Raw genomic sequence first — 57251 nt, 5'->3', positions numbered from 1 at the left:
TCGAAGACTTCGTAAAAGGCTGGAACGGCATCATCTTTGCCGTCATCGGCCAGGGCTACGACAAAGCCAATGCGTTGCTCGATCCACCCCTGCCACTGAGCGCCAAGAACCGCATCAACACCTTCAGCCCGGTGCAAGACGCAGAGTTGATGGATTTCGGATTCATCCAAAGCGACTTCTTCTAATAACAAGGGAGCACGACGCTCCGGGAGCATTCCAATGAAGACTCCAATCTGGCTGGCCGTGGTTTGCCTGGCCGCCAGCCTGCCGATCCAGGCACAGATGTTCAAACCCATTGAACTGAATGATCAGGAATTGGCAACCCTGCGAGGCCGCTATGTCATGCCGGGGCGGATCATCAGTTTTGGCCTTGTCATGACCAGCACTTGGCAAAATGCCAATGGTGAAGTGATCGGGGCAACTTCCTCGATGCAAATTCAACAATCGACCATCCAGCCACAGTTCTATGTGTCGATCATCAATGAAAAAGGTAACGGCTCAGCGAGTTCGCAAGGCACCGGCACCGTCACTGGCGGTAGCGGCCTCAACAGCACCGAAGGCGTCACCCAAGTCGTGCGTGCTGCCGGCGACCATAACACTGCCTACAACAACGTTGATATCAACGTCACAAAGGCTAACCAAGCGCCGAATACGCAACAGCAGGGCCAGGCATTGGCCGCAGGTTCGACATTGGCCGACGCCAATGGCGCGGGTTCGCTGAGCATTTCCTCGACCGGTACGGGTGTGCAACTCAACATCGTGGCCAGCAACAACCAGGGCAGTACCGTACAACGCCTGGCCCAGGGTGGGCTGATGCAGAACACGACTTTGCTCGGTGGTGGCAACCAGGTCCGCAATCTCACGTCCCTCAATATCGTGCTGCGTGACAACGTGGCGACAGGCGGGTCGCTAAACGGCAATCTCGACCAGCTCAAAGGTCTTCGCACTCAAGGATTCTGATCTACGCTCAGTCTCATCAGATGAAGTCAGAAGGGACGGCTAACCCATGCACCGATCGTTAACGTTCAGAGCTATCGTTTGTTTGAGTAGCCTGGCCCCGGCGACACTGCTATACGCAGCACCGGACCCCCAGGTCGAGATACTAAAACAAGAACTCATGGAGTTGAAACAGCGTTACGAAGCACAACAGAACGCGTTGATGGTACTCGAGCAACGCGTTCGCCAAGTCGAAGAAACACCTGCAACACCGGCTCCCAAACGCCTGACCAAATCCCCTGCCGAAACGCCCAAGGGTGGCCAGACGGTGGCCGCCGGTGCGCCGGGAACAACAGGCAGTTCATACGGCCAATCGCTCAAGGATGATTCGGAGCCTGCGCAAAGCGTTTCCAACTTGTATGACGAAGCCAGCGGCTTCTTCGGTGGCGGCAAATTCAGCTTCGAAACCGGCATGACCTACACGCACTACGATACCCGTGCGCTGACGCTCAATGGCTTTCTGGCACTGGACTCGATTTTTCTCGGCAACATCAACATCGACCGTATCAAGGCGGATAACTGGACCCTGGACCTGACCGCCCGCTACAACACGGGACAACGCTGGCAGTTCGACATTAACGTTCCTGTGGTTTATCGCGAATCAACGTATTCCTCCGGTGGCGCCGGTGGCGCAGGACCGGTGACGTCGGACGCCACCGTTACCCGCGACCCGACCATCGGCGATGTGAACTTTGGTGTTGCTTATAAGTTTCTGGATGAGTCGGCCAACCTGCCCGATGCAGTCGTTACATTGCGCGTCAAGGCGCCGACCGGTAAGGATCCATACGGCATCAAGCTGGTCCAGGAACCGAACAACGATAACCTTGCGATTCCCGAGGACTTGCCTACTGGCAACGGTGTCTGGTCGATCACCCCGGGTATATCGCTGGTCAAAACCTACGACCCGGCCGTGCTGTTCGGCAGTCTGGCCTACACCTACAACCTGGAAGACTCTTTCAGCGACATCAGCCCTCAGGTCAACTCCAAGGTGCCCGGGGACGTGAAACTGGGTAATTCCTGGCAGGTCGGCGCCGGTATTGCATTCGCCTTGAACGAGAAGATGAGTATGTCGTTCTCGTTCACCGACCAGTTCGCCCGCAAGAGCAAGATCAAGCCGGACGGTGGCGATTGGCAATCGATTACCAACAGCGATTACAACTCGGCCAACTTCAACATCGGCATGACCCTGGCAGCGACCAATAACCTGACAATCGTTCCCAACCTGGCCATCGGCCTGACCGACGACTCGCCAGATTTTTCCTTCAGCCTGAAATTCCCGTACTACTTCTAATCCGCCACCCACAAAAAACCCGCTTTTCAGGCGGGTTTTTTGTTGTTGATAGCTCCAGGTTTCCAGTGCTTTACCTTGCAGCTAAAAACATGCAGCTCAACGTATCTGATGCTTATGCAACAAACGGTAGAAGGTAGGCCTGGATATCCCCAGCACCTTGGCGGCGATGCTCAAATTATCGCTGTGGCGGTTAAGTACATCGTACAAGGCCTGGCGCTCTGCCCGGTGCTTGTAGTCTTCCAGTGTGCCTATCGGCGCGGCAATGGCCTGCGGTCTGATCAGCCCCAGGTCTCGCGCTTCGATCTGCCGGCCTTCGGCCAGTACCAACCCGCGACGTACCCGGTTGGCCAGCTCGCGAACATTGCCCGGCCAGTCATGCTTGCCCATGGCAATCAAGGCGTCTTCACTGAAGCTGCGCGGACGGCGACCGGTTTCTTGGCTATAGAAATGGGAAAAGTGGTTGGCCAGCATCGACAGATCGCCATTGCGCTCACGCAGCGGCGCGGTCGCGACCTGCAACACGTTCAAGCGGTAGTACAGATCTTCGCGAAAGCGTTTCTTCTCGATCGCCGCCTCAAGATCGACATGGGTCGCGGCCAACACCCGCACATCCACGGGAATCGGCTGACTGCCGCCCACCCGCTCGATGTGCTTTTCCTGGAGGAAACGCAACAGGTTAGCCTGCAGTTCCAGGGGCAGATCACCGATTTCGTCGAGAAACAGCGTGCCGCCATTGGCCGCTTCGATCCGCCCGACCTTGCGTTGATGGGCGCCAGTAAAAGCCCCCTTCTCGTGGCCAAACAGTTCGGACTGGATCAAGTGTTCGGGAATTGCGCCGCAATTGATCGCGACAAAGGGTTTGCTGTGACGTTGGGATTGTCGATGGAGCGTGCGGGCGACCAGTTCTTTACCAGTACCGCTTTCACCACGGATCAATACCGGAGACTCGGTGGGCGCCAGCTTGCTCAGCAACTTGCGCAGTTCGCGAATGGGTTTGCTGTCGCCAAGCAGCTCGTGCTCAGGCTGATCAATGTGAACCGTGCCCTGCCCACGCAGGCGTGCCATCCCGAATGCCCGCCCCAGTGTCACCTGAACCCGGGACACATCGAATGGCAAGGTATGGAAATCGAAAAACCATTCGCAGACAAAGTCCCCGACATTCTGCAATCGCAGGACTTCCTGGTTAAGTACGGCGATCCACTCGGTACCGCTACGGCTGATCAGCTCTTTGACGGCTTCCGGGCGTTCGAGGTGAAAAGGCTGCAAACGCAACAGGCCGACATCGCAGGTTTTGTCGGCAACGTTTTCCAGAGTGCAACTGTCAACGTCCCAACCCACAGAGCGCAAAACCGGCAGTAGACGATGACAGTCGTCGCAAGGGTCCACTACTAACAGGCGTCGTAAGGCAGGCGCTTCGATCATGGCTGTTCCTTGGCGCCAAATTTATGAAATATTATTAAAAACAGTCGTTTGGCGGGTCTGGCTGTAACGTTAGCAATAATTTGACGCGACCTTGTACCGTTTGACTATAGAGAGGTTGCGTTATTAGTTATAAGAAGCGTTTAGTCAGTTACCTAACGAGTCCTTCCTTTCATTCAGCTTTCAAATCCTGTCCGAACCTTGAGCCAATGAAAGAAAGTTGATATTTCTTTTAATTGTATGTGACCCGCCCCCCAGTTGCGGGCATCAGTACAAGTAACCAGCCGAACGGTAAGCCCAACCGACGGCACATCACTTGATTGGGCATACAGAGAGAAAACCCCATGAACGCCCCGCTCCGCATCAACGAAGCTCTTTTGATTGCCGACCGCGCATTCCAACCGTTCCAATGCGTGGCCTGGGCCCCACAAGACGGCAATGGCGAACTCAGCCTGACCGTTATCGATCGCACCAACACCCGCAGCATCGGCCGTAAGCAGATCCCAAGCAGTGCCTATACAGATCCTGCGCAACTTGAATGCCTGCTTGAAGCGGCACGTGCGGAATTGAGCGAGGAGGGTTACACACTCCAATCGTGGTCGATGCCACACTAAGCGTTTTGCGGGTTACCAAACGGTAACCCGCGCCCTCCCCCGATTATTATTTGAACTTGCACGCGCCTAACTACTTGCAGGCTTGTCAGTGGGTCGAAAAGACACTGTTCTGGCACACAGCGACCCTCCGCCTGTTAGTTATGACAGTTGTGCATCCAGGCGTTCAGGGATTGAATGTTTCCTTATACAGTCGCCACCCAAACTCCCGGTTCAGGACGACTCGCAAGGAGCTGCGTGCATGTCAATCCAGACCGCGTTTGCATTACCGGCAACCCTGAACAACGCCGGTAAACTTGATACAACCTTTGCCTCGTCTGGCAAAACCCAGGTGTATTTCGCTGGCAGCCTCTCAAGCATGGCCAACGGGGTCGCGATTGACTCACGTGGCCAGTTGTTGGTGGCGGCGAAGGTCGGGACACCAGGCGGCAGCCGCTTTGGCCTCGCTCGGTTGCTTGAGGACGGCTCGGCAGATTTGGCGTTCGGTAATCAAGGCAGCGTCATCGGGCAGTTTGAACACGGCTTCGAGGCCATGGCCCGTAAAGTCCACGTACTGCCCAATGAGCACATTCTGGTGGCTGGCCTGCACTACGAAAATGCTCACCGGACACTGCCCGCCCTGGCCCTGTTTGATCAGCATGGCCGACCGGTTCAATGTTTTGGCGACAATGGCCGCTGCGTCGTGCGTCTGCCGGGCGACCTTTCCCAAGGCGTGCGTGACACCTGGCTACCACCCGGCGTACCGGGCGCAGAAGCCTGTGATGTCTGCGTGCAGGAGGATGGCCGAATCCTGCTGCAGGCCAATCATCACTTCGAACTGGCCGATCATGTCGGCATGCTGATACGGCTTAACACCGACGGTTCGCTGGACGATTCCTTTAACGGCCGTGGCTTCGTGATTGTCAGGCACTTGCTGATGAACACCTGGCTCAGCAGCCTGATGGTGCAACGAGACGGTCGGATCCTGGTGGGCGGGTCGATCAACTTCCCCGAAGAAGGTTTGCTGGCCCGCTATCACAGCGACGGCAGGCTCGACGATTGTTTCGCCGTCGATGGTTTTATGACCTTCAAGGCACGGGGGTATAGCGCTCAGGTCGGCCAGATCGTCCAACGGGAAAATGGCGATGTGCAGTGCTTTGGCAGCAGCCGCGACCCGATGCATTGCCTGGCACTGAAAGTACACAGCAACGGCCGCCCGGACATTCATTGCAATGGAGGTCAGGCCCAATTGCTGGAAATCGGTCACAGTGGCTGCCAGTGGACCGACGCAAAGGCACTGCCGGACGGCGGCGTGGTGACGGTCGGAGCCACGATCGGCGGCGTCGAGGCGGATTTCATTCTGGCGCGGTATCTACCCGACGGGCAACTCGATCACAGCTTCGGCAATGGCGCCGGCTGGGTTCGCACCCGCCTTGGCCGCAGCCTGGATACCGCGACTTCAGTGGTCCTGCAGGCCGATGGAAACATTGTCGTCGGAGGCTATTCACTGGACGGCAACTATCGAGCGATCGTCGCACGCTATCTGGGGTAGGCCAGCACAGTTCTCCTACACTTGATCTTCCGTTCCGCTTACGGCAAGTTGCGCGCTTCTTAATACAAGGAGTAGCCGATGCCCGGTTCAATGGCTCAGGCGTTCGCGCACAATTTTCTCGGGCATTCACCCCGCTGGTACAAGGCAAGCATTGTCGGTTTCCTGATTCTCAACGCATTGGCGCTGTGGACCGTAGGCCCGGTCGTGGCCGGCTGGCTGCTGGTGCTGGAGTTCATCTTCACCCTGGCCATGGCGCTCAAATGTTATCCGTTAATGCCCGGCGGCCTGCTGTTGATCGAAGCACTGTTGCTGAAGATGACCACGCCCCAGGCACTCTACGACGAGCTGGTGCACAACTTCCCGGTGATCCTGCTGCTGATGTTCATGGTGGCCGGCATCTACTTCATGAAAGACCTGCTGCTGTTTCTGTTCTCACGGCTGCTGCTCGGGATTCGCTCCAAGGCGCTGCTGGCGTTGATGTTCTGCTTCCTGTCAGCGTTTCTGTCGGCGTTTCTTGATGCCTTGACCGTGACCGCCGTGATCATCAGTGCAGCCGTCGGGTTTTACTCGGTGTATCACCGCGTCGCCTCCGGCAACGATCCGCGTCAGGACAGCGAGTTTGGCGATGACCAGCACCTGCCCACACTCCATCACGCCGACCTCGAACAATTCCGCGCCTTTCTGCGCAGTCTGCTGATGCACGGTGCCGTGGGTACCGCACTGGGCGGTGTTTGCACATTGGTCGGTGAGCCGCAGAACCTGCTGATCGGCCACGAGATGGGCTGGCACTTCTCTGAGTTCTTTCTGAAAATCGCCCCGGTTTCATTGCCGGTCCTGGTGGCCGGCCTGGTGACCTGCGTCCTGCTGGAGAAACTTCGCTGGTTCGGTTACGGCACGCTGTTACCGGACAACGTGCGTGCGGTTCTGGCCAATTACGCTGCAGAAGACAATGCCGAACGCACCTCGCGCCAACGTGCAGCGCTCATCGTGCAGGGATTGGCAGCGCTGATTCTGATTGCGGGGTTGGCGTTCCATATTGCCGAGGTCGGCCTGATCGGCTTGATGGTGATCGTGCTGATCACCGCATTCACTGGCATCACCGACGAGCACCGTCTCGGCAACGCGTTCAAGGACGCCATGCCGTTCACAGCGCTGCTGGTGGTGTTTTTCGCGGTGGTGGCAGTGATTCACGATCAGCAACTGTTCACGCCATTGATCCAGTGGGTGTTGGCGCTGCCAGCGGATCAACAGCCGGGCATGCTGTTTATTGCCAACGGCTTGTTGTCGGCCATCAGCGATAACGTGTTCGTCGCGACCATTTACATCACCGAAGTCAAACAGGCCTTCATCTCCGGCCACATGAGCCGTGAGCATTTCGAGACGCTGGCGATTGCGATCAACACCGGCACCAACCTGCCGAGCGTGGCGACGCCCAATGGTCAGGCTGCGTTTCTGTTCCTGCTGACCTCGGCGATTGCACCGCTGATTCGACTGTCGTACGGACGGATGGTGTGGATGGCGTTGCCATACACCGTGGTGATGGGTGTACTGGGGTGGTATGCAGTGAGTTTCTGGCTGTAACACCAATCAACCTGTAGGAGCTGTCGAGTGCAACGAGGCTGCGATCTTTTGATCTTCGCTTGTAAAAGCAACATCAAAAGATCGCAGCCTCGTTGCACTCGACAGCTCCTACAGGGGGCTCAGGGTTTCAGGATATAGCGCTCGATTGCCTGGGCCGCACCGTCCTCGGTATTGGCGCCCGTCACCACGTCCGCCTGGCGCTTCACCGCCTCTTCCGACTGCCCCATGGCGATCGACAAGCCTGCGCGGTGAAACATCGCCGGGTCGTTGCCGCCATCGCCCAACGCCGCGGTCTGCTCCAGCGGCACACCGAGAAATTCAGCCAGTGTTGCCAGCGCTGCACCCTTGTTGGCTTGCATCGCGGTCACGTCGAGATAAATCGGCTGTGAACGGGAGACCTGTGCCTGGCCTTCCACTTTGGGCAGCAGGAGTGCTTCCAGCTCAATCAACAACTGCGTGTTGTTGCTGGTGGCGACGATCTTGTCGATGCGTTCCAGGTACGGCTCAAAACTCTCGACCACCACTGGCGGATAACCCAGGCCGTGCTGTTCACGAGGCACCATTGGGCCGTTCGGATCTTTGAGCAACCAGTCGCCACCACTGAACACCCAGATTTCGATGTCCGGACGGTCGGCAAACAGCGCCAATGCCGTCAGCGCAGCCGTCGCCGGCAAGTAATGCGCGACCAGCAAACTTCCGTCCGGATTGACGATGGTGCCGCCATTGAAGGCTGCCGTTGGCAGGTCGACGCCCAGGGCTTCAATCTGCTGCAACATGGCTTTGGGTGGGCGGCCGGTGGCCAGGCTGAACAGCACCCCCGCCTCGCGCAAGGAGCGGACCGCTGAGAGGGTGCGTTGGCTGAGGCTGTGATCGGGCAGCAACAAGGTGCCGTCCATGTCACTGAGCAGAAAACGGATGGGTTGCGACCTTGTATCACTCATCCGAGACCGTGCCAGACGCGACCATCGCGAGTCAGCAGATCTTCTGCAGCCTGAGGGCCGTCTTCGCCAGCGGCATAGCTCTGCACGCTCGTGTCCTGCTGCCAGGCGTCGAGGAATGGCTGCACGGCGCGCCAGCCATTCTCGATGTTGTCGGCGCGCTGGAACAGTGTCTGATCGCCGGTCAGGCAATCGTAGATCAGCGTTTCGTAGCCGGTGGACGGCTGCATTTCAAAGAAATCCTTGTAGGCAAAGCCCAGTTCGATATTGGCCATTTTCAAGGCCGGCCCGGGCCGTTTGGCCAGCAGGTCGAACCACATGCCTTCGTTGGGTTGAATCTGGATTCGCAGATAGGTCGGCTGCAACTCATCGACCTCGGTATCGCGGAACTGCGCATACGGCGCCGGTTTGAAGCAGATGACAATCTCGGTGTCGCGCACGCTCATGCGCTTGCCGGTGCGCAAGTAAAACGGCACGCCCACCCAGCGCCAGTTGTCGATCATGACCTTCAGCGCGACATAGGTTTCGGTATTGCTGTCGGGCGCCACGTTGTTTTCCTGGCGATAACCCGGCAATGGCTTGCCGTCGATTTCGCCGGGCGTGTATTGGCCGCGCACCGAATTGGCCAGCGCTTCCTCGACCGACCAGGGGCGAATCGCACCGACCACCTTGGCTTTCTCGCCGCGTACCGCATCGGCGCCAAAGGCGGCCGGCGGCTCCATCGCGACCATTGCCAGCAATTGGAACAGGTGATTGGGCACCATGTCCCGCAAGGCGCCAGTGTGTTCATAAAAACTGCCACGGGTTTCCACGCCGACGGTTTCGGCGGCGGTGATTTGTACGTGGTCGATGTAGTGGTTGTTCCAGAATGCTTCGAACAGGCTGTTGGAAAACCGGCTGATCAAAATGTTCTGCACGGTTTCCTTGCCCAAATAGTGGTCGATCCGGTAGATCTGGTTTTCCGTCATCACCTTGAGCAAACAAGCGTTCAAGGATTCGGCAGTTGGCAGATCGGAACCGAAGGGTTTTTCGATCACTACCCTTCTGAACGCTTCTGGCGACTCTTGCAGCAAGCCGGCGGCGCCGAGACGACGCACCACTTCGCTGAAGAAACGTGGCGCGGTGGCCAGGTAGAAGACGGCGTTGCCAGTACCGCTGGCGGCGATTTTCTCCGCCAGCGCTTGATAGGTGCTGTCGTCCAGGAAGTCGCCCTGGACGTAGCTGATGCCTTTGGCCAACTTGGCCCACAAGTCCGGGTCAAGGGCTTGATCGCCCTTGCCGACCTTGGCGGCCACTTCGGCCCGAATGAAGTCTTCGAGTTTTTTCGCAAAGGCTTCATCAGTGATGGCGTTGTGGTCAACGCCGATGATCCGCAGTCCATCCCCAAGCAGACCGTCACGACTCAGGTTGTACAGCGCCGGCATCAGCAGACGCTTGACCAGATCACCATGGGCACCGAATAGAAACAGCGTGGTCGGTGGTGCGGGTTCTGCCTTGGATTTATTGCGGATCAAGCGGGTCATTTTTTCGCAGTCTCCACATGGCCGCCGAAGCCGAAGCGCTGGGCCGAGAGAATCTTGTCGCCAAAGGTGCCTTGGCCGCGCGAACGGTAGCGGGAGAACAGCGAGTTCGACAGCACCGGTACAGGCACCGATTGCTCCATGGCAGCTTCGATGGTCCAGCGACCTTCACCGCTGTCAGCCACTTCACCTGTGTAACCGTCGAGTTTCGGATCGCTGGCCAGCGCGTCGGCGGTCAGGTCGAGCAACCAGGACGACACGACGCTGCCACGACGCCAGACTTCGGCGATGTCGCCTACGTTCAGGTCGAAACGCTGGTCTTCCGGCAGGTTGGTGCTGGCCTTGGTCTTGAGGATGTCGAAGCCTTCGGCGAAGGCCTGCATCATTCCGTATTCGATGCCGTTGTGGATCATTTTCACGAAATGGCCCGAACCGGCCGGGCCTGCGTGGATGTAACCGCGCTCGGCACGATCGTCTTCGGACTTGCGGTCCTTGGTGCGAGGGATGTCGCCCAGGCCCGGTGCAAGGCTCTCGAACAGCGGATCAAGGCGTTTAACCACTTCGGCTTCGCCACCGATCATCATGCAGTAGCCCCGCTCCAGGCCCCAGACGCCGCCGGAGGTGCCGACGTCGACGTAGTGCAAGCCTTTTTCCGAGAGGGTTTTAGCCCGGCGGATGTCGTCCTTATAGAAGGTGTTGCCGCCGTCGATGATGGTATCGCCAGCTTCGAGCAAGGTGCTCAGGGTGTCGATGGTGTCTTCGGTCGGTGCGCCAGCCGGCAGCATGACCCACACCGCACGTGGTTTGGCCAGGCCAGCGACCAGCGCCGGCAGGTCGATGACGCCAGAGGCGCCTTCTGCGGCCAGGGTGTCGACAAAGGCGGTATTGCGGTCGTAAACAACGGTGGTATGACCGTTAAGCATCAGGCGCCGCGCAATATTGCCGCCCATGCGGCCCAGTCCAATAATCCCGAGTTGCATGTGCTGATGCTCCCTACTACAAATAATGTGTGTCAAAGGTTATAGCCCAACGCGACTCATTCGACTTAGTCCAGCGTTGGGGCACATAGTTTCCGGGCATTGTGCCCGATCAAGATTGATAACGTCAGTAATCGCACCGAAGACACAACGACCATGAAAAATAAAAAAGTTCCCTTCCGGGGCAAAAGAAATCAAAATCAGTGCCGATAGTAAGTCAGCACCCGATTCCGGGGCAGGTTTACAGTTGAGGCAGCCATTTGCGAGGTGAGCAATGGGCACAGTACAAGCAGCACGGCCAGCACAAACCCTTTACGTCACGATCCGTCGTGATGAATTACGCCAGTTGAAAGACGAGCGCGACCAGTTGAAGCAGGAGCTCGCGCAATTGCGCTTGTTGACACAAAGCAATCAGGCCCAGCCTTTGCCCGTCACTCACCGTGTGCCTCACGCCTGATCCCCTCGCTTGATTCGGGAGCAGCCCGCTGCTGCTTCCGACCCGCTGCCCCCCTTTACAAACCCAACAACTCCCCCCTTGGCCGACGCGGCGCCGCGCGAGCTGATCGTCGTGCATTCTGGTAAGTGGCAGTTTCTAGTCACGGCCATTGATGATCGGCAACCCTTTTGAGCGCGAGCAAAAGGCATTGATCGACTTCAGCCTGATGAAACCCAAGGCGGTGCCAGGCGCCCCGACAGTCGTTCAGAAGTAATCCTTTCAGGGGCCTGCGGACAATGACCCTGAGCCTGGACTGGACTGGAAGCTCTAGGCGCAGGTAATTCCCATTTGACGGAATCGGCGGATAATGTCCCTTCGACATTGCTTCATGGACGAAAGGACCCGACAACTCGTAGTGGGGCACACCATGAAACGTACAACCATGATCCTCGCCGGCCTGATGATGTTCAGTTCAACCGCTGCATTTGCCGAAGGTGGCGCTGAACGCATGCGGTACTACTTTGAGAGCCTGCGGTTCAGTCAACAACAGGCCCTGGGCCAGGTTACCCAGAGCAATGAACTCAGGGTTCCGAATGATCAAACCGCGCAAGTGACAGAGCACTACAAACCGTAACGACAAAGGGCGTCCTGATGGACGCCCTTTTTCTTTGCTCGTAATACCTTAAAGCGCCTTGGTCCAGAACAACATTCGACCGTGCGCCGGGTCGAACATGCCTGCGGCAAAACCGAACTTGCCATAGGAAGCCTGGGCGACTGCATTACCTTCCAGCACCTCCAGCGTGATTTTGCAGCAGCCGCGCTGGCGGGCGATGTCCTCGACCTTTTGCAGCATTTTCTGGCTCAACCCCAAGCCGCGAAACTTCTTCACCACCGCCACATCGTGCACGTTGACCAGCGGTCGACAGGCGAAGGTCGAGAAACCTTCAAAGCAATTGACCAACCCGGCCGGCTCGCCACCGACAAACGCCAGAACGCTGAACGCGTGGGGACGTTTGGCCAGTTGCGCCGGCAGTTGCTTCAACAAGTCGGCGGACAACGAGTGGCCGCCACCCATCGGGTCTTCGGCGTAAGCATTCAGCACCAGCCCAATAGCCTCGGCATGCACCGGGTTGGTGTAGCTGGCCTGAAGTACAAGAATTTCTGCGGATTCCATTTCCACCCTCGTTCGCACATTAATTTACCCCAGCACGCATCTCGCACTGAAAAGCCGACCGACAATATCGCGGGCACAGCCGTGTCGACAACCCGATCCTGCTGTAATTTTTCGCTCAAGCGCCCCAGATCAACGCCTCGGTCCACCCCAGCTCGGCAAAATCCTCAGCCCTCAAGCCTGACTCACCGGCACAGAAAAACTCATCCAGTTGCGGTGGTTTGACCGAGGTGCCGCTGAGCATGGCGTGAACCTGCCCGCGATGATGAATCTGGTGCTCGAACAGATGGGACAGCAGGCGCAAGCGGCTGTCATGTTGCGGCGTGTCCCGGGCGATGGTCACTATCTTGCCGAGGTCGGCGTCGCGCATTTGCTCGCAGTAGGCAATCAGTCGAAGATCCACCAGGGCTTGTTCGCGCTTGAGGTCTACTGCGTGCGTAAACGGCTCGTCCTGGTTGAAAAACACATAGCATTCGGGATGCGGGTCATCGCCGCGCAACTCCCGCTCCAGCGCATCCAGGTAAAACCAGTCGCAGGTCAGGATGTGATTGAGGGTAGCGCGCAGACTGGGAAAGAAGCTGACCCGCGGTGCCGCCAGCTCGACCGGGCTCAACTGGCTCCAGGCCTTGGCGAGGCGATGATTGGCCCAGGCGTTCTGATAGGCCATGGTCAGCAAATGGTGCGACAGAGGCTGATTCATGTTCGCGGCTCCTTGTTCAAGCTTCGGCGAAACGTTGCAGCTGCATTTCCTGTAAACGGCTGAGGGTGCGGCGGAACGGAAACTCCAGATAACCCTCGGTGTACAACGATTCCATGGGCACCTGCGCTTCGAGGCACAGCGGCACCTTGCGGTCGTAGCACTCGTCCACCAGGGCGATGAAACGCCTTACACCGTCGTCATGCACCGACAATTGCGGCAGCTCACGATCGCCCGCCACCACCCGCTCGACGCCGTCTTCAGTGCCTCGGGCGATGCGCCCTTCGCGCTTTTGCGCGCTGAGGTTGGGCACGTCACTCAACAGAATAGCGCTGAAGGTGTCGCACAGGGCGATGAAATCCATGGCGGCAAACGGCTGTTCACAGAGGTCGGCGTAACGAGTCCAGAGTACGGTTGGACTGGCCTGCACGACATTGAGTGAGCGGTAGCCCACCTTGATCGGGTCACTGGACACCGATTGACCGACGGTCAGTGCCTTGAACACTTCACCCAGAGCGCTGGGTTGCCCCGGTGCCGACACCCAGTAACGTTGCAAACCTTTGCCGGGGTGCAGGCGATGATCTTCGCCGCCATCCACCGCAATCACCTGCATATGTTTCTTGATGGCTTCGATGGCCGGCACGAACCGGTCGCGGTTGAAGCCATCGGCGTACAGCTGGTCCGGTGGCTGATTGGAGGTGCAGACCACCACCACGCCCTGCTCGAACATCACCTGAAACAAACGCCCGAGAATGATCGCGTCGCCAATGTCGTTGACGAACAATTCGTCAAAGCACAGGACCCGCACTTCCTCGCTCAGTTCGCGAGCCAGCGCCTTCAACGGGTCGGCGGTGCCGGTCAGTTGAAACGAACGCTGATGCACCCAGCCCATAAAGTGGTGGAAATGTTGGCGGCGGGCCGGGACCTTCAGGCTTTGGTAAAACTGGTCCATCAACCAGGTCTTGCCGCGCCCGACCGGGCCCCAGAGGTACACGCCAGTGATCGGCGTGCGCCCTTCATGCAGCGCTTCATAGCATTTCTGCAGCGCCCACACGGCATGTTCCTGGGCTTCGTCCTGGACGAAGCCCTTCTGTTCGATGGCCTGTTGCCAGGCGCTTAAGGGGGAGTCGACATTCATGCGCGGCAGTATGCCACGCGGTCTGGTTAGAGAGAGATGTCTAGCCGGGCAATCTTGCCCTGTTCATTCAGGCGAAACATGTAACGCAATTCCAGCGGGCTGCCGGGAAACGTTCCGGAGATGAGGTTATGCACCAGCACTTTGCCGGTGCGTAGTTGGACGTCGAGTACTTCAACCCGTGGCTGGTAACGCTGGGCAGTGTCTTGCATCCATTGCGCGATGGCGTGAGTGCCGACCTGGTGCTGGCCTTCATCGAACACATTGGCATCCTCAGCGAAAAAACTGGCGACCCGCGAGGTGTCGCGGGCATTGGCGGCAGCAATGTAGGCGGCGATGGCGGGTGCCAGTGAAGAGGTGGGATTGGACATGGTTACGGCTCCTTGTTTGTTGATTCTGGAGCCATGCTAAAACAAGCCTGTGTCAGTTCTTGTCAGGAGTGAAGCGCCCTGCTTCGTCCAGTTGCATCTGCTTGCGCCAGGTGCGCAGCAGGTCGCTGCGCCGCCCCGGATAACGCTCGCCCTGCTCGTTCGCTGCCGAGATCCGGTCAGTGCGAAAGGTGCGATAGGCGCTGCGCAATTCACACCAGGCGACGATGATTCGCACCTCGTTCAGAAACCCCAGGGCCAGCGGCCAGATCAGCCGCTGACTCGGCACCTGATTGGCGTCCGCATAATCGATGTGCAGCCTGATCTGATCGCGGATGGCCTGGCGAAACACATTCAGTGGCACCGCATTGGGCGCAAAGCCATAGCCGGGCGGCCCCGGCAACACCGTCGGGTTGCGTAACGCGTCCAGCGCTTCAGGCGCCAATACCGCCGCAATCTTGGCCAGCGCATCCGCCGCAGCCTTGCTCAACACCTCATCCCCGCGCTGATCGACATAGCGCAACCCCAGCACGATGGCTTCGGTTTCATCGGCGTTGAGCATCAACGGCGGCAGAAACAAACCGCTGCGCAGCACGTAACCGATCCCTGCTTCGCCGTAGATTGGCGCGCCAAGGGCGGTGAGTTCGGCGATGTCGCGGTACAGCGTGCGCTCGGAAATCCCCAATTCGCCGGCAAGCGTCGCCGCGGTCACCGGACGACTTTTGCCGCGCAGCACTTGCAACAAGGTCAGTAAACGAATGGTACGCGACACGATCGGCAGGCTCTGTCCGTAAAAGTTGTCGGAGCTTAGCAGACGACCCTGTCAGAAAGTGGCAGTAGCGTTGTGGCCGGTGGTCGGCCCTTTTCTTGCGAATGGAGAAGTACCTTGACGCCAGATATTACCGGCATCATATTAAATACATGTCGATAGACATTTATATTCGATCCCAACGTCTTTCCCTTCAGGAGTCATCCCATGCATTACAAAGTCTTCGGTCGCAAAACCGGCTTGCGGGTCTCGGAACTGGCGCTGGGCGCCGGTAATTTCGGCACCGGTTGGGGCCATGGCGCCGAGCGCGACGAAGCCAAACGCATCTTTGATGGCTACCTGGAGGCCGGCGGCAATTTCATCGACACCGCCAACGGCTATCAGGCTGGCCAGTCGGAAGCCATGCTCGGCGAGTTCATCGCAGCGGAACGGGATCGCCTGGTTATCGCCACCAAATACACCCTGGGGACCACGCCGGCTGCGGGCATTTCCCACACCGGTAACAACCGCAAGAACATGGTTCGCGCCGTGGAAGAAAGCCTGAAACGACTCAACACCGACCACATCGAGCTGTTCTGGGCCCACATGAGCGATGGCGTGACGCCGATGGAAGAAATCCTGCGTGGTTTCGACGATCTGGTTCGCGCTGGCAAAATTCACTACGCCGGGCTGTCAAACTTCCCGGCGTGGCGCATCGCTCGGGCCGATTTGCTGGCCGAGATTCGCGGGTTCTCACCGATTGCGGCGATTCAGGTGGAATACAGCCTCGCCGAACGCACGGCCGAACGTGAACAGCTACCGATGGCCGAAGCCTTGGGCCTGGCCGCTACGTTATGGTCGCCGTTGGGTGGCGGGTTCCTCACCGGCAAGTACCGCACCAACGATGGCGACAACCGCGCCGCCAAACTCGGCATGCTGATCCACGCTGAGAAAAGTGCCCGTGAAACCGCCCTGCTCGACACCTTGCTGGCCGTCGCCGCAGAACTGGGCGCCAGCCCGACGCACGTGGCCATTGCCTGGCTGCGGGAAAAAGCCAAACGTTCGACCACGGCACTGATTCCGATTCTCGGCTCTCGGACCCGTGAGCAATTGGATGCGACCTTGGGTGCGTTGACTGTGCAATTGAGTGCTGAACAGGTGTCGCGGCTTGAGGGTGTCAGCGCTGTGGCGATGGGCGTGCCCCATGAATCCATTGCCGGGTCGATGGCGCGATTTACTGGGGCTGAAACTCTAGACCTGCCGATCATCCCAGTGGCCTGACACAGTTCAAATGTGGGAGCGAGCTTGCTCGCGATAGCGGCCTTTCATTCAACACATCTGTTGCATGTGCCGGCCCCATCGCGAGCAAGCTCGCTCCCACATTTTGTTTTGTGTATTACCGGTCGACCTTATGTTTAGCCGCATACAAACAAAGCATTTCCATCGCCAACGTCGCCGCCGCCAGTGAGGTAATGTCCGCACTGTCGTAGGCCGGCGCCACTTCCACAACGTCCATCCCCACCAGATTAATCCCGCGCAAGCCACCCAGGATTTCCAGCGCCTGCACCGTGCTCAAGCCGCCGCACACCGGCGTCCCGGTGCCTGGAGCGAAGGCCGGATCGAGGCAATCAATGTCAAACGTCAGGTACACCGGGTTATCACCGACCCGCGCGCGAATGGCCTCGACAATCGCATCAACACCACGTCGATGCACTTGCCGCGCATCCAGCACTTGAAAGCCCTGGTGATCGTCATTGGTCGTGCGCAAACCGATCTGCACCGAACGTGACGGATCCACCAACCCCTCCTTGGCCGCGTGCCAGAACATCGTGCCGTGGTCGACGCGCTTGCCGTCTTCGTCCGGCCAGGTGTCGCTGTGTGCGTCGAAGTGGATCAACGACAGCGGACCATGTTTACGCGCATGGGCTTTGAGCAGCGGATACGTGATGAAGTGATCCCCGCCGAACGTGAGCATCGCGCTACCGGCGTTGAGAATGTGTTCGGCATGGGCTTCGATGCTTTCCGGCACCGACTGCGGAGTGCCGTAATCGAAGTCGCAATCGCCGTAGTCGATGACCGCCAGATGGTCGAACGGGTCGAACGTCCACGGCCAGTGACGTTCCCAGGCAATTCCGGTGGACGCGGCACGAATGCCGCGCGGTCCGAAACGCGCACCGGGGCGGTTGCTGGTGGCGGTGTCGAACGGGACACCGCTGACCGCTACGTCGACGCCGCGCAAGTCGCGACTGTAGCGACGACGCATGAAACTGGTGATACCGGCGTAGGTACTTTCGGCGGCAGTGCCATAGAGGCTGTCGCGGGTCATGGCCTGATCGTTTTGCATCGGGACGTCCATCTCAGGTTCCTTATTATTGGCGGCTACGGAAAGTGGTCCACAAGCGAGTGCGTTGACGCAGGTCCTTGAGGCTCATGCTGCGGTCGGCGTACAGCAGACCGCGAACGTCGGCGGGTGGGTAAATGTCCGGGTCGGTGCGAACCGCCTCATCCACCAGCGGCGTTGCTGCCTGGTTGGCTGTGGCAAAGAACAGGGTGTTGGTCAGCGCCGCGACGGAGTCCGGGCGCAACATGAACTCGATAAAGGCGCGGGCCGCTTCGGGGTGTGGGGCGTCCCTGGGGATTGCCAGGTTGTCCTGCCAGACCAGCGTGCCCTCTTTCGGAATCCGGTACGCCACTTCGAACGGTTTATTGGCCTTGCGCGCCTGATCGGCCGCCATGCTGGCGTCGCCGTTGTAGGTCAACGCCAGGCATACGCTGCCGTTGGCCAGATCGCTGATCTGCCGACCGGTCGCGACGTACAGCACATTGGGTTGCAGCTGATGCAACAACGCCTCGGCAGCTGACAGATCAGCCTTGTCGGTGCTGTAGGGATTTTTACCCAGGTAATGCAGCGCCAGGCCGACTACTTCCTGGGGCGAATCGAGAATGGCGATGCCGCAATCTTTCAGTTTGCTGGCGTACTCAGGCTTGAACAGCAGGTCCAGGCTATTGAGCGGCACATTTGGCAAGCGCTGTTTCACCGCTTCGACATTCATCCCCAAGCCCAGGGTGCCCCAGGTGTAAGGCACGCCATAACGGTTGCCGGGGTCGACGGCGGCGAGTTTTTCCAGCAAATCCGGATCGAGGTTGGCGTAACCCTTGAGGCCTTCGTGGGGAATCTCTTTCAACGCACCGGCTGCCAGTCCGCGGGCCAGCACACTGGACGACGGCACGACCACGTCATAACCGCTGCCACCGGTGAGCAACTTGGTTTCGAGCACTTCCGAAGAATCGAAGGTGTCATAACGCACGTGGATGCCGGTTTCCTGCTCGAACCGCTGCAAGGTTTCAGGCGCTACGTAATCGGACCAACTGTAGAGATTCAGGACTTTTTCCTCGGCCAGGGCCGATACGGCCATGGCGAGGAACAGCGCGGGGAAACACAGCTTGAACATGGGAGCCATGACGGAACACCTGACCAGATGAAGTGGATGCAGAATGCGCCGTCGGATACATTGGAAAAATACCAAGTTAGTTATCCTGACTTTATCCAGGAGTAATGTTTGATGCTCAGCCAACTCCACGATCTCGATCTGCAACTGCTGCGCCTGTTCGTCAACGTGGTGGAGTGCGGCGGTTTCAGCGCGGCTCAGGGTGAGTTGGGCTTGAGCCAGTCGAGCATCAGTCAGCAAATGGCCAAACTGGAAACCCGGCTCGGTTATCGGCTGTGCAGTCGCGGTAAGGGTGGTTTCAAGATCACGCCCAAGGGTGAACAACTGCTGAGTGCGACTCGCAGCCTGTTCGAGTCCATCGAAGCGTTCCGTCATCAATCCAATGGTGTGGCCGGGCGCTTGATCGGCGAGGTTCGTCTGGGGCTGTCCGAAGCGCTCGATCAATCCGTGTTGCAACGGGTGGCCGATGCGATCCGGCGCTTTCGTGAACGGGACGAATCGGTACGTATCGAATTGATCAGCGCCATGCCCGGCGAAATGGAACGGTTGCTGCTGCAACAACGCCTGGACCTGGCGATCGGCTATTTCTCACAAGTGCAAAGCGCTTTTGACTACCGCGAACTGTTTACCGAAACCCAGCACCTGTATTGCGCCCCCGGACATCCGCTGTTCACCGACGATGCGCCTGATGATCTAGCGCTACAGGCTTGTGATCGGGTCGATCACCCTTACCGTTTCCTGCGCAGCGACGAGCCCTTCCAGGGGAAGATGTGTTCGGCGCGCTCGGAGCAAGTCGAAGGCACCCTCGCCTTCATTCTTTCCGGTAAGCATGTCGGTTATCTGCCCAGCCACTTTGCCCGCAGCTGGGTAGACAAAGGATTACTGCGGGCCGTGCGCCGTGGAGATATGAGTTTCGACGTGGCGTTTCATTTGGCCCGCCATCGCGCCCTGGTACCGGGGGATGCGCAAAAGGCCTTTGAAGAGGATTTGTTGGCGGCGTTCGCCTGAAGATCAAAAGATCGCAGCCTTCGGCAGCTCCTACATGAGATTGGCGTAGGAGCTGCCGAAGGCTGCGATCTTTTGATCTTGCTTCGATCGTTTTTTTGCCGTGGCCCGACCGTTCTGGCATCCTGCGCCTCCATTTTTGACCCGGCCCGCCTTCTGGCATGCACACCACCATGACCGCCTCTGAAAAAGCCCCTGCCCCGCGCAATAACGACCTGATTTACGGCCTCGACGATCGCCCGCATCTGACCGCCACCGTCTTCGCCGCCCTGCAACACGTGCTCGCCAGTTTCGTCGGCATCATCACCCCGACCTTGATCATGGGCGGCGCTCTCGGCCTGCAAAGCGAAGTGCCGTACCTGATCAGCATGGCGCTGTTCGTCTCGGGGCTGGGCACGTTCGTTCAGGCGCGACGTTTCGGCCCGATCGGCTCTGGCCTGCTGTGTCTGCAAGGCACCAGCTTCTCATTCATCAGCGTGATCCTCAGTGCCGGTTTCATGGTCAAGGCCCGGGGTGGCGGCACCGATGAGATCCTCTCGACGATCTTCGGTGTGTGCTTTTTCGCCGCCTTCATCGAAGTGGTGTTGAGCCAATTCATCGGCAAATTGCGCATGCTGATCACCCCGGTGGTGACCGGCACGATCATCACGCTGATGGGCCTGTCCCTGATCAAAGTCGCCATGACCGACATCGCCGGCGGCTTCGGTGCGGCGGACCTCGGCGCCAGCAGTCATCTGGCCCTGGCGGCCCTGGTGCTCGGAACGATTGTGGTGTTGAACCGGGTCGATGTGCCGTTCCTGCGCCTCGGTGCGATTGTCATCGGCCTGACCCTCGGTTATGTCGTGGCCTGGCTGATGGGTGACGTCAATTTCGCCAGCCTGCCCGACGTACCGCTGATGAGCGTGCCGGTGCCGTTCAAGTACGGCTTTAACTTCGACTGGGTGGCGTTTGTGCCGGTGGCGGTGATTTTCCTGGTGTCGCCGCTGGAGGCCGCCGGTGACTTGACCGCCAACTCGATGATTTCCCGGCAGCCGGTCAAAGGCCCGATTTACATCCGCCGGATCAAGTCCGGCCTGCTCGCCGATGGCCTTAACTCGGCCATGGCCGCCGTGTTCAACAGCATGCCGATGGTGACCTTCGCCCAGAACAACGGCGTGATTCAGCTCACTGGCGTGGCCAGCCGCTACGTGGCGTTCTTCATTGCCGGTTTGTTGGTGGTACTGGGGCTGTTCCCGATGATCGGCGCAGTGCTGCAACTGATGCCCAAACCGGTGCTCGGCGGGGCTGAACTGGTGATGTTCGGCACCGTCGCCGTCGCCGGGATCAAGATCCTCGCCGAAGCCGGCCTGCACCGGCGCAACATGCTGATCGTGTCGATTTCCCTCGGCATGGGCCTGGGTGTCGCGGCGGTTCCGGAAGTGTTGCGCGAGTTGCCGAAGGCGCTGCACAACATCTTCGAATCGCCGATCACCGTCGGCGCGTTGTGCGCAATCATGCTGAATATCTTCCTGCCCGAAGAGTTCATTGAGCTGGAAGAAGATGACTTCGATCCCGAAGCCTCGATCCTTCGGGTCATGGAAAATCCGCCGGCCACTGAAACAGCCGCCAACCTGAACCGCTGAAGGGACCGTGCTACATTCGTTGCGACTCCGCTTGGTAGAAGGTTGACCGCACGTTGAACAAGAAAACCGGCATCCGGGCCGCCCAGGCCCATCAAACCCGAACCCGGATTCTCGAAGCGGCCGTGAAGGTGTTCACCCGCGACGGCTACTCCGGGGGGCGGGTGGAGAGCATTTCCCGCGAGGCCGATTCCAACGACCGCATGCTCTATTACTACTTCGGCAGCAAAGAGCAGTTGTTCATCTGCGTGCTGGAACACACCTACGAGCAATTCAATAAAGCCGAAAGCCAGCTCAAACTGGACCTGAGCTCACCGCTGGTGGCGTTGCAGGAGCTGGTGGCGTTCGTGTGGAATTACTACGTTGAACACCCGGAATTCGTCGCCATCCTCAGCAACGAGAACCTGCACAACGGCAAGCACGCCCAACAGTCCAGCGAATTGCGCAGGTTGTCGGGAGAAGCGGTCGGTGTGTTGCGGCCGATCATTGAGGCGGGTCAGGTTCAGGGATTGTTTCGCCAGGACCTGGACATCAAGCATGTGTATTTGATGATCGCCTCGCTTTGCTACTTCTATAACTCCAATCGGCATACGCTCAGTTCCTTCCTTGGGGAGGATCTGGCGGACAAGGGTCAGCAGCAGGATTGGTTGGGGTTTATCAAGGATCTTGTGGTGCGGGGGGTTATGCGGTTGCCGGATCAGGATCAGCGGTGACCGCGCCGGCCTCTTCGCGAGCAAGCCCGCTCCCACAAGAGTTGCGCTGTACCTGTGGGAGCGAGCCGGCTCCGGGCGGCGATCCGACGAAGCTTTTAATGGCTACCCGGATTCGCCCGCAGATGTGCAACCTTCTGTTCCAACCCTTCCCAACCCGACGCATTTGAAGCAAACCGATGACGCAAGTACGCCGCCAGTTCCGCCACCTGCGTATTGGACAGGCTGTCCTTGAAACCGGGCATGTAGCCCAGGTCCTTGGTGGCCGGTGCATCGATGCCTTGCAGGATGACCTTGATCAGGTTGTCCGGTTGATCGCTGTGCACATTGGTATTGCTCGCCAGAGACGGACTCACGCCAAACAGTTTCGGCCCCAGGCCATCCGCGTGACAGGCCTTGCACGAACCTTCGAACACCCGCTGACCGTTGCTCAATGACAGGCTCGCGACCGGCGACGGCTGGGTGGCTTTCTCCACCACCTGCGCTTCAGCCTGCGCGCCGTTGAGTGACGCGAGGTACACCGCCATCGCCCGGATATCTGTCCTGGGCAATTTCGCCAGTTCACTGACCACCGGCCCCATGGGCCCGGTCGCCACGCCATGGGCGTCGGAATAGCCGGTGCTGAGATAGTCGAACAGCTGATTCTCCGTCCATGGCGTTGGCGCTTTCGACAAACCGTTCAGCGCTGGCGCTTCCCAGCCATCGACCGTGCCGCCAGCCAGGAACGATACACCGCCCTTCTCCGCGCCCATCAAATTGCGTGGCGAATGGCAGGCGGCGCAGTGCCCCAGACCGTTGACCAGGTAGGCGCCGCGATTCCATTGCTCGCTACGTTCTGGCTGCACGCTGATCTCGCCCCGGCGCAAAAACAGCGAATTCCACCCGGCCATCAACGGCCGCAGATTGAACGGAAAACGCATGTCGTTGGCTGTCGCCGGTTGGCTGACCGGCGCTTGCGACATCAGGTACGCATACAGCGCCTGCATGTCGGCATCATTGATATTGCGAAACGCGGTGTAAGGAAACGCCGGGTACAGATTGCGTCCGTCGCGGCCGATGCCGTCGCGCATCGCCCGTTCGAACGCCGGGTACGACCAGTTGCCGACGCCGGTCTTCACATCCGGCGTGATGTTACTGCTGTAGAGCGTGCCAAACGGCGTCTGCATCGCCAGGCCTCCAGCATTGGTTGCGCCGCCGGGCGCAGTGTGGCAAACCGCGCAATCGCCGACCGCCGCCAGCAACCGTCCGCGCTCCAGGGTTGCTGCCGACCAGGTGCCAGCACTAGGCGGGGCAATCGGCGCGATTTCACCGTGAAATGGCCACGCCGTCGCGGCCATACCCAGCACCGCGCCGAACGCGGCAAACAGTGAACCGAACAGCCACTTGGAGCGCTTGGCCTGGGACTGTGGGGGGTCATCGCAAGATCCGGCATTCAGCGCCGCCAGCACCCGCTCCGGGGTAATCGGCAGCTCGCGAAAACGAATCCCGGTGGCATCGTAAATGGCGTTGGCAATCGCCGCCGCACTCGGCACCGAGGCGGACTCACCGGCGCCCATGGGCGGCTGGTCCTGACGCGGCATCATCATGACGTCGATCTGCGGCACTTCAGGGAAGGTCAGGATCGGATAACCGCCCCACTCCTTGCTGGCGACGGTGGACTCCTCGAAAGTCACCCGTTCCTTGAGCACCCGACTGGTGGATTGAATGACATTGCCGTGGATCTGATGCTGTACGCCCGCCGGGTTGATCATCATCCCCGAGTCATGGCCGATCACCACCCGCGTGACCGACACATCACCGGTCTGGCGATCCACCGCCACGTCTGCCACCCACGCCGCCCACGCCGCACCGAAACCGGGAAACTTGCTGTGGATGTAGCGCGCGTAGGCAAAGCCGCGACCGCGCAGGAACTGATCGTCGTTCGGGGTTTGCATCGGCGCGGTACGCGGGGTCCAGGCGGCGCGCTCGGCGGTGGATTTCACCAGGTCAATGGCGCGCTCATCGCGCAGATAGCGCAGTCGGTATTCCACCGGATCCACGCCCGCCGCGAACGCCAGTTCATCGATGTACGACTCGTGGGCGAAGGTGTTGGGCAGCGCCGACACCCCGCGCATCCACGAAGCGCGGACAATCGGCGCCATGTCATTGATGGTGACGCGCATGTGCTCGAAGTCATAAGGCGGGATCGACGTGCGATCGCCCATCTCGAACATCGCGGCCACCGGTTCGACCCGACCGGTCAACAGCAAGGCCAGGGTCGGCGCGCCGTTCGATGGGTAGCTGGTCTGGAAATCATAAGCGGCGACGCTGCCGTCAGCGTTCAAGCCACCATCGACATCCATCAGTTGCGCGGTGCCCTTGGGTTCCCACAAGTGCTCCTGCTCCCGGGTCAATTGCACCCGCACCGGTTTGCCCACGGCGCGGGACAACAGCAAGGCATCGGCGCAGACATCGTCAGCACAGTTACGCCCATAACAGCCCGACGCTTCCATGCGAATAATCTCGATCGATTCTTCCGCGCACTCCAGCAACCAGGCGAGATCCGCTCGCAGCAAATGCGGATTCTGGCTACCGGACCACACGCGGGAGCCCGACGGCTGATAGTCCGCCAACCCGCAAGACGGGCCGATGGAGCCGTGCATCTGATACGGCCACAGATACGTGCGCGGCATGCGCTGACTGGCCCCGGCCAAGGCGTCGTCGACGTTGCCCTGATCGAGAACGACGCGCTGCACACGCGGGTTATCGCGGATGGCCTGTTCGACATTACTCATGTCCGGCAATTTTTGGTTCCAGGCTTTCCATGTGATTTTCAACGCCTGGGCGGCCTTGATCGCCTGCTCTTCGCGCAGCGCCACCACCCCGACGAAATCACGAATCACCACCACCGCGACGATCCCGGCGATATGTGCGATGGAGGATTCATCGACGTCCAGCAGGCTATTGCCGACGAAGTCGCCACAATCGAGCCCGGCATAGGGCGGGCGAATCACCCGGCCGTGGAGCATGTCCGGCACCCGCATGTCGTGGACGTAAGTCAGTTCACCAGTGGCCTTGGCCGGAATATCCACCCGCGCGGCGCCCTTGCCGACCAGCCGATAGTCTTCGGCAGGCTTGAGTGGCGCGGTGCCTGAGAGGCGCAGTTCAACGTGGTCACCGCGCACCAGATCGGCGTAGGCCGTGGTGCGTCCATCCGCCGCGACAATTATCCCGGCTTCGACCTTCAGGCTGCCCGCCTCCACCGACCAGCGCTCTGCCGCCCGCTCCAGCAGAAAACGCCGGGCTTCGGCAGCCGCGTTGCGCAGCGGGATTGCGGAAATCTGCAGGGTGGCGCTGGCGATGGTCGCGCCCTGATTGGGCACACGCTCGGTGTCGCCCAGCACCATGCGCACCTGCTCCAGGTGCAGGTCCAGTTCTTCGGCGACGATCTGCGCCAACGAGGTTCGGATGCCGGTGCCGAGGTCGACATGCCCGTTGAAGGCATACACGCGCCCGTCGTCGCTGATGGCGATGAACAACCCAAGCTCCCTGGGTTTGATCAGCGGCGTACCGCCCTTGGCCACAGGGCCTGATGGCGGCAGGATGTCGTCGACGATCAGCAGAACGCCGGTCTTGGCCAGCCATTGGTCGCGGGTGGGGATTGCGTCAGTCATGGTCATCGATCCACGTTCAAGGCGTTTGACGGGCGGCACGCAGCACCGCGCGGAGGATTTCGATATGGGTGCCGCAACGGCAGAGGTTGGCCGAGAGTTCGTTGCGGATCTGGGTTTCGCTGGGGTGCGGGATGCGGTCGAGCAGGGCCTTGGCGGTCATGATCATGCCGTTGAGGCAGTAGCCGCATTGCGCCGCCTGTTCGTCGATAAAGGCTTGCTGCACCGGGTGCGGATCGGCTCGGTTGCCGAGCCCTTCGAGGGTGACGATCTGGCGGTCGACCGCGCCAGCCAGCGGAAATACGCACGAGCGAGCCGCCACGCCATCGATGATCACCGTGCACGCGCCGCACTCGCCCAGGCCGCAACCGTACTTGGGGCCGTTGAGTTGCAGGTCATTGCGCAGGATCAGCAATAACGGCGTGTCCGCCATCGCGGTGACGGTGGTGGTGTGGCCGTTGACCTCAAGCGCAACCGTGATTTCCTGGCTTGTCATTCGCTTCGCCCGCTTCAGTTGATGAAGTATCCACTACACCAAAAGGTCGAAGAAAAGGTCGCGGGCCAATATCAGTTTGTGGCGTCGCGACACACTCGAGTGGTGAAGTGGTTACTACATGAAAAGAGAGCAAAAACGATGCCAGAGACTTGAACCAGTGATCAGTCCTGTGGGTCGTCGATCATTTTGCGCAGCAAAAACAGCACGGCAACCTGCTCTGCCGGGTTGAGGTTGCTCATGGTCAGCTCAGTGATTTTCCCGGCACAGGGCACGGTTTGCTGCACCAGTTGATCGCCGGCTTCGGACAGGCCGACAATGACTTTGCGCCGGTCTTGCGGGTCGGGTTCGAGGGTAATCAGTTCCCGCGCCTTGAGCCGCTCGACGATGCCGCGAATGGTTGCCTGGTCCACGGCGGTGGCTTTGACCAGTTCAGTCAACGAACTGGGGCCGTGATCACGCACGGCGCACAGGGTGACGAACTGCACCGCGGTGAGCTGGGAGTCGCCGACGTTCTGCTGAAAAATCGCCATGTGCCGTTGATAGGCCTTGCGCAGCAAATGCCCGACTTGCTCGGAGAAAACGTAGGAGGAATCAGGGGTTTCAGGCACGGCAGACTCGAAAGGCGATGTGTAGTGGGGAAGGCATGATGGACAGGTTGGGAGGCGGACTCAAGAGTTGCCGCCGCCCTGGATGCATCCAACCCCATGCAGGAGCTGCCGCAGGCTGCGATCTTTTGATCTTGATTTTAAGAAAGCAAAGTCAAAAGATCGCAGCCTTCGGCAGCTCCTACGGGGTATCTGGGGTTCAGCGAACTCGGGAAGCCTCCGGTGCGACTACATCCCCACCGATCACCACCGCCTGATCATCCAGGTACACATCGCAATGGCGCAGCGGAATATCCAGGTGGCACGGGGTTTTGCGGGTGCCACCGACTTCGGTATTCGGTCCGGTGGAGAACAGGAAGTTGCCGTAGAACGCCCGGGCGTCCATGCACATGCCATCGTTTTTGTCGTGCAGCCCCATGGCCGTCCACTGCGCCCGTGGCTGCAAGCCCCAGCCAATGTGGGAAATGCCGTAGACCTCTGGATCATTGAAGTACTTCATGTAGTCACGCAGGTAGTCGGCCTCGAAACCACCGTGGATTGAGGTGATGAAGCCCTTCTCGATTTCCAGGGTGATTTTCTCCCGGGTGTAGGTCTTGAACGGCAGCAGAATATCGCCGACATCCAGCACCAGCACGCCCTCGGCCGTTTCTTCGTTGGGCCAGGAGAACAGAAAACCGCTGGGCCAGTGGTCCCAGCGTCCCGGTTCATCGGCGAAACCGTACTCGGTGACTGAAGGATATTGCCCCAGCGCAGCACGGAAATCGCTGCCGGCCTTTGATTTGACGTGAATCGAGCGCGCCTGCCTGAGCAGCGTTTCCGCCGCCATCACTCGCACCTTATCGGCCTCGGTCGGCAGCATGCGCGCCAGGACTTCCGGGGGCTCCACGGCCAGCAGAATCCGCGTGCCGGTCTTGAGGATCTGTTCCTGTTCCGGCGAGTGCAGCAGCATCATCGTGTCGACGATCAGGTCCGCCGCTTCAAGCGCCCGCTGCGCCGCGATATTGCCGGTCAGCGCGGTGTCGCCGCAGTAGGCCGTCATGTCATTGCCCATGGCCGTCGGATGGTTGAACGAAGGCAACTCCACCGCGTAGACCTTGGCCCCCAGCCGCTGGGCCGCATCCATCGCGGCGCGCACGGTGCGCGGGTTCGAATAATGGCTCTTGAGCACGGCGACGCTCTGGGTCGGGTCGACTTTCGACAGCTTCAAAACGTGCTCGAACATCTGGGTCAATTCGCAATCGCTTACCGGCATTTTGATGTCTCCTCGATCGTCTGCTTCGCACCAAGTCGAGGCGCCTCGCCTCACTCTAGTGCATTTTTATAGCGTATACGCCATTTACATACGATAAGACCCTAAAAGAAGGCTGACTGCAAGCGTCGGACCATAACGTTACCAACCCACACAAAACCAATATTTACTGGTTACATTTGGTGGCTTTCGATAAATCAGCGTAAAAATTGTTTTTTCCAAGCGGCACTTTCTTTTTGAAAAATATAGCGTATACACTTTAATGCCTTGCGGCGACACAGCCAGCGACTATTCGAAGAAGAGGAACAAGTCCCATGGCAAGAACACAGAAAATCGCCATCGTCGGTGCAGGTCTGGGCGGTGCCGCCGCTGCGACGCTGCTGCAACAAGCCGGGTTTGAGGTGGACATCTACGAACAGGCCCCCGAGTTCTCCCGCCTCGGCGCCGGGATTCACATGGGGCCCAACATCATGAAAATCTTCCGGCGCATGGGCATCGAGCAACAGCTCGACCTGATGGGTTCACACCCGGATCACTGGTTCAGCCGTGACGGTTTGAGTGGCGATTACCTGTCACGCATCCCATTGGGCGATTTCGCTCACAAGGAATACGGCGCGTCCTACATCACCGTTCACCGCGGCGACCTGCACGCCCTGCAGATGTCGACGATCAAACCCGGCACCGTGCACTTCAACAAACGCCTGGAAACCCTCGAGGAAACCGACAGCCAGGTGCGCCTGACCTTCAGCGATGGCGAAGTGACCTACGCCGACATCGTCATCGGCGCCGACGGGATCAATTCGAAGATTCGTGAAGAGTTGCTCGGCGCGGAAAAACCGCTGTACAGCGGCTGGGTGGCGCACCGCGCGCTGATCCGTGGCGATCAACTAGCCAAATACGATTTGAAGTTCGAAGACTGCATCAAGTGGTGGACCGAGGATCGGCACATGATGGTCTACTACACCACCGGCAAGCGCGACGAGTACTACTACGTCACCGGCGTGCCACACCCGGAGTGGGATTTCCAGGGTGCGTTCGTCGACAGCAGCCGCGAAGAAATGTTTGAGGCGTTCCAGGGTTATCACCCCACCGTTCAGGCGCTGATCGAGTCGACCGAAAGCGTCACCAAATGGCCGTTGCGCAACCGCAACCCGTTGCCGCTGTGGAGCCGTGGGCGACTGGTGCTGCTGGGTGACGCTTGTCACCCGATGAAGCCGCACATGGCCCAGGGCGCCGGCATGGCCATCGAAGACGCCGCGATGCTCACCCGCTGCCTGCAGGAAACCGGGCTCGGCGATTACCGCACCGCGTTCGAACTCTATGAAGCCAACCGTAAGGAACGCGCCTCCCGCGTGCAGTCCGTGTCCAACGCCAACACCTGGCTGCGCACTCAGGAAGATCCGGCCTGGGTGTACGGTTATGACCTGTATGCCCAGTCGCTGAAATCGGGGGTGGCCGCGTGAGTACGTTCATCCATGGCGGCAACGTCCAGGCCAACGGCATTCGCCAACATTACCTGCGCTATGGCGGTAAAGGCCCGGCGCTGATTCTGATTCCCGGCATCACCAGCCCGGCGATCACCTGGGGGTTTGTCGCGGAACGACTGGGCGAGCATTTCGACACTTACGTGCTGGACGTTCGCGGTCGCGGCCTCTCTTCCACCGGCCCAGAGTTGGACTACAGCGCTGATGCCTGCGCCAACGACATCGGCGCTTTCGCCAAAGCCATGAAGCTGAACAGCTACAACCTGGTCGGCCACTCCATGGGGGCGCGGTTTGCGGTGCGCAGTGCTGTGCTGCATCCGGCCGGGGTGAACCGTCTGGTGCTGATCGATCCACCGGTGTCCGGCCCTGGCCGCCGCGAATACCCGAGCAAACTGCCGTGGTACGTCGACTCGATTCGCCAATCGTTGATCGGGATGGATGCCTCGACCATGCGCGCCTTCTGCGCCACCTGGACCGAGGAACAATTGCAACTGCGCGCCGAATGGCTGCACACCTGCTACGAACCGGCGATCGTGCGGGCTTTCAACGATTTCCACGACGTGGATTTCCATCAGGACCTGCCGAAACTCCAGGCCCCGGCGTTACTGATGATCGCCGGCCGTGGTGGTGTTATTCAGCCCGAGGACGAAGCGGAAATCCTCGACCTGCAACTGAACATTCGCAGTGTCCACGTCGAAAACGCCGGGCACATGATTCCCTGGGATGACCTCGACGGCTTCTTCAGCGCCTTCGGTGATTTCCTTGGCCCACGCCTGAACTAAACGAATCCGGAGACTTTTATGCTCACGCCTTACCGCATCGGCCAAATCGTGCCGAGCTCCAACACCACCATGGAAACCGAGATCCCGGCGATGCTCACCGCGCGTCAGTTGATCCGCCCGGAACGCTTCACCTTTCACTCCAGCCGCATGCGCATGAAGCAAGTGCGTAAGGAAGAGCTGGCGGCGATGGACGGCGAATCCGACCGCTGCGCCGTGGAATTGTCCGACGCCAAGGTCGACGTATTGGGTTACGCGTGCCTGGTGGCGATCATGGCCATGGGGCTGGGTTATCACCGTAAATCCGAGCAACGGCTGCGCAAGGCCACCGCCGATAACGACGGCAACGCGCCGGTCATTACCAGCGCCGGCGCCTTGATCGAAGGCCTGAAAGTGCTGGGCGCCAAACGCATCGCTATTGTCGCGCCGTACATGAAACCCCTCACCGAACTGGTGGTGGATTACATCCGCGCAGAAGGCTTCGAAGTCGTGGACTGGCGCGCGCTGGAAATTCCCGACAACCTCGCTGTGGCCCGTCACGATCCGGCGAATCTGCCGGGCATTGTGGCCGGCATGAACCTGGAAGGCGTCGACGTGATCGTGCTCTCGGCCTGCGTGCAAATGCAGTCACTGCCCGTGGTGGCGCAAGTCGAAGCGCAAACCGGTAAACCGGTGCTCACCGCCGCCATCGCCACCACCTACGCCATGCTCAAGGCCCTGGACCTGGAACCGATTGTTCCCGGTGCGGGCGCCCTGCTCTCCGGCGCCTATTGAGAGGTGAGCGACATGAGCGAACAAACGGCCAACGACAATTATCAGGGTGTGTGGGGTCAGCGCATCGGTTTCGGCCAGAAAGCCGCGTTGCTGATGATCGATTTTATGCGTGGCTACACCACCGAAGGGGCGCCGCTGTTCGCACCCGGCGTGGTCAGTGCCGTGGCCGAAAGTGTTGAACTGTTGGTCAGCGCCCGTCGTCAGGGCATCCCGGTGGTGCACACCAATATTCGCTACCATCCCGGCCATTTCGCCGACGGTGGCATCTGGGTTAAAAAAGCCCCGGTGATGAAAGACATGGTCGAGGGCAACCCCTTGGCGGCGTTTTGCGAAGAGGTCCTGCCCCAGGAAGATGAAGTGGTGATCAGCAAGCAATACGCCAGTGCCTTTTTCGGCAGCAGCCTGGCCTCGATGCTGCACGCGCAAGGCATCGACACCGTGGTGCTGGCCGGTTGCTCCACCAGCGGCTGCATTCGGGCGACGGCGGTGGACGCTGTGCAACACGGTTTTCGCACCATCGTTGTGCGCGAGTGCGTCGGCGACCGGCATCCGGCGCCCCATGAAGCCAACCTGTTCGACATCGACAGCAAGTACGGCGATGTCGTCAGCAAACAGGAGGCCATCGCACACTTTGAGCAGCAGTAATATCGAACAAAGAACCGCGCCATAGAGCGCAGGTCTTGGTAAAAAACTGAGGGTACGCCCTCAGTCTTCTGACACTGCCTTTGGACGTCGCTTGCTACAGCGCGCCAGAGCGCTGGAAAAAAGCGGCTGTATAAAAACCATAAGTCACCGCCAGGAGACACCCGATGCCCATTGCGAATGCAGCACCTGCGACCACGGTCGCCGACCCGATTCAAGCGCTTTACCACAAGATCACCTGGAAGCTGATCCCTTTCCTGTGCTTCTGCTACCTGGCCGCGTACCTCGACCGGATCAATATCGGCTTCGCCAAACTGCAGATGCTCGATCAACTGCACTTCAGCGAAACCGCCTTCGGCCTCGGAGCCGGCCTGTTTTTTGTCGGTTACATCCTGTTCGAGGTGCCAAGCAACCTGGTGCTGGAGAAAGTCGGCGCCAAGATCTGGATCGCCCGCATCATGATCACCTGGGGCCTGCTGTCGGCCTGCACCATGCTCGTGACGTCCACCACGCAGTTCTACATCCTGCGCTTCTTGCTCGGCGCCGCTGAAGCAGGCTTTCTGCCCGGCGTTCTGTATTACCTGACGACCTGGTTCCCGACCTATCGACGCGGCCGCATCATCGCCTTGTTCATGATCGGCCTGCCGCTGTCCAGCGTCATTGGCGGCCCGCTGTCCGGCTGGGTCATGGGTTATTTCGATAATTTTGGCGGCCTGCATGGCTGGCAATGGCTGTTCCTCATCGAAGCGGTACCGAGTGTCATGCTCGGCGTGCTGACCTTCTGGGCCCTGCCCAACAACTATCGCCAGGCCAAATGGCTCAACGACGATGAAAAAAACCTGCTGGAGCAAGAACTGCGCGCCGATGAGGCCGGTGGCGGGGACAGCAAGCACAGTTTTCGCGATGGCTTCTTCAACCTGAAAGTCTGGATGCTCGGCGGGATCGACTTCTCGATCCTGCTCAGTGCCTATGCCATGGGTTTCTGGATGCCGACCTTCATCCGCAATGCCGGCATCATCGACACGTTCCACATCGGCGTACTCACGGCGCTGCCGAGCATCGCCGCGTTGTTGGGCATGCTGTTGATCGGCGCCAGCTCCGACAAACACCGCGAACGTCGCTGGCACATCATCGTGCCGTTTCTGGTGGGCGCTGCCGCCATGGCCAGTGCGCCGTTCTTCGTCCACAACGTGGTAGCGACCGTGGCCCTGTTCGCCATCGCGTCGGCGGCGATCATCGGCGCGGTGCCGGTGTTCTTCAGTCTGCCGGCAACCTTCCTCAAAGGCACCGCGGCGGCTACCGGCTTCGCCCTCGCCTGCTCGTTGGCGAACATCGCCGGGCTGGTCAGCAACTCGTTGATGGGGGTCGCCATCGACGTCACCGGCAGCAGCGCCGGTGCGCTGTGGTTCTTTGCCGGCTGCCTGATTCTCAGCAGCTTTCTGGTGATCGCCTTGCCGGCCAAACTGGTCAACCGCTGACCCATCACACCGCCACTGTAGGAGCTGGCGAAGCCTGCGATCTTTTGACTTTGGTCCATAAAAAACAAGATCAAAAGATCGCAGGCTTCGCCAGCTCCTACAGGGATCGTGGTAGCCACCACATACAAATTATCAGGTGAGTCCCCATGCAAGGTTTCATCAAACGCTGTGCCCTGCTTGTCGCCGCCGGCCTCTGCGCCGGTGCTCTGCAAGCGGCGGAAAAAGTCATCTTCGACACCGACTTCAACGTGCTCAACGATGATGGCCAGGCCTTCATCATGCTCGCCCAACTCCACGCCCAGAAACGCATCGACCTGCTCGGCATGACCCTGGTCAGCGGCAACGCCTGGGTCGACCAGGAACAGGTGGATGCCCTCAAGGCGGTAGAGCGCATGGGCGTGGAAAAGGACGTCGGCGTGTATTCCGGCGCCGCCTACCCGTTGCTGCATGACTTCACCACCTACCCCCAGGAACAAGCCCTGTTCGGGGCCGGCTGGCCGGGTGCTTTCAAAGCGCCGCGTCCGACGTCCGCCGCGCAACTGATCGCCCCGCCGGATGGCCTGGCGACCCACACCGCATTGCGCAAGGAAACCGCCGCCCAGTTCATCGTCGACAGCGTGCGCGCCAATCCCCATGAAGTGACGTTGCTGGCGGTCGGCCCACTGACCAACATCGCCCTGGCCATCCGCTCCGCCCCCGACATCGTGCCGTTGATCAAACGCATCGTGTACATGGGCGGGGCCATCGAGATTCCGGGCAACACCACACCGGCCGCCGAGTTCAACTGGTGGTTCGACCCCGAAGCGGCGAAGATCGTCCTGCGCTCACCCATTGAACACGTTATTTTTCCCAACGATGTGTGCGAAAAGGTCACCTTCGATGCCTCGATCTACCAGCGCGTCATCGCCCGGCCGGGACCGATTGCCGATCTGTACACACACGAATTCGCGCCGTTGTTCAGCAAGGACCCCGGCTATCACAGTTTTACCTGGGACAGCCTGCCGGCCCTGTTTCTGGTCGAGCCAGGCATCGTCACCGAATCCCGCGAGCTGTGGGTCGATGTCAATGCTCAGTTCGGCGCCGACTACGGTCGTGCCCTGGGTTACAAGAAAAGTCCACCCGTGGGCACGCAAAAAGCCAAGGTGGTGTTTGCCATCGACCAGAAGCAGTTCTGGAATGATTATGTGAATCTTGTGAACTTGCCGACGCCGGTCAAAGGCAGCTGATGCCGCGCCGCTCATGAAGAAGTGACGGCGTGCAGCGAACCCCTCACAGTGAGCGTGGTCGCACAGGTGAACCGCTGAACGTTGCTCAAGGGTCGAGCTGTCAGCGGTTCGGTCCCTTTTCTGTCGAGAGCCCTTCATGCGCAGACTCCTCGCTTTATCCCTCTCATTGCTGTTGCTGTCCCTGAGCGCCTGCGCCCTGCTGCCCAATCGCGACCCGCTGAACATCAACGTGGTCGGCTTCGAACCGTTGCAAAGCCAGGACATGGAAGTACGCTTTGCCGTGAAAATACGCGTGCAAAATCCCAACGAGACCACCATCAATTACAACGGCGTCGCCCTGGACCTGGAAGTCAACGGCCAGCCACTTGCCTCCGGTGTCAGCGATCAATCGGGTTCGATTGCACGCTTTTCCGAAACCGTGCTGACCGTTCCGGTGAGTGTTTCGGCGTTCTCCGTGCTGCGCCAGACCCTGGGCCTGAGCAAAACCCAAACCCTCGACAACCTGCCCTACGTCCTGCACGGAAAACTTGCGGGCGGCTTGTTCGGCACGATGCGTTTCGTGGACAACGGCAAACTCAGCCTGCCAACGTCGACGACCGGCACTTGGTAAGTCACGACTGAAGGACCGAACTCTATTCATGAACACAACAGGTGTGAACGCCACAAATCAAATGTGGGAGCGGCGGTGCGGCGATCCGACATGGGTTATGCGTTGAAACGGACGCCCGGTTTGGCGCGCTCATCTACTGTCAGTTCGAAGACGTCCGGGCGCGCGTAGTGCCCGACCACGTCGTAGTCGTAACGGGCGCGGATCAGGTCATCGGTGTCGATTTCAGCGGTGAGCAAACCGGCGCTGTCACGCAGCGGCCCCGCCAGAATGTCGCCCATCGGCCCGACGATCACGCTGCCACCGGCAATCAATGGGCGGTCCGATGGCCAGTTGGCGATCTCCACGCCCAAGGCGTGCGGTGAATCCTGAACCTGACAGGCGCTGACCACAAAGCAGCGCCCTTCATGGGCGATATGGCGCATGCTGACCTGCCACATTTCCCGCTCGTCCACCGTTGGCGCGCACCAGACCTCCACGCCTTTGGCGTACATCGCGGTGCGCAGCAGCGGCATCATGTTCTCCCAGCAAATCACCGCACCGATCCGCCCGGCCCGACTGTCGATCACCGGCAACGTCGAGCCATCACCTTTACCCCAAATCAACCGCTCGGTGCCCGTAGGCATTAGTTTGCGGTGCTTGGCGACCAGCCCGGCCTGCGGATCGAAATACAACGCGGTGCAGTACAACGTGCTGCCGGCGCGTTCGATGACACCGATCATCAGGTTGGCGCCAGTGCGCGCTGAAAATCCGGCCAACGCTTCGGTTTCCACGCCTGGCACGTCGATCGCGTTGGCAAAGTACCGGGCAAAGGCTTCACGCCCTTCCGGCAGGCGATAACCCAGTTGAGTGCCAAAGCCCTCGCCTTTGGGGTAACCGCCGAGCAACGCTTCGGGCATGACCACCAGCGCCGCGCCGGATTCGATAATCGCGTTTTCCCAAGAAAGGATCTGTTCCAGGGTCTCTGCCTTGCCACCGGGCAAGGCGCCGATTTGCAGTGCAGCAACGATTGACTTGGGCATCGCAGTAACTCCGAAAGCAATGAGGTGTTGCTCATTCTCAGGCGCCACGGGATCATGAATAAAGCCCCGTTTGCTGCTAAATGATATGAGCCAAATGAATATCGCCACCGTCGATCTCAACCTGCTGAAAGTCTTCGAAGCGCTCCACGAGGAGTCCAGCGCCAGCCGGGCCGCGTTGCGTCTGGGCGTGACGCAATCGGCGGTCAGCGCGGCACTGCGAAGACTTCGCGAGGTGTATGGCGATCAGTTGTTCCTGCGCACCGGCCGAGGACTCGCGCCCACGCTCAAGGCCAACCAGTTGAAACCGGTGGTCAGCGACGCCCTGAACAAATGCCGGCAGAGCCTGGCGATGGTGGACCCGGCCGCCCACCATTACGATGGGCGCTCGGTGACCGTGGGCATGTCCGATGATTTCGAAATCGCTTATGGGCGCCGGCTGATCGAAGAAATCGCCCGCGTCGCGCCGAAGCTGCGGCTGATCTTTCGTCAAACCCACAGTCAGATCGTCGCGCAAGCGTTGATGGAACGCAGCATCGATCTGGCGATCACCGCCGGTGGGTTTGCCGAGCGTTTGCTCAGCCGTCAGGTGCTGGGAGAAGGCGGTTATCTGTGCCTGGTAGACCCGCTCAGCCTGGCCGAGGGACAACAGACCCTCAGCCTTGAGGCGTTCGTCGACCGAGAGCACATTCTGGTGTCGTCGGGCGGCTTTATCGGGATCACCGATGAGGGGCTGGCGGCGCTGGGGTTGACTCGGCGGGTATGCGCTTCGACCACACACTTTGCCGCGTTGCCGCACTTGCTCAAGGGCAGTCAGGCCGTGGCGACCATTCCGGCCCATGCGGCCCAAAGCATTGCAGCGCTCAGCGGACTGGCACTGCTGCCCTGCCCTCTGGCGTTGCCGCGTTACCCGATCGAACTGGGCTGGCGCACCAGTACGCAGCTCGATCCGGTGGTGCTGAAAGTACGGGAAGCGATTGTCGCGAGCTTTGCGAGCGCGTAGGAGCTGCCGCAGGCTGCGATCTTTTGATTTTGCTTTTTTAAAACAAGATCAAAAGATCGCAGCCTGCGGCAGCTCCTACAGAGATGTGTGTCGAGTTCAGGTTACTTGGCAGCCATCAGGCGATTGACTTCGCTGCGCACCATGTTCGCGAATTCCGGGGGCGACATGCCGTCAAGTTCGGCACGGACCCACTCGGCCCATTTGCCTTTGCGCTTGGCGCGTTCACCGAACAACCGCGCGGCTTCGCCCTTGGACTTGCCCAGGTTGCTTTGCCATAGATCGAACAGACGGGATTTCTCATCTTCCAGCGCAGCGCGCTCGGCAAGGGGTTTGTCGGCCAGATTGAAGCTCATGGGAGTTACCTGCTGCGTAAAATAGGCGACATCTTACACTGTAGGAGGAAATGTCCGACCCAGGATTTTTCCTCAGGGTGGGGTCAACGCGAAAATCCACTGCAACTTTTTCGCTGACGGCAGACTCCATTGTTCACTGTCCATTTATCTGCAAGGAGTACCTCAATGGCCCGGAAAACCGCCGCACAAGTCGCCGAAGACCAGATCAAGGATCAAGCCTTCAGCGAACTTCAGGCTCTGATCGAAGAATCGGAAAAACTGTTGAAAAGCAGCGCCTCACTGGTGGGTGAGGAAGCGGACACACTTCGTGGGCAAATCGCTCAGAAACTGCAGCAGGCTCGGGACTCCGTTACCAACGTTCGTGACCGAACCAAACCTGCGGTTGAAGCCACTGAAACCTACATCGGTGGCCATCCGTGGCAAACCGTGGCGATCTCTGCCGGTTTCGGCCTGGTAGTCGGGTTGTTGCTGGGGCGGCGTTAAGCGACCCGGTTTTAATCAGTACCCAGCAAAAAGGCGAGCACGCAGCTCGCCTTTTTCATGCCCGGCTTTTATGCAGACTGAGAGTATGCAGACCTCAGAGCCCGGCCAAAGCCCGCAAACTCGCCAACGTCTGCGCGTCGAGCGGGATGCCATCGGTGCTGGCCTTGGCCCGCTGTTGGTGACGTCGATCACCCGGCAAACGCTTGAGCCCCACACCGTGCATCTGCCGGACCAGTTCCTGACTGCGCTCGGCAAAATTCTGCCCGGCCGCCTTGCTCGGATCGATCACGATCAGCAGCTGGCCCGTCCACGGAGTCTTGGCCCCCGGATGGTTCGACCAATCGAACTCGAAGGAAAAATTGCCGCCGGTCAACGCCGCCGCCAACAGCTCGACCATCATCGACAGCGCCGAACCTTTATGGCCGCCAAACGGCAGCAACGCGCCGCCCTCAAGAATCGCTTTCGGGTCCTGGGTCGGCTGGCCGAGACCGTCCACCCCCATGCCTGGCGGCAAACGCTCGCCCTTGCGCGCGGCGATCTGTACATCGCCATGAGCAATCGCGCTGGTCGCCAGGTCGAAGACAATCGGATCGCCGTCAGCCCGAGGGGCGGCAAAAGCAATCGGGTTGGTCCCGAACAGCGGACGATCGGCACCGTGCGGCACCACGCAAGTCATGCTGTTAACCACGCTCAGCGCCACCAGGCCTTCATAGGCGAAGGGCTCGACATCCGGCCACAAGGCTGCGAAATGGTGGGAGTTACGAATCGCCAGCACCGCGATGCCGGCACTGCGGGCTTTTCCCACCAACAAACCGCGTGCTGCGGCGAGGGCCGGTTGGGCGAAACCATTACCGGCGTCGACCCGGACAAACCCCGAAGCCACGTCCTCGACCACCGGCACGGCCTGGCCATTGACCCAGCCGCTCTGGAGCGTCGACACGTAACCGGGAATGCGGAACACGCCATGGCTATGGGCGCCATCGCGTTCGGCGCCGGCGCAGTTGATGGCCAGTGTCCTGGCGACATCGGCGGAGGTGCCATGGCGCTGAAAAATCTGTTCAAGCAAAAGAACGAGCGCGTCGAAATCGAGCGTTTGAGTGTTCGAACTGACGGCCACTTTGGGCGTTGCGGTCATCTGAAGCTCCAGTTTTATTATTGAGTACGGGCAACAGGGTGAAGCGAGGTTGCAGGGCAACCCAAAACAGTTGTCGATTAAGCGCTGTTCTACCGGCTTCCTGTCAAGTCTCGACAGCCTGTTCGGCTCAAGCAATATGTACCGCACTCGAGCCTGCCACTGGCCGTACTGTTTTTCCTCAATCCAACGACCGGCGATTACCCCCCGGTCGTAGCGCATCGAGGAAAAACCATGATTGCTCCCCCACTGCCGTATTTTTTCGACGAAGCAGTACTTGCATCCAAAGCCAAACAGCCCGGTGAACGCGAAAAGGCACTGTCCTTCACGCTTGATGACCTGAAGTGGTTGAACGCTGTTTATCTGGAGACGCATGAAGCCCGTATCGCCAATAGCGCGTCCATGCACGTCGACCAGCTGCTTTTAAGCGTACCTGATGCGCCAGGCATCCCCCTGGCCGGCGCTTTTGCCATGAGCCGGCCCAGCGATGGAGAAGTCACGCTCTACACACCGTGGAAAGGCCTGATGAAATTCGCGGACATGAAGGGCCTCAAAAGCAAACTCAAGGAATGGTTGGCACAGCCCACTGGCAAGCACGAGTTATTGCGTTTTCTCTCCATCGAACAACGCAGCGCTTTACCCGCCGCCAGTGCGCAAGACTTTGCCACGCAAAAAATCGAAGGTGCGGTGTTCCAGGACCAGGAACTCACCCTCGAGCGCAATCAGGCTCAGAACATCAGGACGATGATGGGCGAGCTGCTCAAGCTGCCAACGCTGCAATCGATGCTGGACGAGACCCTCAAGAACGCGCTGCATAAACCGTTCCCCAAACTGGACCAACGCCTTACCCGAATGAAGAGCTCCGTTATCGATAGCGATGGCCAACAATTGCTTTCCTCGCATTCACTGAGCGATACCCTGCTGCATTACTACCTGACCAACCAGTGGCCGACTGGCGATTCCAGAGTCTTTTCCAATCCCCGACACAGTGTGAGCAGCGACGCCGATAACCAGGTTTGGGAAAGCGCAATCAAAGAGATCGCACAAACTTTTACCCCTCTCTTGCAAGGCCTGCTCAAGACGTTCTGGAATACACCGATGAACAATTGGCAGTCACGCCGGGAGGTTTTTGCCGAGGGCTTGCGCGATACCTTTCACGTGAAGCTTTTGCTTCAGCGTCAACAAGGTGTTCGAACGACGCAGGAATACCTGCGACTGATGAATCTCAGCCTCGAACCTGACACCGACGATCCTCTTCGTATCGAAACAGTACGTGTCACCGCCCCCTTCAAGCATTACGTGGAGCTCGCCTCGACCGTGATGATCGGCAGCAGCGACACGCCGGGCTTTCTGTACACCCCGTCCAGAGGCATCGAGGCAACGAGCGACCTGTCCGCTGTCAGGAACATCGTCGCGCAGATGTTGAAAAGCGAAGGGCACGAAGACACGCTGCTCAACTTCATGTCCTTGGACGAACGCGCTACGTTTCTTTCAATGGCGCCGGATGAACAAGTGATTGTCGGTGAACCGATCATCGGCCCGGTGTTTGAACAGTTGATGACCGACATCCTTGGCAAGCAACGAGAGAATCTGTCCGATGCGCTGAACCGTTACCGTGAAAGCGAAGGCACACAGGATCCCCGGGCCTTGTTCGACAAGGCACTGGATGTCCGGGGACTGATCGACGATCGACTGCTGGCGGCCGATGCTGCAGGACGCTGGAGTACACACGCAGACCGGCGCCTGAGCGCGCAACCTGCCACCGCTCGTGGCGAGTCGGCCAAAGAGCAACTGGCCCTTCTCTCCACCGTTAAGCGACCGCTCGACCTACTCCTCGAAAACCAACCGGTCATTCCCGCAACAACCCGTACCCTTGACGAAGTGCTGCGTATCGTCAGTTCTTCACTCGGAAGCTTGCAATCGCGTTTCACCCACACCCTGTCAACGGCATTGCGCAGCGAATTGGAGCTGCACGCCGTCATGCGCACCTTGGGTGCGACGGAACAGGCGATCATCAAATCCGTACTTGATACTCCGGTACGCTTGCAGCGAGCTGCATTGAACGGCTTTTTACCGGACGTGTTTTCCTTGGCGCTGAAGGCAGGTGACGCTGCTGAGCCGTTGAAACTGGCCAGTTGTTTTGTGCTGACCGAACGAGGTGGCCTGGACCCTGAGCATTCGGGCAAGGCGATCTTGTGGACGCCGGCGTCGGGATTTGAAGCCTTCAAGACATTGACATCTTTACTGACCGGGCTGGAGCAACGCCTCAAAGACGCCGATGATCGCACCGCCCTTCTGGAGAACCTTGGACGCAGCGAGCGATTGCCTGGCAAGCACTACACCCTCGCCCCACTGCAGCGAATAGATGAGCATTTTCTCGATCACGTGCAAAAACCCTATGCCCAGCTGGACCGAGCGTGCGTCACCCGTGCGCTGGCCACGAAGCTTCCCGCGACGACCCTGGCCAGTCTTCTGAAGCTGGTGGCGTTACGCCAACCGATGACCGGGTTAGACCGTGCGACGGACATTGCCCAATCCCTGACGACCCAGCAAAAACTGCCGGCATGGCTGGCCAAGGCGTCCATTAAAGACCTGATACTGCATGGGGAGTTGCTTCAGCAATACCTCAACAACGTCACCGACGATAAGGACTACCTCAGCGGCATACGCTCCCTGGCGCGCACGGCGCACCATGAACTTGAAAAACAACTCAAGGCTGACACCTTCGACATCGATCCGGACAATATCCAGATACAAATCGACAAAAGCTCGAGGTCTGCGGCCAGCACCCAGACCCTGACCGACTTTGCACTGACCCCTTTCAAGGATCTGGATATAACCCATTTCAAACTGGTGTCGCTTGATACCACCGAGATTCCCGAGGACATGGACCAAAGCTACATCAGAGACCTGATACGAAACTTGAAGTTGGGCGAACATCAGCAGAACACATTGAACGAAGCCTTTGCAGACACCCAAGCGAACGCAAAGGACCGCAGGAAGCGGTTTTACACGCAATTACCCTGGCAGCTAATGCATTACGCCCACACGGAAAAACTGCAGGAGCGCCTGAGCGAGACGGGATTTGATCTGATCCAGCAAGTCATGGATATGCCCGACGCCATTGCCCGCGCGGCAGTCGACGGCGCCCACGCGATCATCCGCCCACTTGAGCTCCTGGGCATCAAGAGTGGACAGGCGGTCAAAGTGCCAGGCGTCTATCTGATTGGCTCGTCGGCCGATAGCACCGCGCCACAGGTCCTTGTCGCGCCTCATAGCCCTCGGCACGGGGTGAAAGAATATGAAAACGAGAAACAATTGCTGACAGAGCTGAAGACCCGCGGTTCGCTGCTCGATTGGGTACTCATGAATCTGCCGCAGCCTGACCGGATGCTGTTGGAAAACCGGATGGCGACCAGCAGCACCCGTGTCGCCAGAGCCGCACCGCCGACCAACGTCAATCGCGAAACCGATGTCACATTGGCGTCCAACCCGATCAAGGGGAGCCTGTTCAAGCACTTGTTCGATGATAACGCCGCGCTGTTGGCCCGATTGCTCGGTTGCCAGTCCGATGACAAAAAGCAGGGCGAATGGGCAACCCTCAAGGGCGTGCTGGGCGAAGACCTGCACGAGGCATACTCGTTCTTCATCGGCAAACTCGCCTACCCCATCACCGTGTGGCGCAGTTATCGCGACATCAAGCAATCCGCCGAAGACCTTCAGATGCACAAATGGGGGCCCGCGATAAAAGAGTTCATCAGCGGCATTGCACAACTCGCCACGTTGCGACAATCGCTGGAAGCGCAAGCGAAGCCATCGTCTACGCCAAGTACACCTGCGCCAGAAACGCCCGATACTCGATTCAAATGGCAGAACGTTGCCATTACAGCCCCCGAACGTACGCAGTTGAAGCGTCATGAAAGCATGGACGTCGATCTGAATTCGCTCACATTAAACTCAAGTCTTGGGCTCTATACCCATCCGACGACAAAAAAAACCTACGCACCGGTTGAAGGAAAGGTATATCCGGTCGCAAAGCTCGGCAAACACTGGCGCATCGCCGACACAAAAATTCGTGGTCCTCGGCTGAGTCAGAAAGTGTCGAAACAATGGGTTCTGGATAGGCAAACGCCAGCGCCCCGTTTCAGCATCGGCAATCGGTTGCACACCGCATATTCGGTCTGGGAGGGCATGAACGTCGATGCCACTGGAATGCCCGAAATCCGTCGACTGTTTCCGCAAAAGGCTCGTCAGATTGACGAAGCGCTGGACCTGGCAACCACCTATGCCTGGAACTGCTTTCAAAACCTGCAATTGCTGAAGTCTTCCGACAAAACGGTGACACCCGTGCATCAACTCATCATGGATTTTATTGATGTGCCGCAAGTGCAGTCCACGCATGTGGAGCAGCTTGAAAAAGTCATGACTGACATTTTTGCGGCCTTGTTGGACCCCTCACTGAGAAAGCCGAAGACCAATCGTTTTGCAATCGCCAGGGCGGTCAGTGGCGCGGCAACTACATTCGGCTTCACCGCTCCAAAGGATGCAAAGCGGAAAATTTATCTGGCAGAAAAATTCTTCGACACCGGTTTCGACATTTACCGCCCACATCTTACCGACCCTGCCTTCCCTATCAACACGCATGCCCGAGCAGTAACCCTTATTCATGAGCTTTCCCATCTCATCTGCAACACCGAAGACATTGCTTACTTCGATCCCGGCAGACCATTCCCCCATCTGATCGATACGACCAGCACAACCGCCAGTGATCTCAAGGACGCGTTGACCACGCTTCAGGACACCGCACTCTCGATCAAGACCCCCCTGACTCAGCTGTTCATGACCGAGGATCCTGATACCGGTGTGTGGGAGGATCCGGGCAGCACTTCTTATGAAAATACTGATCGGGTAAAAGCGCATATTTTGACCTTGACCGGCGGAGAAAACCTGAGCGGTGCCCGCAAAATTTACAAGAGAGATCCATTGGTCAGACTCAAGGTGCAACTCGGCAACGCCGACAGCGTTGCATGGCTCATCAGCCAAATGGGGCGCCAACTGCACACCAGCACCCCGTGAATCAGAAAAACAAACTCCCATTTGATGGGTAATTGCCATGACGGTTGTTCTCGCAGACTTCCTCACAAGGTTAGAATGCAGGAAATCAGGATGAGTCAATGACCGACAACCCTCTCTCGCCAGCCGAATACGACGCTGTCACCGATGCCGCTGCGCATTGGTGCATGCGTCTGCACGCCAACGATTGCACTGCTGAAGAGTGGCTGGCGTTCGAGCAATGGCATGACGCTCATCCGCTTCACGCGTTCGAATACGAGGCCATGCTGGATATCTGGGATGTCGCGGGTGACCTGCCACGTCCAGAAGCCATGGTCCCGATGGTCCGCACCAAACCTGCTACGCCTTGGCGCACCTTCGGTATCGCCGCGGCGGTTTGCGCCATGGCATTGCCACTGGCGGCCTATAGCGGCTGGAACCTGGGCTGGCTACCCAATTCCTATCAACATTTCGAGGCGGACGACAATGTCCGCCAAGTCACCCTGAGCGATGGCAGTCAGGTAGAACTGAACCTGGGCAGTGAGCTGACGTTCAGCAACTACAAGGATCAACGTCGGATTACGCTGAAAAAAGGCGAAGCCTTCTTCAGCGTCAGCCATGACACTCGACACCCCTTCATTGTCAAAGCGGCCGAAGGCAGGATTCGAGTTACCGGAACCAAATTCAACGTCTGGACGTATGAAGATCAGGTACGCGTGAACCTGATAGAAGGTTCGGTGCTGGTGAGCAGTAATGACGCCGTTGCGGGTGACGGTTTGCGCCTCGAGCCAGCGATGCAGGCTAGCTATAGACGCGGCGACTTCACTCCCCGGATCAGTCAGACCTACGACAATGACAACTCACTGGCCTGGCGCAGCGGAAAACTGGTGCTCGATGATCTGGCGCTGACCGACGCATTGCCATTGATCAATCGCTACTTGAGCAAACCGGTGATGGTGGCCGACAACAGCACTGGCTCGATTCGCATCGGCGGCATCTACAACATCAAAGAGCTCAACAACCTGGTGGCTTCCCTGCCCAAGGTGTTACCGGTCTACCTGACCCGCAACAAGGATGGCAATCCGGTCCTCAATTCCATTCCGCAACAAGCCCCAAAAAGCTGAAGGCCGCGACCTTTGCAAGGTGCGGCCTTCATTTTTCGTTAAAACACCATCTGCGTTACTGTACGGCCACCTTCCCGGCTTTTTCTTCCTGCTCGCGGATCGTCTGAACCTGGTACTTCGGATCGGACGTGATCTGCTGTTCGGTGAACGGCAACACACTCAACTGCTTCCTGGAAAATGCCACGGTCTGATCTCTGGAGTATCGCTGACCAGGTTTTCGCATTCTTCGACCGTGAACTGATCCGGGCCGAAATAGCGTGAACGTTCGCCGTTCACGGTAGTGATCTCATTGGCCAGCAGGCACAGGTTGTCCTGAGCGTAGGCGTAACCAATGCCATAACCGAGCCCGCGCTCGTTGTCGGCACGGATATTCGGCACGCCGAAACTGGTCCGACGAATGTCGGCGCTCGCCTGCTCCGGCTGGCTGCGTGCGTTTGCCGCAAGACTTAAGCCCGCCAATACGCCTGCAAGGCTCAACCGGGTTAACTACCTGGAAATAATCACGCTCGCTCCTGATCGAAAAGACAAACACCCTGCGTCATACACGCACTGCGCATTCCCCTGGAAACGAAAGAAATGACAAAAATTCAGGCTGTGAAAAACGCTTTTCACGGGCATCTCACAGGCCGCTGACGTGATAGCGACAAAATTTCTACATTCGGGGCTTCAATATTTGCCCTGCTCGTACGTCTGATTGAATGAGAGCACCCATCACATTTCCTGGCCGTCTCGGAAAAGGAGTTTTTGCATGTACAACTCGCAACTGCCAACGGACGGTAGCAATGCGCCAAAGGGCTCTGCCATGGGCTCCGGTGTTTTCAGTCAACGGGGCGAGCGCAATGGCAACGAGCGGATCAGGCTGCTGCTCAAAAGCTATGGTCTGCGAACCAGTCTGATCCGCCTCAAAGTCATCGACGCCTTGCTGACCGCCGCCGAAAGCGACCGTAGCCTTGGCGTGCGCGGCGTGCACAGCCACTTGCTGGACCTGGATATTCCCCTGTCTTTTCTGAGCGTGCGGGAAGTATTGAAACGCTTGTGCAGTGAAGGTGTGATCACGCTCAATGCGGACAAAAGCTACAGCCTGCATCCGCACGCTGTAGCCATGCTCCATCGCGAGTGATCACCTTAAGGTGTGTCGTTCAGGGTTTGACCTTGCGACGCATCACGCCATTGACCACCACCACGATCACCGCCACGCCGATGGCGATGTACTGAAACAGCTTCTCGCTGATGACACCTGCGTTTTGCAGATACGAAAGGCCGAACATGATCCCCAACACCACGAGGGAGATCAGAATCGAGTATTTCAAACGTTGCGACTGAGTCATTGCGAGTTCCTGAACCTGAAAAATGTATCCGATTTGTATCAGAACGCATGCCAAGCCCCTACCTTTCTCCGGGGATGGGACGCTACAAACGGGGTCTCATGTTACAGCCGATGAAGAGTTTTGGCTTCATAGCGGCGATAACCATGAGGATTTTGAAATGTTCCGTCGAATCACACTGCTGATTCCCCTGCTCGCTCTCCTGTCACTGAGCGGCTGTATCGTTTTCCCCCACGGCGGCTGGCACGGCGGTCACCATTACGACCGTGGCGGGCCGGGATATTACCAGCATCGATAACGTGAATAATTGAACCTTCATTCGTAAGTTAAGTACCCCATCCCGATAACTGTTAAATAAATGCCCGCCCTGTCGCGGGCATTTTTCGTACGTGCATACTTACCTCTTCCTACCCATAGAACATCGAAACATAGCGAAAACTATTGAAACCTTGAGTCTCAATAGTTCATTGGAGCTATTCATATTCAATGATTAGTCTCGGCGCATCGCAATAACCCCGTTATTAAATTTCGCGCAAAAACAGGGATGCCATGCACAAGCCTTTAATCAATATCAGCCCTCACCACTTACTTGGTTTTTGCCTTGCAATTACTTTTTTCGAACTTCTGACGTATATGGCCAGCGACATGATCATGCCCGGCATGTTGACCGTCACCCGCCAACTGGATGCCAGCCCCGACCATGTTCCCTACGCCTTCAATCTTTATCTGGCAGGCGGCATTCTTCTGCAATGGCTGATTGGCCCGCTGTCTGATCACTTCGGCCGCCGCCGGATGTTGCTCATCGGTTGTGCGGTATTCGCCCTGGCCTGTGCCGCCGCGTTCAACGTGCAAAGCATTTATGCGTTCAACGGCTTGCGACTGATTCAGGGCATGGGATTGGGGTTTGTCATCGCGGTCAGCTACCCAGCCCTGCAAGAAGTTTTCTGCGAAGCCGACGCGGTCAAAATCATGGCGTTGTTAGGGAACGTTGCACTGCTCTCCCCGCTTCTGGGGCCGTTGCTCGGCAGTCTGCTGCTGGAATGGTTGTCCTGGCGGGAATTGTTTTTACTGCTGGGTCTCGGCGGCGTGATGGTCTGGCTCGGGCTTTACCTGTTCATGCCGGAAACCGTGGGCACCCTGCGCCACGACGGTCAGCGACTGGAAGCCGTGCGCTTTGAATGGCACAGCACTCTGCGCCGCTATGCCGCGCTGCTGACTAACCCGCGATTCCTTTGCGCCGCAGTCGCGCTGGGCGTGATGAGCCTGCCCTTGATTGCCTGGATCGGGTTGGCGCCGCTCTTGCTGATCCACAACCAGGGGCTTTCAACTCTGCACTATGGCCTGTGGCAAATCCCGGTGTTCGCGGCCGTCATTCTCGGCAATCTGATCCTCAACCGACTGATTGCCAACGCTGAATTGCCACAACTGATTCGATACGCGCTTTGGCCGTTTTGCGGCGGGCTCATCGCGTTAGTCGCCATCAGCGTCTACGGCGCTTCGACAGCAGTGCTGATCAGCTGCCTGGCGCTTTATGCCGTGGGGCTTGGCATGAGCAATGCCGCGCTGTACCGGCTTGCGCTATTTGCAAGCGAGGACAGCAAAGGTCTGGTCTCGGCCATGATCGGCATGATCTCGATCACCGTCATGGGCGGCGGCGGCTCGCTTATCGCGGCCGTCGGTGCCGGTGACAGCCACGAATCGTTCGCTCTGATGGCGGGTATCGCGGGGCTTCTGAGCCTGACGCCCCTACGCCTGTTTCTGCGGCGCTCTCACACCGCGCTTGCCGTCTGACACCACACAGCAGGTCCTTTGATGATCCATTTACCTCACACCAATGCGCTCTGCGCGTTAACGCAACCCTATTGCCTGGATTCCGTACCCGAGGGCCTGTTCGACCAGGCAATGGGAGAAATCAGCCTGTTTCATTGTCACCACACGCCTGGCTACGAGCGCTGGCTAAACGCCAACGGGCTCGATGCAAAGGACCTGGAGACACTGGATGACTGGTCCAGGTTGCCACCGATTTTCGCCAACTACTTCAAACGTCACTTGTTGTTCGGCCCCACCGGCGAAGGCGCGCTGGAGCTGACATCGTCTGGCACCAGCGGCCAGAAGAGTCGCATGCGCTATGACCCTCGCAGCATGGCAGCGGCTCAAGGCATGGTGAGCCACATTTTCCGGCACTTCGGCTGGGATACTCCGCAAAGCCCCTGCAATTATTTGCTCCTGAGCTACGAGCCCGAGGCGGCCATCACCTTGGGCACCGCTTACACCGACCAGTTTCTCTGCAGCTATGCGCCCGTCAATCGGGTCGTCTACGGATTGCGCCTGACCGGTAACGGTCACGAGTTCGACCTGTTTGGAGTGATTCGCGCCTTGCAGGAGTTTGCCGACGAGGGATTGCCCGTGCGGATTCTCGGATTTCCTGCGTTTCTTTCACATGCGCTACAGCACATGAAAAACACCGGCGCACCGAATCTCGAGCTACCCGCCCAGTCATTGGTGTTTTTGGGGGGCGGCTGGAAAACCCAGGCAGCACAAGAGATTCCCCTGCTTGAGTTGTATGCCCGAATCAATCGGCAATTGGGTATCGACCTGTCCCGCTGTCGGGATGGCTACGGAGCCGTCGAGCATGCCGTGCCCTATATCCAATGTGCCCACCATCATTTTCATGCCCCCATTTACTCGAAGGTTTTCGTGCGCAACCCATCCGATTTTACGGTCCAGCCATACGGCCAGCGCGGCTTGCTGGAATTCGTCTCCCCGTACATTTCGTCAAGCCCTGCTCATGCGGTGGTCATGGGCGATCTGGCGACATTACATCCCGGCGCACAGTGCGGATGCGGCCTGACGACCGATTGGTTCGAGCTGCACGGGCGCGCTGGCACCACCGCCAGTCGCAGTTGCGCCATGGCGGCTTCCGAATTGCTGGGAGGAGCTTGATATGTACCTCATCAATGGCCAACTGCGTGACGACGTTACCCCGGAAAGCGCCCTCGAGCGCCTTCAGAAACAATTGCCCGGATTGCTTTCTGCACCGATCGACAGCGAGACCGTTATCGAAACCGCGGCTCGTTTCGCCACGCAACTACAGACTCGCAGCCTGAACCTGCCTCTGGACGACGATCAATGTCAGGGACTGATCGAGTTCTGCCAGCGCAGCAACCTGAGCAGGAAGCTTGAGCGAGAACTGGGTTCGCAACCCCGTTCGCTGAGGCGTATCGACTACCAGCAGCCACACTTCGAAAGCTGGCACCCGTTGGGACTGGTGGTGCATGTGACGCCAGGCAATGCGCCGATGCTGGCGTTCTGCGCGGTTCTCGAAAGCCTGCTGGCCGGCAACATTAACTGGTTACGCCCCAGCGCCAGCGATGCGGGTTTGACCGCGCAATTGCTGGCCGCCCTTGTGCAGTGCGACACCAGCGGCAGGCTTGGCGAATTCGTCGCGGTGCTGCCCGTGGGCACTTCCCGGATAGCGGAACTCTGCGCTCAGGCCGATGGCGTGTCAGCCTGGGGCGGTGAAAAGGCGCTCAAAGCAATTCGTCAGCAGATCCCCGCCGGATGTCGCTGGATCGATTGGGGGCACAGGATCAGTTTCGCTTATCTGTCGCCTGACGCGGCCAGCCCTTCGGCGCTGGATGCGTTGGTGGATGAGGTGTGCAGTCTGGATCAGCAGGCGTGTTCCAGTCCGCAATGGGTGCTGGTGGACAGCAACGATCCGGCGACCCTGCAGGACCTGGGTGAGCGTTTGGGCGAAGCCTTCAAGCGTCGTGCATCGCACTGGCCGGCGCTGGTGCCCACGGATCAGGAAGCGTGCGAGATCACCACCCGCACGGCCATGGCGCAACTGGATTACTGTTTTGCGAACCAGAGCGGCCAGGTCTGGGCCGGCCACGGATGGCGGATCATCTGGGAACACCATCAGACGCTCGCGCCTTCGCCGCTGTTTCGTACGGTGCTACTCAAACCCCTACCGCAACACTTGATCGCCGAGACGCTGTTGCCCTGGCGCACTGTCCTGCAAAGCTGCGCACTGATTTGCTCTGCGACACAGACGCCAGGACTTGTGCGAACGCTGGTCAACGCTGGGGTCACCCGTATTGCGCCTTGCGCGGGGATTCATGACGGCTACGCCGGTGAGCCCCATGATGGCGTCTACGCGTTGACGCGTCTGAGTCGCCGCCTCTCGGTGAGTCTGTCGCCGGATGTTTTGCCTGGCCGGGCAACGCTCGACCCGGTCCCGCCCGCACCTGACACCGCCCATGCGCCGATCATGGACAAAAACACCTTCACGACCCAGCCTATGGGCGCTACGGCGCAATTGTATTTTCGCTCAGGAGGGAGCAGCGGCACTCCGGCACTTGCCGGTTTCAGCTATCGCGACTTTCAACGGCAGATGCGCGCAGCGGCTGACGGCCTGTTCGCCGCCGGGCTCGATCCTTCACAAGACCGGGTCATGAACCTGTTTTACGGCGGCAGCTTGTACGGAGGTTTCCTCAGTTTTACCAAAATACTGGAGCAGATGGGCGTCACACATTTCCCCATGGGGGCGCCCCAGGACGATGACTTCAGCGAAATCGCCCAACTGATCGTTGACCAGCGTGTCACCGTGCTGATTGGTATGCCGAGCACCTTGCATCGTCTGTTCTTCAACGAGCAGGCCCGGCTCCGCACGTACGCAGGTATTGACAAAGTGTTCCTTGGCGGCGAGCATCCGGGCCAAACCAGCCTGAGCCTCATGGAAAGTTGCGGGGTCTCGATGATCCGCTCGGCGATCTATGGCTCTGTCGACGCCGGTCCCTTGGGGCATGCGTGCGCAGCCACCGCGAACGGGGTGTTTCACTTGATGTGCGATACCCAGCATCTGGAAATCGTGCAGATCGAACAGGATGTACCGGTTGAGGCCAATGAGATCGGTCGCCTGTTGTTCACTTCACGAGCACGGCAAGGCCAAACCGTGCGCCGGTATGACGTTGGAGACACCGGTCGCTGGATACCCGGAGCCTGTCCATGCGGGCTGGACTCACCCCGATTCGAACTGCTCCAGCGCCACGGAAAACTGGTGCGAATGGGCACGGAGTTCATTTCGCCGTCGGCTCTGCAGGATAGCGTCGGCGCGCCCATTCAGATTGTTCTGGACCACGCCCCTGATGGCATCGAGCGACTCAACGTTCTAACGGATGCAGACATCAACCAGGTTCGCAACGCATTGCTGAGCCATGAAGCGCTGGCAAATGCCGTAAACGCCAACCTGTTAACTGTCGAAGTCCAAGTGTGCACGGATCAAGCGTTCACTCGAAACAAACACAGCGGCAAAACGCCCTTGGTTATTGATAAAAGAAAATAAAAACTAACTACACAGCTTGTCTTAAACCGCCTAGACGCCTGATAAAAAAAAGAGAATCCAGTGAAATCAACTTATTCGCTCGAGCAACTGCTGCCTTATATACGGCAACATTCAAACTTCTACCGCCAGCAACTGCAACACTTACCGCCGCAGGGCATTACGTTACAAGATCTACCGCTCACCAACGCCGTGGACTATTGGTCTGACAGCAATGACTTGAGTCATTGGCCGGTCCTGACCGGAAAGGTCGACGATGCGCTGGTGTTTAAAACCGGCGGATCGACCAGCCAAGGCAAACTGGCGGTTTATACCTATAACGAATGGAAAGAACTGGTCAGTACGTTCGGAGAAAGTTTCTCGTCTCAGCTGAACGACGGCGACCGTGTCGCCAATCTGTTTTTTTCCGGTGATCTTTACGCCAGTTTTCTGTTTATCCACGACTCACTGGCGCACGTCAGGCGATCGATCTGCGAGTTTCCATTTACCGGGCAAGTCGAGCTGGATGTATTGGCCGATGCGATTGATCAGCATCGGATCAACGTGCTGGTCGGCGTACCAGCACAGCTGCTGCGATTGGCGGCCTACCTGAACCAGCATCGGCGAGTACTGCGCGGGGTTGATACGTTGCTGTATGGCGGCGAAAGCCTGTTTGCCCCGCAGGTGGCAATCCTCAGCGACGTGTTTCCCAACGTGCGCATTGCTTCCATTGGCTACGCCAGTGTAGACGCCGGCCTTATTGGGGCCAGCGGTCGCGACTGTGCCTTGGGCGAGCATCGGGTGTTTGATCCACAAACCTTGCTGGAGATCGTCGATGAACTCACCGGTGAAGTCATCGAAGAATGCGATCGCACTGGATTATTGGTGGTGACCAATCTGACTCGCCGGCTCATGCCACTGCTGCGTTATCCGGTGGGCGACCGCGCGTGCTGGCGCGAACCCGGCTCAACGCCGAAGCGCAAATTCGCCCTCAAGGGACGTAGCGTGCACAGCCAGCGGGTGCGAGTCGGGGTGCTGTCGCTGCTGATCGATGACATCCAGCAGATCGTCCAACGCATTGCCCACAACGACCAATGGCAATTGCTGATCGAACATGACGGATACAAAGATATTTTGAGTGTGAAGTGGGTTCCCTCGGCGCTATCAATGGCCACCGTACCGGTGTGCCGAGCGTTGTACGAGGCGCTGGTTGAACACTATCCCGCCATCGAGGAACTGAGCCGCGACGGTCTATTGGAGTTACGAGTGTTGTCCTGTGCGGTCACCGCATTGAAGCTGCACCCACGCTCCGGTAAACAACTGCGGGTCCTGGACTTGCGCGTGTATGACGCACCGTCGCCGGAGCCCGCATGATGCCGCATTTGATTTTTCGACCCTATCGGCCATCCGACGCACGTGCCGTGAGCCAGTTGTTTCGCGAAGTTTATGGCGATCATTACGTTCAGCCGGATGTTTACTTGCCGAATATGATCAATCAGCACAATGCCGAGGGGCGCTGGACGTCGATGCTGGCGGTGGACGACGTACGCGTTCTAGGGCATGCCGCGTTGTGCCATGACACACCTGCGGACACTACCGAGCTGGCCCTCAGTGTGGTGCATCCCGCCGCGCAGGGGCAGAGTATCGCGACCCGTCTGGGACGGGAGTTGCTGTCGCGGTCAGGTTCCATGGGGTTTAAGAGCGTCTCGATCAAACAAGTGACACACCATCACTACACGCAACGCATGGCAGCAAACATCGGCTTCCACAGCACGGGTTTGCTTCCTGACTACGTCCCTTCGCCCTTCGCTGAGCCGCTGCCGGAAACCATCGTGATGGGTTGTCATGTAGTCGAAGGACATACGCGACCGCTCCCCGACATCCCATGGCCTGACAGCTGCCGGGGGTTTATGCAGCACTTGTGTTCCGTGTTCGGGACTCATCCGGGCACGACGCCGTTGCCTTCCCTGCCCTTGCAATTCAAGCAACACCATCAAAGATTCGAAATGGTCATTCAGCGTTTGACCAAACGTCTGCTTGAGCAGATCCGGCAATTGCCCAGCCACTGGCTGATCTCGGCCAAACTTCAGATGTCACGGCATTTTGCCCAGGACTTGCGCAATTTGGCGGCCCTTGGCTTCACCTTTACCGGGCTGATGCCTGCATCAAACACCCATGGGTGGTTCGCCCTGTTTCATCGAGGGGTGCAGGCTCGACACCTCAATCTGCATTGCCCGCACATGCAACGCTTGCATGACGATTTACAGCAAAACGCCAACACGCAAAGTAGCGCCCAAGCGCTGAACAGAGACCGTTCAGCCGCGTGAGTCTTTTCGATAAAAGTCATTGCCCGGCTGCGCGCAAAGCTCCACCAGCCAGTCGACAAACACCCTCACCCGCCGGGACAACTGGCGGTGTGGCGGGTAGAGCGCCGTCAGCGGCATCCCCGGTGTTGGCACCGTCCTGAGGACTTCACACAAACGGCCTTCGCTCAGCTGGCGGGCTACGTGGTAATACGGGGTCTGGACCAGACCATACCCCGCCTCACAAGCGGCCAGATAACCATCGGCGCTGTTGACCGAAACCTGCTTGGGCAGATTAATGGCCTGAACCTGATCATTGACCCTGAATTCAAGCCCATAACGCTTGCCATTGCTGCTGGAGAAGTATTCCACCATCTGATGGCCTTCAAGGTCAGCCAGACACTGAGGCGTTCCGAATCGCTTCAAGTAATCGGGGCTGGCACACGTGACCTGGTCCAGCATGGCCAACGGCCGCGCCACCAGTGAATCGTCCAGTGAGTCGCCGCCGCGCAGCACGCAATCGACGCCTTCGCGTATCAGGTCGACTGGCCGGTCATTCAAGCCGATTTCCAGCTCGATCAAGGGATATCGAGCAGTAAATTGCGGTAATGCCGGGATCACCATCAAGCGTCCCACGCCCGCCGGCATGTCCACGCGCAACAACCCCTTGGGGTTGTTGCGAGCAGCGCTGAACACCGCTTCGGTTTCCTCCAGGTCCGCCAGCAACCGTACGCAACGAGGGTAATAGGCCGCACCGTCGAGCGTCAGGCTGATCTGCCGCGTCGTGCGTTGCAGCAGCTGCACACCGAGATGCGCCTCCAGCTGCTTGATCAGTATGGTCACTGAGGCCCGGGGCAACTGCAGGCTATCCGCCGCCTTGGCAAAGCCTCCCAGCTCGACGATTCGGGTGAACACGCGCATCGCGTTAAAACGGTCCATTGTTTTTGCTTACCGGCTGATTATTTAGAAATTACGAACAGTGATAGCAGTTTTAGCCGGTTTATCTTGTTTCTGTCGAGGTCAACAATGGACTCCACATTCACAGGGAGATGATTTCATGCAAACACGTCAACTGGGCAAAAACGGTCCACGAGTAAGCGCGATGGGTCTGGGCTGCATGGGCATGACCGATTTCTACACGACTGGCGTGGACATCCGCGAAGCCACGGCCACTCTGCACCGCGCGCTGGAGCTGGGGATCAACCTGCTCGACACCGCCGATATGTACGGCCCGCACACCAACGAAGCACTGATCGGCAAAGCCATTGTCGGTAAACGCGACCAGGTGTTTCTGGCCAGCAAGTTCGGCATCGTCCGCGACCCGGGCAATCCGGTTGCGCGAGGCGTCAACGGCCGACCGGAGTACATTCGCGCCGCTATCGACGGCACCCTCAAGCGCCTCGGTGTCGAGACCCTGGACTTGTACTACCAGCACCGCATCGATCCGCAGGTGGCCATCGAGGAAACCGTCGGCGCCATGGCCGACCTGGTGAAAGCCGGCAAGGTTCGGTACCTGGGTTTGAGCGAGGCCTCGGTCGCGACGCTTGAGCGGGCACACAAGGTTCATTCGATCAGTGCGCTGCAGAGCGAGTATTCGTTGTGGAGTCGTGATCAGGAGGAAAACGGTTGTCTGGCTGCGTGTCAGCGCCTGGGGGTCGCCTTCGTCCCCTACAGTCCTTTGGGTCGTGGCTTTCTCACTGGAGCGCTGAAAAGCCCTGATGATTTCGCAGCAGACGACTACCGGCGCTTCAGCCCGCGTTTTCAAGGCGAGAATTTCGCCAAAAACCTGTTGTTGGTGCGGCAAGTGCAGGACCTGGCTGCAGAAAAAGGCGTGACCGCCGGCCAACTGGCGCTCGCATGGGTACTGGCTCAGGGTGATTACGTGATCCCGATTCCGGGAACCAAACAGCGTAAATACCTGGAAGAAAATGTGGCCGCGCTGGATGTGAAGCTCAGCGGCGAAGACTTGCAAGCGCTGGAAGCGATATTCCCGGCCAATGCCACGGCCGGTTTACGTTACCCGGAAGAAGTCATGGAGTTACTTGACCGGTAACCGACACCTGGCCCATTCGGCAGGTTGAGTGGGCCAGGACAATCGGGCGTCACGCCTTGGAGCTGACGCCCTTGTCGGTCGGCACCGTCGTGCCGTTACCCTTGCCGTAAGTGTGTAAATTTTGCAGCACGTAGATCGCCGTCTTGTATTCCGGGATCAGGCCCACAGCGTACTTGTCACCCCTGATACTGTTGTTCTGAATAGTGTCCAGTTGCGTGGCGAAATACTCCAATGCGTTGAATTTCGCATCCGGGTCTTTCTGAACCCCAAACCGGTCAAACTTGTCACCAGCATTCATTAGCGTCATCGACGTAATATCGGAAATCAGGCCTTTACCTCTCAAGAAGGCGCTGAGATTGCCCAGTTGTTTGGCGGTGACATTTTCCGGGTCGAAACCTTTGATGTTCCTGTGCAGTTTCTGTTCATCCATTTTCGCGGTGTTCAGCAAAGTTGGATTGGTACCCACCAATGCCAGCATCTGCTTGACCCTGGCGTTGTGCGTCACAGGCTTGCCGCCCCCCGTGTCCTGGACCAGTAAACCTGCCTTGGCCGTCCAGGCCCCGGTATAGCCGATAGTCATGACCGAACTCCCGACTGCGTTACCTGATGCAGACGTCCATGTAAGGCGATCATAAAAAGTTCCTTGTTTAACCTGGTTTAGAGCGGGCGAGTATCAGCCTGGCCACTAGCCACACCAACAATTATTTCCGACTTTTTACAATTCTCGTACATTTACGACACAACCGGGCAAGCGCCCTGTTTCATTGGTCTATGCATTACTTTAGAAAGTGCTACAGACACTAAATATGTACTACTAACCTGTTGGTTAGTTAGTTTGTATCCATTACGACACCTCGACAGCGCCGCCATCGACACCGTCCTGCCGGGT

Annotated in this window: 52 protein-coding genes and 1 pseudogene (1 of these 53 cut by a window edge); 31 read left to right on the top strand and 22 right to left on the bottom strand. The window is 58.7% G+C overall.

The window, feature by feature from the left end; genetic code table 11:
* The 3 genes in view from EAH74_RS11905 to EAH74_RS11895 are tightly spaced (at most 46 nt apart) and all read left to right on the top strand, a layout consistent with a single transcriptional unit that may run on beyond the window.
* Positions 1–185: the 3' end of a C39 family peptidase gene (locus EAH74_RS11905; protein WP_140678535.1), read on the top strand. 496 nt of this gene lie to the left of the window's left edge; 185 of the gene's 681 nt are visible here — the last part of the coding sequence; its start codon lies off the left edge, out of view; its stop codon occupies positions 183–185.
* Between the two features lie 34 nt (positions 186–219).
* Positions 220–960, top strand: a complete 741-nt coding sequence (locus EAH74_RS11900; protein ID WP_140678533.1) for a hypothetical protein — start codon at positions 220–222, stop codon at positions 958–960.
* 46 nt (positions 961–1006) lie between these two features.
* Positions 1007–2287: a transporter gene (locus EAH74_RS11895; protein WP_140678531.1), complete on the top strand. Its 1281-nt coding sequence runs from the start codon at positions 1007–1009 to the stop codon at positions 2285–2287.
* 96 nt (positions 2288–2383) lie between these two features.
* Here the strand turns inward: EAH74_RS11895 and EAH74_RS11890 are convergent, their stop codons facing one another.
* Positions 2384–3709: a sigma-54 dependent transcriptional regulator gene (locus EAH74_RS11890; protein ID WP_140678529.1), complete on the bottom strand. Its 1326-nt coding sequence runs from the start codon at positions 3707–3709 to the stop codon at positions 2384–2386.
* Between the two features lie 341 nt (positions 3710–4050).
* Between EAH74_RS11890 and EAH74_RS11885 the strand changes: the two genes are divergently transcribed.
* From EAH74_RS11885 to nhaB, 3 genes are all read left to right on the top strand, one after another.
* On the top strand, positions 4051–4320 hold the full coding sequence (locus EAH74_RS11885) for a hypothetical protein (protein ID WP_140678528.1): 270 nt from the start codon (positions 4051–4053) through the stop codon (positions 4318–4320).
* A 238-nt stretch (positions 4321–4558) separates the two neighbouring features.
* Complete coding sequence (locus tag EAH74_RS11880) at positions 4559–5848, top strand: hypothetical protein (protein WP_140678526.1); 1290 nt, start codon at positions 4559–4561, stop codon at positions 5846–5848.
* 78 nt (positions 5849–5926) lie between these two features.
* Positions 5927–7429 carry a sodium/proton antiporter NhaB gene (gene nhaB, locus EAH74_RS11875; RefSeq protein ID WP_140678524.1) on the top strand — a complete coding sequence of 501 codons (1503 nt, stop codon included), beginning with the start codon at positions 5927–5929 and terminating at the stop codon, positions 7427–7429.
* Between the two features lie 119 nt (positions 7430–7548).
* Here nhaB and EAH74_RS11870 read toward each other — a convergent pair whose 3' ends face one another.
* The 3 genes from EAH74_RS11870 to gnd are packed head-to-tail and all read right to left on the bottom strand — an operon-like array spanning position 7549 to position 10867.
* Entirely contained in the window at positions 7549–8370 is an 822-nt protein-coding gene (locus EAH74_RS11870; protein ID WP_140678522.1) for an HAD family hydrolase, read from the bottom strand.
* The gene (gene zwf, locus EAH74_RS11865) at positions 8367–9890 is read right to left on the bottom strand and encodes a glucose-6-phosphate dehydrogenase (protein ID WP_140678520.1); all 1524 of its coding nucleotides are present in this window, start codon (positions 9888–9890) and stop codon (positions 8367–8369) included. Before zwf ends, EAH74_RS11870 begins: the two co-directional genes overlap by 4 nt.
* Positions 9887–10867, bottom strand: coding sequence for a phosphogluconate dehydrogenase (NAD(+)-dependent, decarboxylating) (gene gnd, locus EAH74_RS11860; RefSeq protein WP_140678518.1), 981 nt, complete (start codon positions 10865–10867; stop codon positions 9887–9889). The genes zwf and gnd overlap by 4 nt, the downstream gene beginning before the upstream one ends.
* A 271-nt stretch (positions 10868–11138) precedes the next feature.
* Between gnd and EAH74_RS11855 the strand changes: the two genes are divergently transcribed.
* On the top strand, positions 11139–11321 hold the full coding sequence (locus tag EAH74_RS11855) for a DUF6026 family protein (RefSeq protein ID WP_008149922.1): 183 nt from the start codon (positions 11139–11141) through the stop codon (positions 11319–11321).
* Between the two features lie 406 nt (positions 11322–11727).
* Positions 11728–11934, top strand: a complete 207-nt coding sequence (locus tag EAH74_RS11850; protein ID WP_140678516.1) for a hypothetical protein — start codon at positions 11728–11730, stop codon at positions 11932–11934.
* A gap of 48 nt (positions 11935–11982) precedes the next feature.
* Here the strand turns inward: EAH74_RS11850 and EAH74_RS11845 are convergent, their stop codons facing one another.
* From EAH74_RS11845 to EAH74_RS11825, 5 genes are all read right to left on the bottom strand, one after another.
* On the bottom strand, positions 11983–12474 hold the full coding sequence (locus EAH74_RS11845) for a GNAT family N-acetyltransferase (RefSeq protein ID WP_140678514.1): 492 nt from the start codon (positions 12472–12474) through the stop codon (positions 11983–11985).
* A 115-nt stretch (positions 12475–12589) separates the two neighbouring features.
* On the bottom strand, positions 12590–13171 hold the full coding sequence (locus EAH74_RS11840) for a DinB family protein (protein WP_140678512.1): 582 nt from the start codon (positions 13169–13171) through the stop codon (positions 12590–12592).
* A gap of 16 nt (positions 13172–13187) precedes the next feature.
* Entirely contained in the window at positions 13188–14306 is a 1119-nt protein-coding gene (gene zapE, locus EAH74_RS11835; RefSeq protein WP_140678510.1) for a cell division protein ZapE, read from the bottom strand.
* A gap of 26 nt (positions 14307–14332) precedes the next feature.
* Positions 14333–14674 carry a nuclear transport factor 2 family protein gene (locus EAH74_RS11830; protein WP_140678508.1) on the bottom strand — a complete coding sequence of 114 codons (342 nt, stop codon included), beginning with the start codon at positions 14672–14674 and terminating at the stop codon, positions 14333–14335.
* A 52-nt stretch (positions 14675–14726) separates the two neighbouring features.
* Entirely contained in the window at positions 14727–15443 is a 717-nt protein-coding gene (locus EAH74_RS11825) for a helix-turn-helix transcriptional regulator (protein ID WP_140678506.1), read from the bottom strand.
* A 204-nt stretch (positions 15444–15647) separates the two neighbouring features.
* Here EAH74_RS11825 and EAH74_RS11820 point away from each other — a divergent pair, with 204 nt between their 5' ends.
* Positions 15648–16700: an aldo/keto reductase gene (locus EAH74_RS11820; RefSeq protein WP_140678504.1), complete on the top strand. Its 1053-nt coding sequence runs from the start codon at positions 15648–15650 to the stop codon at positions 16698–16700.
* A gap of 115 nt (positions 16701–16815) precedes the next feature.
* Here the strand turns inward: EAH74_RS11820 and speB are convergent, their stop codons facing one another.
* Positions 16816–17775: an agmatinase gene (speB, locus tag EAH74_RS11815; protein WP_140678502.1), complete on the bottom strand. Its 960-nt coding sequence runs from the start codon at positions 17773–17775 to the stop codon at positions 16816–16818.
* Positions 17776–17788: 13 nt separating this feature from the next.
* Complete coding sequence (locus EAH74_RS11810; protein ID WP_140678500.1) at positions 17789–18880, bottom strand: polyamine ABC transporter substrate-binding protein; 1092 nt, start codon at positions 18878–18880, stop codon at positions 17789–17791.
* A gap of 102 nt (positions 18881–18982) precedes the next feature.
* Here EAH74_RS11810 and EAH74_RS11805 point away from each other — a divergent pair, with 102 nt between their 5' ends.
* From EAH74_RS11805 to EAH74_RS11795, 3 genes are all read left to right on the top strand, one after another.
* The gene (locus EAH74_RS11805) at positions 18983–19876 is read left to right on the top strand and encodes a LysR family transcriptional regulator (protein ID WP_140678498.1); all 894 of its coding nucleotides are present in this window, start codon (positions 18983–18985) and stop codon (positions 19874–19876) included.
* Positions 19877–20046: 170 nt separating this feature from the next.
* The gene (locus tag EAH74_RS11800; RefSeq protein WP_140678496.1) at positions 20047–21495 is read left to right on the top strand and encodes a nucleobase:cation symporter-2 family protein; all 1449 of its coding nucleotides are present in this window, start codon (positions 20047–20049) and stop codon (positions 21493–21495) included.
* 53 nt (positions 21496–21548) lie between these two features.
* Complete coding sequence (locus EAH74_RS11795) at positions 21549–22205, top strand: TetR/AcrR family transcriptional regulator (protein WP_140678494.1); 657 nt, start codon at positions 21549–21551, stop codon at positions 22203–22205.
* Between the two features lie 95 nt (positions 22206–22300).
* On the opposite strand, the gene EAH74_RS11790 is transcribed toward EAH74_RS11795, so the two are convergent.
* The 4 genes from EAH74_RS11790 to EAH74_RS11775 form a co-directional block, all read right to left on the bottom strand.
* On the bottom strand, positions 22301–25855 hold the full coding sequence (locus EAH74_RS11790; RefSeq protein WP_193560128.1) for a molybdopterin cofactor-binding domain-containing protein: 3555 nt from the start codon (positions 25853–25855) through the stop codon (positions 22301–22303).
* 16 nt (positions 25856–25871) lie between these two features.
* Positions 25872–26348: a (2Fe-2S)-binding protein gene (locus EAH74_RS11785; RefSeq protein WP_140678490.1), complete on the bottom strand. Its 477-nt coding sequence runs from the start codon at positions 26346–26348 to the stop codon at positions 25872–25874.
* 161 nt (positions 26349–26509) lie between these two features.
* A complete protein-coding gene (locus tag EAH74_RS11780) occupies positions 26510–26956 on the bottom strand; it encodes a MarR family winged helix-turn-helix transcriptional regulator (protein ID WP_140678488.1) in 447 nt (148 codons plus the stop codon).
* A gap of 196 nt (positions 26957–27152) precedes the next feature.
* Positions 27153–28205, bottom strand: coding sequence for a 2,5-dihydroxypyridine 5,6-dioxygenase (locus EAH74_RS11775; protein ID WP_140678486.1), 1053 nt, complete (start codon positions 28203–28205; stop codon positions 27153–27155).
* Positions 28206–28516: 311 nt separating this feature from the next.
* On the opposite strand from EAH74_RS11775, the gene EAH74_RS11770 reads away from it, so the two are divergent.
* The 7 genes from EAH74_RS11770 to EAH74_RS11740 all read left to right on the top strand — a co-directional run bounded on the left by EAH74_RS11770 (position 28517) and on the right by EAH74_RS11740 (position 35195).
* Positions 28517–29665 carry an FAD-dependent monooxygenase gene (locus tag EAH74_RS11770; protein ID WP_140678484.1) on the top strand — a complete coding sequence of 383 codons (1149 nt, stop codon included), beginning with the start codon at positions 28517–28519 and terminating at the stop codon, positions 29663–29665.
* Positions 29662–30468, top strand: coding sequence for an alpha/beta fold hydrolase (locus EAH74_RS11765; protein WP_140678482.1), 807 nt, complete (start codon positions 29662–29664; stop codon positions 30466–30468). The genes EAH74_RS11770 and EAH74_RS11765 overlap by 4 nt, the downstream gene beginning before the upstream one ends.
* An 18-nt stretch (positions 30469–30486) precedes the next feature.
* Positions 30487–31239 (top strand): maleate cis-trans isomerase family protein, encoded by a 753-nt coding sequence (locus EAH74_RS11760; protein WP_008149891.1) that lies wholly within the window; start codon positions 30487–30489, stop codon positions 31237–31239.
* Positions 31240–31251: 12 nt separating this feature from the next.
* Positions 31252–31884, top strand: a complete 633-nt coding sequence (locus EAH74_RS11755; protein WP_140678480.1) for an N-carbamoylsarcosine amidohydrolase — start codon at positions 31252–31254, stop codon at positions 31882–31884.
* A 164-nt stretch (positions 31885–32048) separates the two neighbouring features.
* A complete protein-coding gene (locus tag EAH74_RS11750; RefSeq protein ID WP_140678478.1) occupies positions 32049–33359 on the top strand; it encodes an MFS transporter in 1311 nt (436 codons plus the stop codon).
* A 146-nt stretch (positions 33360–33505) separates the two neighbouring features.
* A complete protein-coding gene (locus tag EAH74_RS11745) occupies positions 33506–34585 on the top strand; it encodes a nucleoside hydrolase (protein WP_140678476.1) in 1080 nt (359 codons plus the stop codon).
* Between the two features lie 136 nt (positions 34586–34721).
* Positions 34722–35195 (top strand): LEA type 2 family protein, encoded by a 474-nt coding sequence (locus tag EAH74_RS11740; protein ID WP_140678474.1) that lies wholly within the window; start codon positions 34722–34724, stop codon positions 35193–35195.
* A 95-nt stretch (positions 35196–35290) separates the two neighbouring features.
* On the opposite strand, the gene EAH74_RS11735 is transcribed toward EAH74_RS11740, so the two are convergent.
* Entirely contained in the window at positions 35291–36214 is a 924-nt protein-coding gene (locus EAH74_RS11735) for a carbon-nitrogen hydrolase family protein (protein ID WP_140678472.1), read from the bottom strand.
* Positions 36215–36299: 85 nt separating this feature from the next.
* On the opposite strand from EAH74_RS11735, the gene EAH74_RS11730 reads away from it, so the two are divergent.
* Positions 36300–37214, top strand: coding sequence for a LysR family transcriptional regulator (locus tag EAH74_RS11730; RefSeq protein ID WP_140678470.1), 915 nt, complete (start codon positions 36300–36302; stop codon positions 37212–37214).
* Between the two features lie 101 nt (positions 37215–37315).
* Here the strand turns inward: EAH74_RS11730 and EAH74_RS11720 are convergent, their stop codons facing one another.
* On the bottom strand, positions 37316–37567 hold the full coding sequence (locus tag EAH74_RS11720; RefSeq protein WP_008155229.1) for a hypothetical protein: 252 nt from the start codon (positions 37565–37567) through the stop codon (positions 37316–37318).
* Positions 37568–37732: 165 nt separating this feature from the next.
* Here EAH74_RS11720 and EAH74_RS11715 point away from each other — a divergent pair, with 165 nt between their 5' ends.
* A complete protein-coding gene (locus EAH74_RS11715; protein WP_140678468.1) occupies positions 37733–38050 on the top strand; it encodes a DUF883 family protein in 318 nt (105 codons plus the stop codon).
* A 94-nt stretch (positions 38051–38144) separates the two neighbouring features.
* Here the strand turns inward: EAH74_RS11715 and EAH74_RS11710 are convergent, their stop codons facing one another.
* Positions 38145–39185, bottom strand: coding sequence for an Ldh family oxidoreductase (locus EAH74_RS11710; RefSeq protein ID WP_140678466.1), 1041 nt, complete (start codon positions 39183–39185; stop codon positions 38145–38147).
* A gap of 231 nt (positions 39186–39416) precedes the next feature.
* Here EAH74_RS11710 and EAH74_RS11705 point away from each other — a divergent pair, with 231 nt between their 5' ends.
* Entirely contained in the window at positions 39417–44258 is a 4842-nt protein-coding gene (locus EAH74_RS11705; RefSeq protein WP_140678464.1) for a dermonecrotic toxin domain-containing protein, read from the top strand.
* 98 nt (positions 44259–44356) lie between these two features.
* Positions 44357–45358 (top strand): FecR family protein, encoded by a 1002-nt coding sequence (locus tag EAH74_RS11700; protein ID WP_140678462.1) that lies wholly within the window; start codon positions 44357–44359, stop codon positions 45356–45358.
* 201 nt (positions 45359–45559) lie between these two features.
* On the opposite strand, the pseudogene EAH74_RS11695 reads toward EAH74_RS11700, so the two are convergent.
* Positions 45560–45835, bottom strand: a pseudogene (locus EAH74_RS11695) (penicillin acylase family protein); the annotation flags it as partial.
* Between the two features lie 271 nt (positions 45836–46106).
* On the opposite strand from EAH74_RS11695, the gene EAH74_RS11690 reads away from it, so the two are divergent.
* Complete coding sequence (locus EAH74_RS11690) at positions 46107–46478, top strand: fe2+ zn2+ uptake regulation protein (RefSeq protein ID WP_123364972.1); 372 nt, start codon at positions 46107–46109, stop codon at positions 46476–46478.
* A 19-nt stretch (positions 46479–46497) separates the two neighbouring features.
* Here the strand turns inward: EAH74_RS11690 and EAH74_RS11685 are convergent, their stop codons facing one another.
* The gene (locus tag EAH74_RS11685; RefSeq protein WP_010460665.1) at positions 46498–46686 is read right to left on the bottom strand and encodes a hypothetical protein; all 189 of its coding nucleotides are present in this window, start codon (positions 46684–46686) and stop codon (positions 46498–46500) included.
* A gap of 157 nt (positions 46687–46843) precedes the next feature.
* On the opposite strand from EAH74_RS11685, the gene EAH74_RS33070 reads away from it, so the two are divergent.
* The 6 genes from EAH74_RS33070 to EAH74_RS11660 all read left to right on the top strand — a co-directional run bounded on the left by EAH74_RS33070 (position 46844) and on the right by EAH74_RS11660 (position 54333).
* Positions 46844–46981, top strand: a complete 138-nt coding sequence (locus tag EAH74_RS33070; protein ID WP_170206194.1) for a hypothetical protein — start codon at positions 46844–46846, stop codon at positions 46979–46981.
* Positions 46982–47232: 251 nt separating this feature from the next.
* On the top strand, positions 47233–48474 hold the full coding sequence (locus EAH74_RS11680) for an MFS transporter (RefSeq protein WP_140678460.1): 1242 nt from the start codon (positions 47233–47235) through the stop codon (positions 48472–48474).
* Between the two features lie 21 nt (positions 48475–48495).
* Positions 48496–49626 carry an acyl-protein synthase gene (locus EAH74_RS11675; RefSeq protein ID WP_140678458.1) on the top strand — a complete coding sequence of 377 codons (1131 nt, stop codon included), beginning with the start codon at positions 48496–48498 and terminating at the stop codon, positions 49624–49626.
* Position 49627: 1 nt separating this feature from the next.
* Positions 49628–52030 (top strand): acyl-CoA reductase, encoded by a 2403-nt coding sequence (locus EAH74_RS11670; protein ID WP_140678456.1) that lies wholly within the window; start codon positions 49628–49630, stop codon positions 52028–52030.
* Positions 52031–52090: 60 nt separating this feature from the next.
* Positions 52091–53380, top strand: a complete 1290-nt coding sequence (locus tag EAH74_RS11665) for an AMP-binding protein (RefSeq protein WP_140678454.1) — start codon at positions 52091–52093, stop codon at positions 53378–53380.
* Positions 53380–54333, top strand: a complete 954-nt coding sequence (locus EAH74_RS11660; protein ID WP_140678452.1) for a GNAT family N-acetyltransferase — start codon at positions 53380–53382, stop codon at positions 54331–54333. The genes EAH74_RS11665 and EAH74_RS11660 overlap by 1 nt, the downstream gene beginning before the upstream one ends.
* Here EAH74_RS11660 and EAH74_RS11655 read toward each other — a convergent pair.
* Positions 54322–55248, bottom strand: a complete 927-nt coding sequence (locus EAH74_RS11655) for a LysR family transcriptional regulator (protein WP_140678450.1) — start codon at positions 55246–55248, stop codon at positions 54322–54324. The genes EAH74_RS11660 and EAH74_RS11655 overlap by 12 nt on opposite strands.
* A 118-nt stretch (positions 55249–55366) precedes the next feature.
* Here EAH74_RS11655 and EAH74_RS11650 point away from each other — a divergent pair, with 118 nt between their 5' ends.
* Positions 55367–56362 carry an aldo/keto reductase gene (locus EAH74_RS11650; RefSeq protein ID WP_140678448.1) on the top strand — a complete coding sequence of 332 codons (996 nt, stop codon included), beginning with the start codon at positions 55367–55369 and terminating at the stop codon, positions 56360–56362.
* Positions 56363–56411: 49 nt separating this feature from the next.
* On the opposite strand, the gene EAH74_RS11645 is transcribed toward EAH74_RS11650, so the two are convergent.
* A complete protein-coding gene (locus EAH74_RS11645) occupies positions 56412–56942 on the bottom strand; it encodes a hypothetical protein (RefSeq protein ID WP_140678446.1) in 531 nt (176 codons plus the stop codon).
* Between the last annotated feature and the right edge of the window lie 309 nt (positions 56943–57251).

Source organism: Pseudomonas mandelii (genome assembly GCF_006438925.1).
GTDB lineage: Bacteria > Pseudomonadota > Gammaproteobacteria > Pseudomonadales > Pseudomonadaceae > Aquipseudomonas > Aquipseudomonas mandelii_C.
The sequence above is the reverse complement of the archived record's forward strand: the minus strand, read 5'-3'. Positions and strand labels throughout refer to the sequence as shown.

Bases quoted from the DNA above. Each gene is read 5' to 3' on its own strand.
- gnd (WP_140678518.1), bottom strand. From the start codon at position 10,867: ATGCAACTCGGGATTATTGGACTGGGCCGCATGGGCGGCAATATTGCG.
- EAH74_RS11790 (WP_193560128.1), bottom strand. From the start codon at position 25,855: ATGACTGACGCAATCCCCACCCGCGACCAATGGCTGGCCAAGACCGGC.
- EAH74_RS11675 (WP_140678458.1), top strand. From the start codon at position 48,496: ATGATCCATTTACCTCACACCAATGCGCTCTGCGCGTTAACGCAACCC.
- EAH74_RS11890 (WP_140678529.1), bottom strand. From the start codon at position 3,709: ATGATCGAAGCGCCTGCCTTACGACGCCTGTTAGTAGTGGACCCTTGC.
- EAH74_RS11895 (WP_140678531.1), top strand. From the start codon at position 1,007: ATGCACCGATCGTTAACGTTCAGAGCTATCGTTTGTTTGAGTAGCCTG.
- EAH74_RS11730 (WP_140678470.1), top strand. From the start codon at position 36,300: ATGAGCCAAATGAATATCGCCACCGTCGATCTCAACCTGCTGAAAGTC.
- EAH74_RS11745 (WP_140678476.1), top strand. From the start codon at position 33,506: ATGCAAGGTTTCATCAAACGCTGTGCCCTGCTTGTCGCCGCCGGCCTC.
- EAH74_RS11685 (WP_010460665.1), bottom strand. From the start codon at position 46,686: ATGACTCAGTCGCAACGTTTGAAATACTCGATTCTGATCTCCCTCGTG.
- EAH74_RS11785 (WP_140678490.1), bottom strand. From the start codon at position 26,348: ATGACAAGCCAGGAAATCACGGTTGCGCTTGAGGTCAACGGCCACACC.
- EAH74_RS11770 (WP_140678484.1), top strand. From the start codon at position 28,517: ATGGCAAGAACACAGAAAATCGCCATCGTCGGTGCAGGTCTGGGCGGT.
- nhaB (WP_140678524.1), top strand. From the start codon at position 5,927: ATGCCCGGTTCAATGGCTCAGGCGTTCGCGCACAATTTTCTCGGGCAT.
- EAH74_RS33070 (WP_170206194.1), top strand. From the start codon at position 46,844: ATGTTCCGTCGAATCACACTGCTGATTCCCCTGCTCGCTCTCCTGTCA.
- EAH74_RS11670 (WP_140678456.1), top strand. From the start codon at position 49,628: ATGTACCTCATCAATGGCCAACTGCGTGACGACGTTACCCCGGAAAGC.
- EAH74_RS11680 (WP_140678460.1), top strand. From the start codon at position 47,233: ATGCACAAGCCTTTAATCAATATCAGCCCTCACCACTTACTTGGTTTT.
- EAH74_RS11735 (WP_140678472.1), bottom strand. From the start codon at position 36,214: ATGCCCAAGTCAATCGTTGCTGCACTGCAAATCGGCGCCTTGCCCGGT.
- EAH74_RS11720 (WP_008155229.1), bottom strand. From the start codon at position 37,567: ATGAGCTTCAATCTGGCCGACAAACCCCTTGCCGAGCGCGCTGCGCTG.
- EAH74_RS11800 (WP_140678496.1), top strand. From the start codon at position 20,047: ATGACCGCCTCTGAAAAAGCCCCTGCCCCGCGCAATAACGACCTGATT.
- EAH74_RS11855 (WP_008149922.1), top strand. From the start codon at position 11,139: ATGGGCACAGTACAAGCAGCACGGCCAGCACAAACCCTTTACGTCACG.
- EAH74_RS11705 (WP_140678464.1), top strand. From the start codon at position 39,417: ATGATTGCTCCCCCACTGCCGTATTTTTTCGACGAAGCAGTACTTGCA.
- EAH74_RS11805 (WP_140678498.1), top strand. From the start codon at position 18,983: ATGCTCAGCCAACTCCACGATCTCGATCTGCAACTGCTGCGCCTGTTC.
- EAH74_RS11830 (WP_140678508.1), bottom strand. From the start codon at position 14,674: ATGTCCAATCCCACCTCTTCACTGGCACCCGCCATCGCCGCCTACATT.
- EAH74_RS11645 (WP_140678446.1), bottom strand. From the start codon at position 56,942: ATGACTATCGGCTATACCGGGGCCTGGACGGCCAAGGCAGGTTTACTG.
- EAH74_RS11850 (WP_140678516.1), top strand. From the start codon at position 11,728: ATGAAACGTACAACCATGATCCTCGCCGGCCTGATGATGTTCAGTTCA.
- zwf (WP_140678520.1), bottom strand. From the start codon at position 9,890: ATGACCCGCTTGATCCGCAATAAATCCAAGGCAGAACCCGCACCACCG.
- EAH74_RS11760 (WP_008149891.1), top strand. From the start codon at position 30,487: ATGCTCACGCCTTACCGCATCGGCCAAATCGTGCCGAGCTCCAACACC.
- EAH74_RS11840 (WP_140678512.1), bottom strand. From the start codon at position 13,171: ATGAATCAGCCTCTGTCGCACCATTTGCTGACCATGGCCTATCAGAAC.
- EAH74_RS11820 (WP_140678504.1), top strand. From the start codon at position 15,648: ATGCATTACAAAGTCTTCGGTCGCAAAACCGGCTTGCGGGTCTCGGAA.
- EAH74_RS11660 (WP_140678452.1), top strand. From the start codon at position 53,380: ATGCCGCATTTGATTTTTCGACCCTATCGGCCATCCGACGCACGTGCC.
- EAH74_RS11690 (WP_123364972.1), top strand. From the start codon at position 46,107: ATGTACAACTCGCAACTGCCAACGGACGGTAGCAATGCGCCAAAGGGC.
- EAH74_RS11900 (WP_140678533.1), top strand. From the start codon at position 220: ATGAAGACTCCAATCTGGCTGGCCGTGGTTTGCCTGGCCGCCAGCCTG.
- EAH74_RS11655 (WP_140678450.1), bottom strand. From the start codon at position 55,248: ATGGACCGTTTTAACGCGATGCGCGTGTTCACCCGAATCGTCGAGCTG.
- EAH74_RS11880 (WP_140678526.1), top strand. From the start codon at position 4,559: ATGTCAATCCAGACCGCGTTTGCATTACCGGCAACCCTGAACAACGCC.
- EAH74_RS11885 (WP_140678528.1), top strand. From the start codon at position 4,051: ATGAACGCCCCGCTCCGCATCAACGAAGCTCTTTTGATTGCCGACCGC.
- EAH74_RS11715 (WP_140678468.1), top strand. From the start codon at position 37,733: ATGGCCCGGAAAACCGCCGCACAAGTCGCCGAAGACCAGATCAAGGAT.
- EAH74_RS11810 (WP_140678500.1), bottom strand. From the start codon at position 18,880: ATGGCTCCCATGTTCAAGCTGTGTTTCCCCGCGCTGTTCCTCGCCATG.
- EAH74_RS11845 (WP_140678514.1), bottom strand. From the start codon at position 12,474: ATGGAATCCGCAGAAATTCTTGTACTTCAGGCCAGCTACACCAACCCG.
- zapE (WP_140678510.1), bottom strand. From the start codon at position 14,306: ATGAATGTCGACTCCCCCTTAAGCGCCTGGCAACAGGCCATCGAACAG.
- EAH74_RS11755 (WP_140678480.1), top strand. From the start codon at position 31,252: ATGAGCGAACAAACGGCCAACGACAATTATCAGGGTGTGTGGGGTCAG.
- EAH74_RS11750 (WP_140678478.1), top strand. From the start codon at position 32,049: ATGCCCATTGCGAATGCAGCACCTGCGACCACGGTCGCCGACCCGATT.
- EAH74_RS11870 (WP_140678522.1), bottom strand. From the start codon at position 8,370: ATGAGTGATACAAGGTCGCAACCCATCCGTTTTCTGCTCAGTGACATG.
- EAH74_RS11700 (WP_140678462.1), top strand. From the start codon at position 44,357: ATGACCGACAACCCTCTCTCGCCAGCCGAATACGACGCTGTCACCGAT.
- EAH74_RS11775 (WP_140678486.1), bottom strand. From the start codon at position 28,205: ATGCCGGTAAGCGATTGCGAATTGACCCAGATGTTCGAGCACGTTTTG.
- speB (WP_140678502.1), bottom strand. From the start codon at position 17,775: ATGGACGTCCCGATGCAAAACGATCAGGCCATGACCCGCGACAGCCTC.
- EAH74_RS11710 (WP_140678466.1), bottom strand. From the start codon at position 39,185: ATGACCGCAACGCCCAAAGTGGCCGTCAGTTCGAACACTCAAACGCTC.
- EAH74_RS11740 (WP_140678474.1), top strand. From the start codon at position 34,722: ATGCGCAGACTCCTCGCTTTATCCCTCTCATTGCTGTTGCTGTCCCTG.
- EAH74_RS11650 (WP_140678448.1), top strand. From the start codon at position 55,367: ATGCAAACACGTCAACTGGGCAAAAACGGTCCACGAGTAAGCGCGATG.